The organism is Collinsella aerofaciens, from assembly GCF_015557435.1.
Lineage (GTDB): Bacteria > Actinomycetota > Coriobacteriia > Coriobacteriales > Coriobacteriaceae > Collinsella > Collinsella aerofaciens_Z.
This window is the reverse complement of sequence record NZ_JADNOH010000051.1, coordinates 1-55,506: the sequence shown is the minus strand read 5'-3', so window position 1 is coordinate 55,506 and position 55,506 is coordinate 1. Positions and strand designations below refer to the sequence as shown.

Below are 55,506 nucleotides of genomic sequence, written 5' to 3'. Positions count from 1 at the left end.
AGCACGCGGCTGTTAACCGCGCTGTTGTAGGTTCGAGTCCTACCCGGGGAGCCAGGTTGTAAAACCCGTCGCTTATGCGGCGGGTTTTTTCATGCCGCGACCACTTGACTCGAACGTTGCCATATCAACATTTCGTGTCGAGGATGTAATCCCGCGACCCATCACCTCAACATGGCGCGGTCGTTGTAGAATATTGCAATGATTGCTCCCACGACATGGTGCCGTGAGCACCAGATAAGGAGATTCTTGTGTCTGAGACCATCAACGGCAGCCTGAGCGTCTCGAACGACGTTATTGCCGATATTGCCGGTTATGCCGCGATGACGTGCTATGGCGTCGTCGGTATGGCTGAGCAGCTCCAGGGCGCCGAGAGCGTGCGCCTGCTTGCCGGTCAGCGCCTCCGCAAGGGCGTGCTTGTCTCCGCCGACGAGAACGGCCTTACGGTCGATCTTCACGTCGTGCTCGAGAACGGCGTCAACATGAAGTCCGTCTGCCACAATCTTTCGAGCTCCGTTGCCTTCACCCTGCAGGAGATCGCCCAGATCGATCCCGCCAGCCTTAAGATCGGCATTCACATCGACGCGCTCAAGAGCCGTCTGAACTAGCATCCGAAAACGGAGATTCAAATACCCATGATTGCAAAGACCATTCGCACCTGTTTTCCGATCGCTGCGGCTGCTGTTTCCGACAAGGCCGAGGAGATCAACAAGCTCAATGTCTTCCCCGTACCCGACGGCGACACCGGTACCAACATGTCGCTCACGCTCGCCTCGGTGACCAAGGAGCTTTCCGCCCTTCCCGCCGATGCCGATATGGAGGCCATCGCCGGCGCCATCACCCACGGCTCCCTGATGGGTGCCCGCGGCAACTCTGGCGTCATCACCTCTCAGATCCTGCGCGGCGTGGCCGAGGGTCTCGTCTCTGCTGATGAGCCCATCACGTCCGCCAACATCGCCTATGCGTTCCGCCGCGCCGTCAAGGTCGCCTTCCAGGCCGTCCGTAAGCCCATCGAGGGCACGATTCTCACGGTGCTGCGCGATGTCTCGACCAAGGCCGACGAGTGCGAAAAGAAGAAGTTCTCGGCCGAGGACGCGCTCGATGCCATCGTCGTCGAGGCCTACCAGTCCGTCGCTCGCACGCCCGACCTGCTGCCCGTTCTGAAGGAGAACGGCGTGGTCGACTCCGGCGCCTTTGGCTTTGCCATCTTCCTCGAGAACTTCGTAGCTGCCGCTCTTGGCCGCAGCACCGTTGTCGAGGATTTCTCCGCTACGTTTGACTCCGCCGGCTCTGCCCGTGATGCCGCTCTTGGCCGCGTTGAGATCGAGGCTAACGACGACTGGGAGGGCTCGGAATTCCGTTACTGCAATGAGTTCCTGTTTAAGGCCGACGCCCCGTTTGACGAGGACGAGTGCCTTAAGTTCCTGGGTTCCATGGGCGACTGTGAGCTGCTCGTGGGCGCATATCCCGACTACAAGATCCACGTGCACTCCAACACCCCGAACCTGGTGCTCGAGCACATGCTGCAGCTTGGCCAGATCTACGAGGTCTTTATCCACAACATGGAGATGGAGGCCCACGACCGTACCGCCAAGATCCACGAGGACCAGGAGAAGGCCGCCGAGCCCGCGAAGGCCCTGGGCTTTGTCGCCGTTGCCGCCGGTTCCGGCGAGGCAGACATCCTCAAGTCCCTCGGCGTTGACGTGATCGTGTCCGGTGGCCAGACCATGAATCCCTCGACTGCAGACCTGCTGGGCGCCGTCGACCAGGTCAACGCGACCTCGGTCATCATTCTGCCCAACAACGGCAACATCCGCATGGCCGCCGAGGCCGCTGCCTCTGCCTGCACCGACAAGAAGGTCGCCGTCGTTCCCACCAAGACCGTTCCGCAGGCCTTCTCCGCGCTGTTCGCGGTCCTGCCCGATTCCGAGCTCGAGGATGCCGTCGCCGCTATGGTCGACGCCATCAGCGAGGTCCGCGATGGCGAGGTCACCCGCGCCGTGCGCGACTCCAGTGCCTCCGACGGTTCGCCAATTCACTCCGGTGACGTCATGGGCATCATTGCCGGCTCCATCGACGTGGTCGGCTCCGACGTGAAGCAGGTCACGCTCGATTGCATCAACCGTATGCAGGAGGAAGAGGAGGGCGACGCGCTGACGATTCTGGCCGGCGAGGAACTGTCCGATGAGGCCTTCCAGGAGATCGTCGACGCTATCGAGGAGACTCAGCCCGATCTGGAGATCGACGCCCATCGTGGCGAGCAGCCGCTCTATCCCGTGATCTTCTCGATCGAGTAGGCAACTGCCCATGTCCGAACTGTGCTCCGTGCCGCGCGTCTCGGAGCGCTTTGCCCAGAGCAATGCGCTCGACGAGGATATCGCGCGACTCAAATATGTTTCGGGTAAACGTGAGGAGGCCCTTCGCCGTCTGGGAATTCGGACGGTGGGGGACCTCCTTCTCCATATCCCTCATCGATACCTGGACTTTACGCGCTCCTGGTCCATCGAGATGGCGCCCATCGGTACCGTGTGTACCATCATCGCCACGGTCGATCGTATCGTCCAAAAGCAGCCGCGTCCGCGCATGCAGGTGACCGAGGTCTCACTCGTTGACGAGACGGGCGTGCTGCAGGTCGCCTTTTTCCGCCAGCCCTGGATTGCCCAGCAGCTTAAGCAGGGCGACCGCCTGGCCGTAATGGGTAAGGTCGAGTTTGCCTACGGCTTTAAGCGGATGGCCTCGCCGCACTTTGAAAAGCTTGAGGAAGGGCGCGCCGCGGGCACTATCCTGCCGGTCCATTACGTGAGTGACGGCGTGAGTCAGGCATGGATGCGCCGTATCGTAAGTGGCGCGCTCGAGGTCGTCGGCAATCCCTTCGACCCGATTCCCGCACGCTTACGCGTCAAGCGCCGCCTGATGAGCAATGCCCGTGCGCTTCGATCGATCCATTTTCCCTTGAGCAGGGCTGAGCGCGATATCGCGCGCGCACGGCTTGCCTACGAGGAGTGCCTCTACCTGCAGCTGGCGCTGCGCCTGCGCAACGACGGTATCTTGGTCGAAGTCGCTCCCTACGCCCACGCCGCGGGCGAGCACCTGGCCGCGCTCAAGCAGGCCCTGCCGTTTTCGCTGAGCGACGAGCAGGAGGCCGCGTTCCAAGACATCCTGCGCGATATGTGCGATGGCGGGCGCGTGATGAACCGCCTGCTGCTGGGCGATGTCGGTACCGGTAAGACCGCCGTTGCCGCCTGCGCGCTGGCTGTGGCTGCCGATAGCGGCACACAGGCCTGCGTTATGGCGCCCACGGGCGTGCTGGCGCGTCAATATGCCGATAAGACCGGCCCTCTGCTCTCGCAGGCCGGCATGTCTTGGGCGCTTCTGACGGGTGCCACGCCGGCCGCAGAGCGCGAGCGCATCCATGCACAGCTGGAATCGGGAGAGCTCGACGTCCTCTTTGGAACCCACGCGGTCCTTTCGGATAACGTGGCGTTTAAGTATCTGTCGCTCGTAGTCATCGATGAGCAGCACCGGTTTGGCGTCGGCCAACGCAATGCCTTGCGCGCGAAGGGCCCCGGTGCCGATCTGCTCGTTATGACGGCAACGCCCATCCCGCGTACGCTGGCGCTTTCGGTCTACGGCGATCTGGACACGAGTATCATCCGCCATCGGCCCGTCCCTGGCGCTGGCGTGACGACACGCGTGCTTACCGAGTCGAGTCGCGACCTTGCCTATGGCGCCATCCGCGAGGCGCATGAAAAGGGTCAGCAGGCCTACGTGATTTGCCCGCTCGTGGAGCCGAGTGACTCGGCCGATGATCTGGAGGACGTGCCCGGTATCGCCCGCGACGACGAGGGCCGCGTGACGGTCCCCGTGCCGCTGCACGATACGGCGACCGAGCTCGATCGCCTGCGTCTGGCGTTGCCGGGTCTTGCCATCGAGCGCCTTCACGGCCGCATGCCAGCGGGGGAGAAGGACCAGGTTATCGATGCCTTTAAGCGTGGCGAGATTGACGTGCTCGTCTCGACTACGGTGGTCGAGGTGGGCGTCGACGTGCCTAACGCCACCGTCATGGTCATCGAGAACGGGGAGCGCTTTGGTTTGGCTGCTCTGCACCAGCTGCGCGGTCGCGTGGGCCGTGGCAGTGTGTCGGGCACGTGCCTGGTCATGACCCACTCAAAGGGCAATGGCGGTACGTCGGCGGCGCAAGACCGTCTCCAGTCGCTCGAAAAGACCGCAGACGGCTTTACGCTCGCGCAGATGGACCTGCGTCTGCGTCATGAGGGCGAGATCCTGGGCTACCGTCAACATGGCGGCGTGACCTTGCGTTTCGTCGATCTCGATGCCGACGAGGAGCTTATCGAGTGGGCCCATTTGGACGCGGTCGAGCTCTTGCGGTATGCTTGCAACCTTGACTCCGTGGCGACGCGCCCTCTGCGCGATGCGGTCGCCACGCGGTATCGACACATCTTTAAGGAGGTCAGCGGAGGATGAGAATCATCGGCGGCGAATGGCGCGGTCGCAAGATCGAGGAGCCCCGTGGTCGCGATGTCACCCGCCCCACGACTGATCGCGTGCGCGAGGCGTGCGCATCTATGGTCATGTCGGCATTCGACTTTGATTTGGACGAGGTCCGCGTGCTGGATGCGTTTGGCGGCTCCGGTGCCCTGGGCATCGAGATGCTCTCGCGTGGCGCCCGCTCGCTCACGACGTTTGAGATCGATCGAAATGCCGCGCGTCTTATTACCAAGAATATCGAGTCGCTCTGTCGCGACCGTGCGCGTTGGCGCGTGGTGACGGGCGACATGCTGGCTAGTGCCTCGCGCGGCCGTGTTCCGGGCGGCCCCTTCGACTTGGTTCTGCTCGATCCGCCGTATGCCTTTGGCGCCGAGCCGGTTCAGGAACTGCTGCAGAACCTTGCCCAGTGGGGCCTGCTGGCCCCTGGCGCATATGCACTGTTCGAGCATGCCGCCAACGACGCGGGCGCACATCCGGCCGGTTTTGAGACCGTCCGCGAGAAGCGCTACGGCATCACCTCGGTCGACCTGCTGCGCTGGGTCGGCGATAGCAAGGGCGACAGCGCTGATGCTAACGATAACGACGAGGCAGTATCCCCGGAGGACGCCCATGAGTGACACCATCAACCGCGTAATCGTCCCGGGTACCTTCGATCCCATCACCTTTGGCCATATCGATGTCATCCGCCGCGCTCGCCGCATCTTCCCCAGCGTTATCGTCGCTGTTGCCGAGTCGCAGGGTAAAAACGGCGTGGGCACCACCTTTATGCTCGACGAGCGCGTGGCGCTGGCCCGCGAGGCGCTCGGCGATATCGAAGGTGTCGAGGTCCTGCCCTTCACCGGCCTCTTGGTCGACTTCGCCCGTGAGCAGGGCGCCGGCGCCGTGGTCAAGGGCCTGCGCGCCATGACCGACTTTGAGTACGAGTTGCAGCAGGCCGACCTCAACTACCGCCTGGACAACGAGCTGGAGTCCATCTTTGTCATGAGTGCCCCGCAGTACGGATATGTCTCGAGTTCGGTGGTTCGACAGATCGCCTCGCTCGGCAGCGACGTATCGACGTTTGTGCCGTCCAATGTGGTCGAAGCGCTCAAACATCGCTTTTCGTGACGTTTTTTATTGCCTGGTGGCATGTGGTAAACTAGCACGATGATATGTTACCTATGAAAGGAGACCGGATGCCGGGCGAGAATTTTCCTGGCGATAGGATCGTCAGCTTGGTCGATGAGCTCGAAGGGCTGATCGAGGAAGCCAAGCCGCCTTTCGGCAAGAACGCTCAGTTCAAGGTCATCGACGCCGACGTGTTCTTCAACATCCTCGACGAGATCCGCATGAGCTATCCCGAGGAGTGGCAGAAGTCCCGCCGTATCCTCAAGGAGCGCGAGGAGCTTATGGCTTCCGCCGCCGCTCAGGCCGATTCCATCATCGCCGATGCTCAGCAGCAGGCCCTCACCATCGCCGGTGAGCAGGAGATCGTCCGCTTAGCACAGCAGCAGGCCGACGATATTCGCGACCGTGCCCAGCAGTACGAGCGCGAGACGCGTTATGCTGCCGAGGACTACGCAGAGCAGGTCTTTACGCACCTGGAGGAGAACCTCAAGAGCCTGACCGGCACCGTTACCCGTTGCCGTCAGCAGCTCAACGAGGGTGCCGCCCAACAGAATGGTCAGTGGTAATGGCTGAGTTCCCGAGCGTTACCGTCGATCTTTCCGAGCAGCTCGAGTTTCCAGGAGATTCGTATCCGCTGACCGGTAAGGTCGATGTCGCCACCTACACGGTGGGCGAGAAGGAGTACCAGCTTCAGGACGGCATCGACTACGACGTTGTCTTTACCAATGCCGGTACCGGTGTCTTGCTCACGGGCATGGTCCGCGCGCACGCCACCGGCGAGTGCGACCGTTGCCTGGAGCCCGCCTCGTTTGATATCGCCGGCGAGATCGAGGAGTTCTATCTCTTTGAGGAGCCCGAGGATCCCGAGGCCTTCGAGGACGGCTACGAGCTCCTGGGTGAGGACCGTCTAGTCGATCTGGGTGAGCCCATCAATGACGCGGTCGTTATGGACACGCCGTTTGTAGTGCTCTGCAAGCCCGATTGCCGTGGTCTGTGCCCCACATGCGGTTGCAATCTCAACGTCGAGCAATGCGATTGCGCCGCCCAGGCAGAGGCGGAATGGGCCGCTGCCACGGAAAATCCATTTGCAGCATTGAAGAATCTCAAGCTCGATGAGTAAAACTGTGGTAGTATCGCTACTTGCGCGTAATCGCCACACTGGATAGTTCATAAGGAAGGTCACTATGCCCGTACCTAAACAAAAGCAGGGTCGTATCCGCACTCACACCCGTCGTTCCGCCAACATGAAGATCTCGGCTGCGGCTCAGTCCACGTGCCCCCGTTGCGGCGCTGTCAAGCTTCCGCACCACGTGTGCCCCAGCTGCGGTTTCTACAAGGACCGCGAGGTTATCGTTACCGAGTAACGGTATACTCTGGATGCGATGCCGTTCCAAATGGAACCACAATGGCCGGCTCAATGAGTCGGCCATTTTTGTATAAGGAGCATGTATATGAGTAACGTTCGCGTTTGTGTAGACGTTGTGGGTGGAGACGAGAAACCTCAGGTCGTTCTCGATGGTATCGAGGCTGCACTTGCCGCCGATCCCGATATCGAGGTCTTGGCAGCTGGTCCCGCCGAAATCGTCAATCCCTTTGCTGCTTCCCACGCACGTGTTGAGGCCCTTGAGGCACCCGACGTTATCGCCATGGATGACGATCCCATTCGCGCCGTGATGACCAAACGCAAGTCTTCGATCGTGCTGTCGTGCCGCGCCATCAAGAAGGGAAATGCGGACGCGTTTTTCTCCGCCGGCTCCACCGGCGCCATGACCGCCGCTGCGACCGCCTACGTCACGCCGTTTAGATATATGGCCGAAGGTAAGAAGCAGCCGGTGCGTCCCTGTCTGACAAATGCGCTGCCCAATCGCGCCGGCGGTCTGACGGTGCTGTGCGATATGGGCGCCAACCCCGATGTCGAGGTCGATGACATGGTGCGTTTTGCTCAGATGGGTAGCGCCTATGCTCGCGTCGTCCTGGGCATCGAGCATCCCCGCGTGGGCCTGCTTGCTAACGGCACCGAGGACGAGAAGGGCTCCAACTTTACCAAGGCCTGCTTCCCAGCCATGAAAGCCGCCGTTCCCGGCTTTGTTGGTAACTGCGAGGGAACGGACATCACCTCCGGTAGCTTCGATGTCGTCGTTGCCGATGGCATGTCGGGAAACATTGCCCTTAAGGCCACTGAGGGCGCTGCCAAGTTTTTGCTGCAGGAGCTCAAGGGCGTCTTTATGTCTTCGCTTGGCACCAAGATCGCCGCGCTGCTCATTAAAAAGCAGATGCGCGAGATCAAGGCCAAGCTTTCGGGCGACGCCAAGGGTGGCGCGATTCTGCTCGGTCTGCGCGGCGTTGTCCTGATCGGCCATGGCGCCACCTCGGTCGAGGCTGTTAAAAACGGTACGCTCGCGGCGGCCGAAGCCGTGCGCGCGGGGCTGGTCGAGAACGTCGCCAACTCCATGGACGGCATCGTTTTGTAAGAGCGAGTTAGAGCGCTGTTATGTGCCTCGCGGCCTGCTTCGTGGGGTAGAATCAGAACCGTGTCTTGGTACCGCCCGGGCGGTACCATTCTTTTGGTATTCATGCACTATGAGAGGAAGCGCTATGGACCGCTCCGAAATCTTCGACAAGATCGCCGAGGTCGCTGCTGACGTTCTGGGCGTCGATGTTGCCGAAATTAGCGATGAGACCACCTTTGACGATCTCGATGCCAACTCGCTCGAGCGCCTGCAGCTGGTTACGGCTATCGAGGACGAGTTCAACCTCGAGATCGATGACGAGACTCTGCTCTCGCTCAACTCTGTCGCCGACGCCGTCGACGCGATCGAAAACGCCAGGGAGGCCTAGGTCTTGGCTTTGTCTGAACGACTTACGCGTGCCCAGGAAATCCTGGGCCATGAGTTCAATAATAAGGTGCTGCTGCGCGCGGCGCTTACGCATCCCTCGGCAGTCGAGGGCCAGCCGGTTTCTGCCAGCTATGAACGCCTTGAGTTTTTGGGCGATTCCATTTTGGGCGCCGTGGTGGCCCGTTCGCTCTTTGAGTCCTATCCCGAGTTTGACGAGGGGAAGCTCACGCGCCTGAAGGTGTCGCTTGTCTCGGGCGCCACGCTGTCCGAGGTGTCGCATGAGCTGGGCATCGACGACATCATTATCTTTGGTGCTTCCGAGACCGGTACCGGTGCGCGCGGTCTGCACTCGGCGCTCGAGAACGTCTACGAGTCGCTCGTGGGCGCGCTGTACCTGGATGCCGGCTGGGATGTTGCGGCGGACTTTATCCATCGTACGCTCAAGCCGCATCTGGCCTCCGAGCGTGCCGAGCACCCCGCGAACCCCAAGTCGTTCTTGCAGGAGTGCGTGCAGGCAGACGGCCACGAGCCTCCCGCGTATAAGCTGGTCGGCTCCGAGGGCCCCGCGCATGCGCCCACCTTTACCGCTGTGGTGCTCATCGACGGTATTCGCCAGGGCCGCGGCACCGGTTCCTCCAAGAAGGAGGCCGAGGGAGCCGCTGCGCTCGAGGCACTCGACCGCATGGGCTACACCACCAACGGCGTGATTCTCAACAAGAAGCCTGTTTAAGCGAGGAACCGTGTATCTCAAGTCCCTCACGCTCAAAGGGTTCAAGTCGTTTGCCGACCGCGCCCATATGTCATTTGAGCCGGGCCTGACCGTCATCGTCGGTCCCAACGGCTCGGGAAAATCGAACATCTCCGACTCGATTCTGTGGGTCCTGGGCGAGCAGAGCGCCAAGCAGCTGCGCGGCCAGGCCATGGAGGACGTCATCTTCTCGGGCTCGTCGGCACGCAAGCCGGTGGGTGTCGCCGAGGTCACGCTGGTGCTCGATAACTCGGACCATATGCTGCCCGTCGATTTTGACGAGGTCGCCATCACCCGTCGCATGTATCGCTCGGGCGAAAGCGAGTACCTCATCAACTCGAGTCCGTGCCGCTTGATGGACATTCAGGACATCCTGCACGATTCGGGTCTGGGCAAGGATACGCATTCCATCATCAGCCAGGGCAAGCTCGATGCCATTTTGCAGAGCCGCCCCGAGGAGCGCCGTGCCCTCATCGAGGAGGCCGCCGGCATCTCCAAGCACAAGCGCCGCAAGGAGCGTGCGCTCAAAAAGATTAAGTCGATGGACGAGCACCTGACGCGTGCCCGCGACATCAATAAGGAAATTGCCCGTCAGCTGCGACCGCTGGAGCGTCAGGTCGATCGTGCGCGCAAGTACAAAGAGCTGTCCTCGCGCGCGAACGAGCTTACGCAGATGTTAGCCGTCGACGAGCTGCGTTCGCTGCAGTCGCAGTGGAACGACCTGGAGAGCCGCTCCAAGGAAGGCGCCGCCGAGCTGGAGCTTGCGCAGTACCGCATGGGCGAAAAGGAGCGCGAGCTCGAGAAGCTCCAGGTCATGCTCGAGGAAAAGGGCTTGTTTGTGGGCGATCTGGGCGAGCAGCGCCGCCATATGCAAGATGTGGTCGGTCGCATTAACTCCGATATGCGCCTGCTCGAGGAAAAGGGCCACAACATGGTGTCGCGCCTGTCCGACATGCGCGGGCAGATTTCGAGCTCCGAGCATCAGCGTCGTCGCGTGGTAGAGGAGCTCGAGGATGCACGTGCGCAGCTTGAGGAAGTGACCGGCGCGCACATGCAGGCCCAGGAGGACGTTGACGCCGCCGGACCTGCCGCCGCCGAGCTCCACGAGCGTCGCGTTGCGCTCGACAATCAGATTTCGCAGCTTACGCGTGAGCAACGCGATGTGCAACGTGGGGCCGATAACGCGGCGCTCGAACTCGCCAAGGTGAAGGACTCGCTGAGTAACGCCGAGGTTGAGGACAACATGTACGCCTCGCGCTTGGAGCAGATCGATGAACAGCTCGAGGAGGTCACGGCCTCGCTCGAGAGCCGTCGCGAACGCGCCAAGGAGCTTGAGGGTGCTCTTGAGGAAGTGCGCCAGGCTCAGGTCGATGCGCGTGAAGCTACCGAGACGGCACGCGCGGCCCTGAAGGACCTGCGTGCCCGCGAGAGCGAGGCACGCAACAAGTTATCCGAGGTGCGCTCGGAGCTTGCCAGCCAAAAGAAGCTCGATGCCCGCATGGCCGATAGCTCGCCGCTGGTGAGCCGTCTGATGGGCGCGCTGGGCGATGATGTCTCGGGTCGTCTGGGTGACGTGCTCGAGGCTCCTCGTGAGCTCGAGGGCCTGGTCGAGCAGCTGCTTGCCGGCGATATCGATGCTCTTTTGTTTGATGACGCCGCCACGCTTGAGCGTGCCGGTCGCGCGGCTCTGGACCAAAAGAAGGCCTCGGGTGAGGCGCTGCTGGTCGCGCGCGGTGTGAGCGCCTCTGCTGCCGCTAAGGGCGCTGCCGGTTCCCGCCTGGTCGATCGTCTGTCCGTGCGCGCAGGCTACGGTCCCGTCGTTGAGGCGCTGCTCGGCGGTTATTACGTCGTGGACGATCTTGCTGCCGCGCTGTCGGCGCCGGTCGTTGACGGCGTGACTTACGTGACCCCTGATGGCGCCCGCGTCGCCTGCGGCGGCCTGGTGCGTGTGGGGCTCGACGCCGGCGAGGCTTCGGGTGCTTTGGAGCGCAAGCGTCGCATTCGCGAGCTGGAGGGCCTGGAGCCCGATCTGGCTGCCATCTTTGAGCATGCTTCGGACCAAGTCGTTGAGGCCAACGCCGCCGTCGAGGAGGCACGTGCCGCCGAGGGCGATGCCGCCGGCGAGATTGCCCGCCTTGAGGGCGAGCGCCGCTCGCTGCTCTCCGAGATTGGCCGCCTGGAGCAAAGCGCCAACAATGCCGAGGTCGAGCGCGTGCGTATCTCCAAGCGCCGTGAGCAGGCTGCCGAGGCCGTTCGCGCCGCGCGCCCGCGTGTGGACGAGCTCACCCGTTCGCGCGACGAGGCTCGAGCGCAGGCAAGCGACCTGGGCTTGCAGATTGCCGAGGCCAACGACGAACTCGACCGCGTTCGCCGTGACGATTCCGAGGCCGCCGGCAAGCTCGCCGATGCCAAGGTCCGCCTGGCCCAGACGAGCGAGCGCCTTCGTTCTCTGAAGGGCCGCGTGCCCGATCTGGAGCATCGCCTGGAGGGCATCGACCGCCGTATCCGCGGAACACGCCAGGCCTCGCGCTCACTCGAGTTGCTGCGCCTGCGCGTCGATCCCATGCACGAGCGCTATTCGGCCCTGCTGGAGCGCGCGTCAGATTGGGCCGCACGTCTGCGTGACCAGGCCTCTCTGGAGGAAGCGGACTCCGCTTCGCTCAAGAAGACCATCGAGGATGCCAAGGCAGAGGTTGCCCGCGCTAAGGAGCGGGTCGATACCGCCACCGCCACGCAAAACGAGTTCAAGGTCGCACGCGGCAAGCTTGAGGTGCAGGTAGAGGCCGCCATTAAGGCCATTACCGCCGATGGCACCACGGTACTCGAGGAAGCGCTCATGCTTCCGGCGCCCACCGACCGCGATGCCGCCGAGCGCGAGCTTAACCAGCTTGTGCGCCAGATCAACAACCTGGGCCCTGTGAACCAAGTTGCCATGGAGGAGTACGAGCAGCTCAAGCGCCGCGCCGACTACATCGAGGGGCAGCTGGCCGATCTGGAGAGCGCGCGCAAGGCGCTCACCAAGATCACCGTGGCCATCGACCGCAAGATGCGCAAGGCGTTCCTGGTGACGTTTGAGAAGGTCGACGCGAACTTTCGCGAGATCTTCGCTATGCTCTTCCCGGGCGGCCAGGCTCATCTGGAGATGACCGATCCCGAGCATCCTGCCGAGACGGGTATCGAGGTCGTGGCGCAGCCGCGCGGCAAGCGCATCACCAAGATGATGCTCATGTCGGGCGGCGAGAAGAGCCTGACGGCGCTCGCCCTGCTCTTTGCTGTGTACCGCACGCGCACGGTGCCGTTCTATGTGCTGGACGAGGTCGAGGCGGCACTCGATGACGCCAACCTGTCCAAGCTCATCGGCGCGCTCGATGTGTTGCGTTCCGATACGCAGCTCTTGGTCATTTCGCATCAGCGCCGTACTATGGAGGACGCTGACGTCCTCTATGGCGTCTCGATGCAAGCCGACGGCGTCAGTCGCGTCGTCTCGCAAAAACTCGATCGCGAAACCGGAAAGGTCGTGAATGCATAATGGGATTCTTTGACGCTCTCTCGCGCGGACTTGAGCGCAGTCGCGAGGCCCTCAACGAGGTCTTTTACTTTGGCGGCGAGGTCGACGAGGATTTTTGGGAGGACCTGGAGGACACCCTCGTTATGGGTGACATGGGTGCCGAGGTCGCCATTCAGGTCTCCGATGACCTACGCGATGCCGCGGCCAAGAAGAACCTCAAGACCGCTCCGCAGCTTCGTCGTGCCCTAGCCGAGCAGCTCGAGCAGCACTTTGTGCCCATCGAGCGCGATCCGTTTTCCGATACGCCGAGCTGCGTGCTGTTTGTGGGCATTAACGGTGCCGGCAAGACCACGACGGTCGGTAAGATCGCGAGCGCCATGGCCGCCCGCGGCAAGAACGTCGTGATCGGTTCGGCCGATACCTTCCGTGCTGCCGCTATCGAGCAGCTCGATGTGTGGGGCCAGCGCGCTGGCGTCCCCGTCATCAAGCGCGACCGCGGCTCCGACCCGGCAAGTGTTTGCTACGACGTGCTCGACGAGGCCGACAAGCGCGGCAGCGACCTGGTGCTTATCGATACCGCCGGCCGTCTGCACACGAGCCCTGAGCTCATGCGCGAGCTTGCCAAGGTGGTCAATGTGACCCGTAAGCGCGCCGCCAATATGGCCGCCGGTCCCATGCCGGTTTCGGTCGTGCTTGTGATCGACGCCGCGACGGGCCAAAACGGTCTGAACCAGGCGCTCGAGTTTAACGAGGCGCTGGGCCTGGACGGTATTATCATGACTAAGCTCGATGGCACGGCTAAGGGCGGTATCGCCATGGCCGTGGCCGAGAAGCTCAAGCTCCCGATCCTTCGCATCGGCGTGGGCGAGCAGGTCGATGACCTGCAGGAGTTTAACGCCAAAGATTTCTGCCGCGCCCTGGTGGGCGAGTCCAATTTAGGAGTGACTAGTGTTTGATTCTCTGAGCGATCGCCTCAACGACACATTTGACCGCCTGCGCGGCAAGGGTAAGCTGACCGAGGCGGATATCACCTCGGCCATGCGCGACATTCGCATGGCGCTGCTCGAGGCCGACGTTAACTTTAAGGTCGTTAAGGAGTTCGTTGCTAAGACCAAGGAGCGCTGCATGACCGCCGAGGTCATGGAGTCGCTGTCGCCGGCGCAAAACGTCGTCAAGATTGTGCTCGACGAGCTCACCGAGATGCTCGGCTCCACCGAGAGCAAGCTCGTTTTTAGTAACCGCATTCCTAATGTCATCATGCTCGTGGGCCTGCAGGGCTCCGGTAAGACCACGGCTGCCGTAAAGCTTGCCTACCTGCTCAAGAAGCAGGGCCGCTCGCCGCTGCTCGCCGCGTGCGACGTCTACCGTCCCGCTGCTGCCGATCAGCTTGCCACGCTCGGTGGCGAGATCGGCGTGCCGGTCTTCCGCGGCGACGGTGCGCACCCGGTCGACATCGCCAAGGGCGCCATCCAGGAGGCCGTCGACCACCTTCGTGACGTGGTGATCGTCGATACCGCCGGTCGTCTTCAGATCGACGAGCAGATGATGCAGGAGGCCGTCGACATCAAGAAGGCCGTCAAGCCCGACCAGGTGCTGATGGTCGTCGACGCCATGACCGGCCAGGATATCGTCAACGTGGTCTCGACGTTTGCCGAGCGCACCGACTTTGATGGTGTGATTATCTCCAAGCTCGACGGTGACGCCCGTGGCGGTGGCGCGCTTTCGGTGCGTCAGGTGACCGGCAAGCCCATCAAGTTTGTGAGCATGGGCGAGAAACCCGATTCGCTTGAGCCGTTCTATCCCGATCGCATGGCCAAGCGAATCTTGGGCATGGGCGACGTTGTCGGCATCATCGAGAAGGCCCAGGAGGCCGCCGATGCCGAACAGCTCGAGGCTGCCGAGCGCATGCTGCGCGAGGGCTTTACCATGAATGACATGCTCGACCAGATGAAAGCCGTCAAAAAGATGGGCGGCATGAAGGGTATCCTGGGCATGCTCCCCGGTGGCCAGCGCGCGCTCAACCAGATGGGCGGTAACCTGGACGAGGGCATCTTCGACAAGAACGAGGCCATCATCATGTCGATGACCAAGGAGGAGCGTCTGCGTCCCTCCATCATCAACGGCCAGCGTCGCGCGCGTATCGCCAAGGGCGCCGGTGTGACCCCCACCGAGGTCAATAGCCTTATGAAGCAGTGGGGCGAGATGAACAAGATGATGGGCCGCATGCGCACGATGGCCAATCAGGCACAGGCCGGCGGCAAGAAGGGCAAAAAGGGCAAGAAGGGCAAGAAGATGCGCATGCCCAATATCCCTGGGCTGGACGCTATGGGTCTGGGCGGCATGGGCGGCCTGGGTACGGGCGGTCCCAAGTCCGATATGGAGCTGCTGCGCCAGATGGAAGCGCAGATGCGCAATAAGAAATAGGGCTGTAATTCCAGCTTGATATGGCAAAGGCCACTCGGAAGCTACCGGGTGGCCTTTGTTGTTGGCTTTGATAGTTGGGCTGCGTTCAGCGTCGCGCCCCGAGCTCGCGGTGCCGTGCCGTTAGTGGCAGCCGCAGCCCTCATGGCCCTCGGGCTCGTGATGGCCGTGGCAGCTGCAGGACTCGCCATGTTCGTGGGCGTGGTCGTGGTCATGGCCGTGGCAGCTGCACGTGGCCTCGCCGTTCTGTGCGAGCGTTCCGGCGATAAGGGCCTCGACACAAGCGTCGCAGCTGCCCTGAGCTCCTGCGTACACCGTGATGCCGGCTTGGGCAAGCGCGTTGATAGCGCCACCGCCGATGCCGCCGCAGATGAGCGTGTCCACGCCACCGTTGTCGAGCAGGCCCGCAAGGGCACCGTGGCCGGTGCCGTCGGTGCCCACGACCTGCTCGTTGAGTACCTTGCCATCCTGAATGTCGTAGATCTTGAACTGCTCGCTGTGGCCAAAGTGCATAAAGATGTTGCCGTTGTCGTACGTGGTTGCCACCCTCATGGTGTCGATCTCCTTTGCTGGCCATACGGCCGTTGCCGTGGTAATGGGGGAGTACGCGATATTGCCGCCTTCGATGACGATTGCCCGTCCATTGACCAACGCGTTTGCCACCTTGCGATGCGCTCGGCTGCAAATAGCCGCCACCGTGGCGCGTGCGATGCCCATCTGCTGTGCGGCTGCCTCTTGGTTAAGGCCTTCCAGGTCGCACAGGCGCAGTACTTCGAGCTCATCGACCGTCATCTCGATGGCGTCTCCGCTGGCAAGGCCGTCGGGGGTAAAGCCGCGATATTCGGGGATGATCCCAACACGGCGTAATTTTTCGCGTCTTCCTGCCATACGTGCTCCTTATCTGACATATGTCAACAATAGAATAGCGAACGCGCAGATTTACGCAAGGAATTTCTGGCATATGCCAGAAAATGAAGGCATATGTTTGGGCTGTGGGGCCGCATGTGCCTGGGATACAATGAATCTCGCTTGTAGGCGACTGACAGGAGGGTCAATGAGCAAGGCTGATCAACAGTTTGTAACCATGTGCCGCGATATTCTGGACCATGGCACCACCACCGAGGGCCAAAAGGTCCGTCCGGTGTGGGAGGACGGCACCCCTGCCTATACCATTAAAAACTTTGGTGTCACGGCACGCTACGACCTGCGCGAGGAGTTTCCGGCGCTTACCCTGCGTCGTACGGCCCTCAAATCTGCCATGGATGAGATCCTATGGATCTATCAAAAGAAGTCCAATAACGTGCATGACCTCAACAGCCATATTTGGGATGAGTGGGCCGACGAGACCGGTTCCATCGGCAAGGCCTACGGGTATCAGATTGGGCAGAAGAGCCATTATGCCGAGGGCGATTTCGACCAGATGGACCGCGTTCTGTACGACCTTAAGAACACGCCGTACAGCCGCCGCATTATGACGAATACCTATGTGTTTAGCGACCTGTCCGAGATGCACCTGTATCCGTGCGCCTACAGCGTGACGTATAACGTGACGCAGCGCCCGCAGGATGACAAACCGACGCTCAACATGATTCTCAACCAGCGCAGCCAGGACATTTTGGCCGCGAACAACTGGAATGTGTGCCAGTACGCCATCTTGCTGATGATGGTCGCGCAATCGGTCGATATGATTCCCGGCGAGCTGCTGCATGTGATCGCCGATGCCCACATTTACGACCGTCATGTCGATATCGTCCGCGAGCTTATCGAGCGTCCGCAGTTTGCCGCGCCTAAGGTAACGCTCAACCCCGATGTACATGACTTCTATGCGTTTACGACCGATGATCTGATCGTCGAGGGCTATGAGCACGGCCCGCAGGTCAAGAACATCCCCATTGCGGTGTAGGTGACGCGCATGACGTGTAAGCTTTCCGCCATTGTCGCCGTGTGTGACGATTGGGGCATTGGGTGCGAGGGTGACATGGTCGTGTCTAATCGCGCCGACATGCGTCATTTTGTGGCGCGCACCAAAGGCTGCCCGGTCATTATGGGACGCAAGACGCTGCTGAGTTTTCCCGGCGGGCGTCCGCTCAAGAACCGTCGTAATATCGTGCTCACGCGCGATGAGGACTTTGCTGCCGAGGGCGTCGACGTGGTGCATAGCGTCGACGAAGCGCTCACCGCGGTAGCCGATGAGCCCGTTGCGTGGGTGATCGGTGGCGGCGAGGTGTATCGGCAGTTTTTGCCGTATTGCGCCGAGGCCGAGGTTACGCATAACCATTGCGTGCATGACGTGGATACGTATTTTCCCGATCTGGATGCCGATCCCGCGTGGGAGATTGCGCGGCGTGGCGGTGTTGCCACGATTGCCTCGGGCGAGGGCGACGAGGGTGTCGATTATGAGTTCGTAACGTATCGTCGCGTTGAGGCGTAAATCGTCCGGCGTGAACGGTATCATCGGATTGTTTGAATGCATGGGGCGGCGCTTAGCGTCGCCTCGTTTGGTATAGATGCGCTGTAAAGAAAGGTGCGGGCTGGCTGCTATGACTGATGCCGTTGAGGTGCTGCGAATCGATTCGCTCGAGGACGAGCGGCTTGATGCCTACGTGCGACTGACCGAGCGTGAGCTGCGCTGCGTGCTGGAGCCGCAGAAGGGCATTTTTATCGCCGAGAGTGCCAAGGTCATCGAACGTGCGGTTCGCGCCGGATACGAGCCGGCGAGCTTTCTTTTGGGCGAGCGCTGGCTCGACCAGATGATGCCGCTGTTTGAGCGCCTGGCGGTACGCGAGGGCGCGGGTCCGGTTCCCGTGTTCGTTGCCTCGATGGAGCTTATGGAGCGGCTGACGGGCTTCAATGTGACGCGCGGTGCGCTCGCGGCATTCCGTCGTCCACGTCAGATTCCGGTAGCCGAGTTCTTGGGTGGCGTCGTCGATGCGGCGGGGGAGCGCCCGGTGCGCGTGTGCGTGCTCGAGGGCATTGTCGACCACACCAACGTCGGCGCGATTTTCCGCTCGGCGGCTGCGCTGAACGTCGATGGCATTTTGGTGAGCCCTACGTGCTGCGATCCGCTGTACCGTCGCTCGGCCCGCGTGAGCATGGGCACGGTGTTCCAGGTGCCCTGGACACGCATTGGCAGCGAAGCGCGCGTATGGCCGCATGATGGGCTGGCGGCGCTACACGATGCCGGCTTTTCGTGTGCCGCTATGGCGTTGACGGATGATTCGGTGTCGCTGGACGATCCCGCGCTCCAGGAGATTGACCGCCTGGCAATCTTTATGGGCACCGAGGGTGCTGGCTTGGGCGCCAAGACCATTGCAGGCTGCGACCGCGCCGTGCGTATTCCGATGGCGCATGGGGTCGATTCACTCAACGTGGCTGCGGCAAGCGCTGTTGCCTTTTGGCAGCTGTGCCCGCATGTGAGCAACGAGTACCACTACCAGCCGGGGCTGTATCACTAGGCAGATAGTTAGCACCGGGCTCTGGTTCGGGGCGTTTCGGCCGACGTCGGTCGGTGCTAAGCTGGTATTGGCTTTGGTCTTAAATTGCCGTTTTGTTGTTTGACGTACGCTGGTGGGGAGGGCGTGTGGCTAAGAAATCTACGGCTATCGATGTAACGCAGGGTGTCATTTGGCAACAGCTGCTGTCGCTGTGCGTCCCTATCTTCTTTAGCTCGTTTTTTCAGCAGGCTTACACGCTTATTGGTACGTATATCGTCGGCCAGTTTGGCGGCAAGCTCGCGCTGGGTGGCATTCAAGCCACGATGGTGCTCACCGAGCTCTGCATTGGCTTTTGCGTTGGCGTTGGCGCTGGCTGCGCGGTCATTACCGGTCAGTATTTTGGTCAGCACGATGATGAGCGATTGAGTCGTTCGGTCCATACGGCCATGACGCTCGCGCTGGTGGGCGGTATCGTTTTCTCGATTCTTGGCATAGTGTTCGTTGAGCCCATGCTGGTACTTATGAACACGCCGCATGAACTATTGGCCGAGGGCGTGGCCTATGCTCGTTGCTATTTTGCCGCCATGGTTGCGGCGCTGCTGCTCAATATGGGAACGGCGCTGCTGCGCGCCGTGGGCGACACACGCGGTCCTGCTGTGATCATTGCTTCCGGCTGCCTTGTTAATGCGGTGCTGGATGTCATCTTCGTTGCCGTGCTTCATATGGAGGCTCTGGGCTGCGGCATCGCGGTGGCGCTGACCATTTGCTCCAACGCCACGATGATCGTGATTCGTATGATGCACGCTCCGGGTGCGTGGCGGCTTTCACTGTCCAAACTCTGCATTGATCCTGGCATTTGTAAGAGCATGATCTCGTGTGGTCTGCCGCTTGGCTTTCAGTCTGCTGCGTATTCGATTTCCAACGTTTTGATTCAGGTGTCGGTTAACTCGTTTGGTGCCGATGTCACCACGGCGTGGGGTCTTTCGGGCCGTTTGGATGGCATTGTCTGGATGGTTACCGAGGCGCTTGGCGTTTCGATCACCACGTTCTCGGCACAGAACTTTGGCGCGCGCAACTACGAGCGCATGCGCAAGGGCTACCATACGTCGCTTGTGCTGTCGTTTATGCTCATTGGTGGCCTGTCTGCCGTGCTACTGGTGTTCTCGGGTCCGTTGTCGCGTCTGTTTGTCGACGATGCTTTGATTTCGGCCTACACCACGACGATTCTTCATTTCATCGCGCCGTTCTACGCGATCTTCTCGATTATCGAAAACGCGTCCGGCTCCATCCGCGGCGCTGGCGTGAGCTTCCAGCCTATGATGCTCACGATTTTTGGCACCGTCGTGCTCAGGGTGATCTGGGTGTTTGCGATTATGCCGTTCGATCCGTCGCTTGAGCACCTGCTGCTGGTTTACCCCGTAACCTGGCTCATCACGGCCACGATGTTTACCATCTACCACCACAGCGGCAACTGGCTCGGCCGCGCCACCGCCTAATGATCCGTTTTCCTCCGTCCCCTACGGATCATTTAGTATTCGATGCCTTGGCGGGCTAGGAGGCCTTCGTCGAAGTAATGTTTGACGGGGCGCATTTCGGTGACCAGGTCTGCCAGATCGGCGAGGGGCAGCAGACCGCGGCCGGTGAGCACGAGCTCCGTGGTGGCGGGCTTTGTCGCGATCAGCGCTTCGACATCCACGCGCGTCACAAATCCACGGCGCATGGCCTCGCCAAGTTCGTCCAGAATCAGAACGTCGACTTGGCTAATCTGCTCGCGCGCCAGCTCCATGATCTGTGCGGCACAGGCTTCGGGCGTGTCGCGGTCGGCTTGTACGATGCGCAGACCTAAACGGGGCGCCGCATCATGCTCGGCGCAGTGCAGCTTCTTGGCAAACTGCAGCATAAGCACGTTAAGTCCATAGCCCGTGGCGCGCAGTGCAAGCCCCAGCGCAGCCGTCGTCTTGCCCTTGCCGTCGCCCGTGTAGATCTGAACCTTGCCGACTTCCAGTGATGCCATCTCTGTCCTTTCGTGCCCGGCGTCGGTTTATCGTCGCTCGGGTTGGGTATTCTAGAAACCATTATCAACCCCAGTAGATGGAGTTCAAGCAGATGGAGATGGATGACAACAAACGTAGACGGAATATGATCCTCTACGTGCTCATCGCCTTCGTCGTCTACCTCGTGCTCTCGACCGTTCTGTTCCCCAACATCGGTCACACGCAGCAGATTACGAAGACCGATTACTCGACCTTTGTCAAAGCGCTCGATAAGAAGAGTGTCGACAAGGTCGAATACAATACGGACGATTACACGATTTATTACACCAAGAAGGGCGAGGACGAGAACATCGCCTACAAGACGATCGGTGTGCCAAACGATGCGGGCTTTACCGATCGCGTGCTTGAATCCGGCGCCTCGCTGGAATCTGTTGTCCCCGATAAGAACTCGGGTCTGATGACTTACTACCTGCTCACCCTCATTCTTCCCATGGTGATTTTCTTCCTGATTGGCTGGTGGCTCAACCGCCGCATGAAGAAGGCCATGGGCGATGACGGCCCGTCGATGAACTTTGGCGGCGGTGGTTTTGGCGGCGGCGGACTGGGCAAGTCCGGTGCTCGCGTTATCGCTTCCAAGGATGTGGGCGTGACCTTTAAGGACGTTGCTGGCCAGGAAGAGGCCAAGGAATCCCTTAAGGAGGTCGTCGACTTTCTGGAGAAGCCGCAGCGCTACGAGGAGATCGGCGCCAAGCTGCCGCGCGGTGCTCTTCTTGTCGGCCCTCCGGGTACCGGTAAGACCCTGCTTGCCAAGGCTGTGGCCGGCGAGGCCGGTGTTCCGTTCTTTAGCATTTCGGGCTCGGAGTTTGTTGAGATGTTTGTCGGTCGCGGCGCTGCTAAGGTGCGTGACCTGTTTAAGCAGGCCAAGGAAAAGGCCCCGTGCATCGTCTTTATCGATGAGATCGATACCATCGGCAAAAAGCGTGACGGCGGCGGCTTTAGCGGCAACGACGAGCGCGAGCAGACGCTCAACCAGCTGCTGACCGAGATGGACGGCTTCGATAACCACAAGGGTATTGTCGTTCTCGCTGCTACCAACCGACCCGACAGCCTTGACCCGGCCCTGTTGCGCCCCGGCCGTTTTGATCGTCGCATCCCCGTTGAGCTGCCCGACCTGACCGGCCGCAAGAACATCCTTGAGCTCCATGCCAAGAGCGTGAAGACGCAGCCCCCGATCGACCTGACTGCGATCGCCCGTGCCACGCCCGGCGCCTCGGGTGCCGACCTGGCCAATATCATCAACGAGGGCGCCCTGCGCGCCGTTCGCGAGGGTCGCAAGCGTGCAACCCAGGACGACTTCGAGGAGTCGGTGGAGGTCGTCATCGCCGGTCAGCAGCGCAAGTCCACGGTGCTGTCCGATCACGAGAAGCAGGTCGTTTCTTACCACGAGATCGGTCATGCCATCGTTGCTGCCCGCCAAAAGGGTTCTGCGCCGGTCACGAAAATTACCATCGTGCCGCGCACGAGCGGTGCTCTGGGCTACACCATGCAGGTCGAGGAGGATGAGCGCTTCCTGACCACACGCCAGGAGGTCCTGGACAAGCTCGCCGTCTATTGCGGTGGCCGTGCAGCCGAGGAGCTCATCTTTGGCGAGATGACGACCGGCGCAGCCAACGATATCGAGCAGGCCACCAAGCTCGCCCGTAACATGGTGACGCGTTTTGGTATGTCCGATGAGTTTGGCATGATGGCGCTCGGTACCGTTCAGAATGCGTACCTCAACCAGGACACGTCGCTCACCTGCGCCCCCGGTACGGCCGAGCGCGTGGACGCGATTGTCGCCAAGCTGATCGAGGATGCGCACGACCGCGCTCTGCAGATTCTGAAGGAGAACAAGTTTAAGCTCCACGAGCTGGCTCGTTATCTGTACAAGAAGGAGACGATCACGGGCGAGGAGTTCATGAATCTCCTCACGCGCGAGAATCCTCTGATGCCGAAGCAGCAGTAAGGCTGGTTACACAGCATCGAACGCCCCATTTGAGCTTCTATCTCAAATGGGGCGTTTTGCGTGGGGAGAGTTAAATATGAAGATCGTGGTGAGCGCCTGTTTGATGGGCGAGAGCTGCAAGTATAACGGACTCGACAACTATCATCGCGAGCTGGTCGAGGCTTGCGAGCGCACGGGGACCGAGGTCCTGTTGGTATGCCCTGAGGTTTTTGGCGGCCTGCCCACACCGCGCGATCCTTCCGAGATTGTGGACGGCGAGGTCCGTACCTGCGAGGGTACCTCAGTCGATCGCGAGTTTCGCCTGGGTGCCGAGCGCGCGCTCGACATGTGCGAGCAGGCGGGCGGCCCGTCCGAGATCGCTGCGTGCGTCTTGCAGGACCGTAGCCCCTCGTGCGGCGTCGGCCGTATCTACGACGGAACCTTCAGCGGCACGCTCACTCCGGGCAACGGTGTTTTCGTCGACCTGCTGCTGCGTCACGGGTACCGCGTGATTCCGGCTAGCGAGTTCGATCCCAGCATGTTGGAACATTATCCACAGCACTCGAACCCAACACTTCCTCACGGGTGACCGTTTTGGCATCATCCGTGAAGTTGATATTGAGTACGACCCGGTCATCAAAGACGTAGACCGAGTTGACAGGCGCCGTACCCAGGCAGTCCCTCCCCGCGGCCCTCGCGCAGGAACGCGTACAAGGCCCTCCTGCCCCAAACCCTGCTAGGAACGAGTGCAGCAAACTGGACTTTTAAATTAGTCTTTGCAAATAACCTTTGAACCTTCACCATCAATTACAATTCCCTGACGATTGTTAATTGGGCATAGATTCAAATCTGAAAACTCAGTCATTATTTTCTCGGTAACTTTCTTAAATGGCGCTGTAAGAAAATGCGGAAGAACATAGAAATCAATCAAATTAAGCCCTGCATCATCTTCTTGTGAGTAGTCCTCCGGCTTTTCATCCATTTGCTCGATATACTGGATGCTTGGAGCGCATACAATCGCACCTGCCGATTCACCAATCATCAGTTTTCCCTTTGCCAATTCTTTCTTCAACAGCTCATCCGTTCCCGTTTTACGGAGCTGGTCTATAAGGAAAAAAGAATTTCCGCCGGTAAAATAGATCACATCCGCATCTTCAAAAAGAGACTGTATCGTTGAATAAGCCTCCGTTGAAATATCAATTTCAGTTACGATTGCTCCCAACTTTTTGAATAATTTTCGAGCCGAGCCGACATAACCGGTGTAGCCTTCACGCAGCGAAGCTGTTGGAATAAATGCGACTTTTTTATTTTCAATTTCTTCCTTTATCAGACTTCCTACACTTGAAAAGTGCGAACATAAAAACAGTTTCATCAATATTCTCCTTTATATATAAATTCTTATTTGTTGAACTAAGCCGTGTATACCATACTCTCCAATGAAAGAACGCCCTGATATAGCGTAATTTGCTGTTTTCCTGCGTACGTGCGTACACACTCCACAGGAATTCTAAGGGCCCTGCCCCCTTAGCACACGGACTCTGGAACAAAGTCTAGTGTGTTACGCCTTGCCAGAGGTGTACAGGCTCCCGGTGCGCACGTACGCAGCAATTGCCATCAATGCGCCATATTAGTGGCGATCAAGTTCGCACAAAGCGACCTTGATCCCGCAAAACAAAAGGCAGGATACCATCACCACGATGATATCCTGCCTTTTGTTCGTTCCTGTTTACCGTTCCGAGTAGTGCTTCCGCAGAATTTCCGATAAACAAAAAACGTACGCGAACCCTTTCTCGTAAAGAACCGGGTTCGAGTACGAACTGAATGGTGGAGCAATAAAAACCACCACAAAGGTGCCTGTCCCCTTTGTGGTGGTTTTGGGTTAGAGCTAGAGCGCGTGTCCGTAGGCGTTGGCGGCCTTGATGGCGGCGGCGAACTTCTCGTCGGTGAAGGGCTCCGGGTTGCCTTGCTTCCACTCGTTGGTGGCGTGCGCGTACTCGCACAGGGCCGGGATATCGGACTCGGAAAGCCCGACCTGCTCAAGCGTCACGGGCAGCCCCATCTGCTTGTTAAAGGCAGCGTAGCGCTTAAGGTTCTCGGTGTCGCCCGTGTAGGCGAACAACACGAGCACGCCCAGGCTCACGACCTCGCCGTGCAGGTAGGTGCCCTCACGCGGAATGCTGCAAGTGGCGTTGTAGAACGCGTGCGCCACGCTCGAGTTGTAGTAGTAATCGTTCTGGTTGGTCAGGTTCGAGACATAGCCCGTGTTGACCACGATGTCGAGCGCGATCTGCTTGACAGCCTCGCTCGACAGGTCCTGGCGCACGTCCTCAAGACCCTGGACGCCATAGGTAAACAGCGGCTCGGAACAGGTGTGGGCGAGTGCCAAGCCAAGGCCTGCCGTGTGCTCCAAATTGCCGGCGCTCGTGGCGTACTCGACCTCGGGCTGCTTAGACAGGGCATCGCCTACGCCGGCCCAGAAATACTCTGCCGGTGCCTCGGCGATGATCTTGGGGTTGATGAAGATGTGCGCCGGTCGGTTGGGGTACGAATAGCCCTCGAGCGAGCCGTCGTCGTTGTACACGACGGCAATGGCGGTTGCGGCGGAGCAGTTGGAACAGATCGTCGGGACCGTAAAGACGATCTTCTTGAGCTCGATAGCTGCGGTCTTCACGGTGTCGAGCGCCTTGCCGCCGCCGCATGCGATAAGCACGTCAGCTTCCTGGCAGGCGGGGGAGTTTACGACCTTGGCGATATTTGCGCGCGTACTGTTGGTGCCGTAGACGCGCGTCTCCAGAATTTCGACGTCGGTACCCGCCAGCGCAGCTTCGATACCGGGAAGTGCTGCGGCCAGTGCTCGCTTGCCACCGATGATCGCGACCTTGGTCGCTCCGTACTCCGCCAGTGCGGTGGGCAGCTCGTCAAAGCAATCCTCGCCAACGGTGTAGTCGCTCATTCCAATCGTGCGCATAGCAACCTTCTTTCGTTCGATAAAGTGCTTTCAGGTATTTTGCTCCAAGAGAAGGTCCACAGCCGCGAGAAATTTCGAACGTATAAAACCAGTGTTGAGGGTTTTTCGTCGGCGCGGAACGTGCTAGCATACTCCGCATAAGCGTTGATGGGGACGAGTAGTCGGCCGTCCGCATGCCACAGAGAGCGGGGAGCGCTGAGAACCCGTGCATGCGACCGATGAAAATCACCCCGGAGCTGCGATCCCAACGGACGTGCCGCGCAGGTTCGTCTTAGTAGACATCGCCGAGATGGCCGTCGATACAGGCCAGCCGAGTAACGGATGCGAGCGCGCGAATACGCGGGCGAGGGCATCTAAGCTGGGTGGTTAAGCGAAGAGCTTTTACGGGCAGACTGCCTGTTTTGTGGCGCTTCGTCCCAGCTTGTAGGGACGGGCGCTTTTTTGGTGCCCAGAGGGCGTGCGCGCCCACGACATGAAAGGGGTACCGTGGCAAACGAGTACAAGCAGACGATGAATCTGCCCAAAACCGGATTTCCCATGCGTGCCGGTCTTTCCAAGTCCGAGCCCAAGCGACTCAAGGACTGGCAGGACAACAAGGTCTACGAGCAAGTTCTAAAGAAGAACGAGGGGCATAAGAAGTTCGTGCTGCACGACGGCCCTCCGTACGCCAACGGCCCGATCCACATCGGCCATGCCATGAACAAGATCTCCAAGGACATGATCAACCGCTACTGGATGATGCAGGGCTATGAGGTTCCTTATGTCCCCGGTTGGGACTGCCACGGTCAGCCGATTGAGCACAAGGTCGAGGAGAAGCTCGGCACCGAGAAGTTCAACCAGACCCCCACGGCCAAGATTCGTGAGCTCTGCAACGAGTTCGCTGTCGAGAACATCGAGTTGCAGAAGGCCGGCTTCCGTCGCCTTGGCGTGCTTGGCGACTGGGACAACCCGTATCTGACGCTCTATCACCAGCATGACGCCGCCGACATCGAGGTCTTCAAGGCCATGTTCGACAAGGGCATGATCTATCGTGGTCACAAGCCCGTTCACTGGTGCAAGCACTGCCACACCGCGCTCGCCGAGGCCGAGATTGAGTACTCCGACGAGACGAGCCCCTCCATCTTCGTGCGCTTCGAGATGACCTCCAAGCCCGCCGGCCTCGAGAACTTCGACGGCCCGGTCGACTTTATCATCTGGACGACCACGCCGTGGACCATCCCCTCCGACCAGGCCGTTTCCCTCAAGCCCGGTGCCGCCTACGTCGCCGTTGAGCACGACGGCCGCGCCGAGGTCATGCTCGAGGACCTGGCTCCCAAGTGCTGCGAGGAGTTTGGCTGGGAGTACACCCCGGTTATGGTCGACGGCAAGCCCTATGTGGTTCCCGCCGAGACCTTCCACCACATTCACTACAAGCAGCCGATCTTTGACGGTGTCGAGGGCGTGGCACTGCTGGCCGATTACGTCGGTGTCGATGACGGTACCGGTATCGTCCACAACTCGCCCGGCCACGGCGTCGACGACTACTTTGCCTGCCTTAAGGAGGGCATCACCGACATCTGCATGCCGGTCGATGACGACGGCAAGTTCTATACCGGCGAGGAGTTTGGCACCGGTGGCCCCTTCAGCGGTATGGATACCGACGAGGCCAACCCGCACATCATCGAGTTCCTGCGCGAGCGCGGCACCCTGGTCCTCGAGAAGAAGATCACGCACAGCTATCCGCACTGCTGGCGCTGCAAGCACCCGGTGCTCTTCCGTGCTACCGACCAGTGGTTTGTCTCGATGGACAAGACCGGTTTGCGCGAGCAGGCTGGCAAAGAGGTCCGCGAGAACGTCAAGTGGTATCCGGCTCACGCCGCCAACCGCATCGGCGCCATGGTCGAGCAGCGTCCCGACTGGTGCATTAGCCGTCAGCGCAACTGGGGTGTGCCCATCCCGAGCTACACCTGCGCCGACTGCGGCGAGAAGGTCATGAACGACGCTACGCTCGACGCCGTCATCAAGCTCTTCCACGAGAAGGGCTCCGACGCCTGGTTCACCGACGCTCCCGAGAGCTACCTGGGCGAGGCCTGCGTCTGCCCCAAGTGCGGCGGCCATCACCTCAAGGCCGATAAGGACATCCTCGACGTGTGGTGGGACTCCGGCGTCTCTTGGAAGGCCGTCTGTGAGTATCGCCCCGAGCTTGAGTACCCGGCGGATGTGTACCTCGAGGGCTCCGACCAGCACCGCGGTTGGTTCCAGAGCTCGCTGCTCACCTCGGTGGGTGCAAACGGCCACGCTCCGTACAAGGCGGTCGTCTCGCAGGGCTTCACCCTCGACGGCCAAGGCCGCAAGATGTCCAAGTCGCTCGGCAACGTCATCGACCCCAACAAGGTCTGCGACGAGATGGGCGCCGACATCATCCGTCTGTGGGTTGCATCCGTCGATACCAGCTCCGACGTGTCCATCGACCACGAGATCCTTGCTCGTACGTCCGATGCCTACCGTCGTTTCCGCAACACGCTGCGCTTCCTGCTCTCCGAGCTCGAGGGTCAGTTTGAGCCCGAGACCGACGGCGTCGCCTTTGCCGACCTGCTGCCGCTCGACAAGCTCATGGTTGCCCGCCTGACCCAGGTTCAGGCCGAGGTCGACGATGCCTACGCCAGCTACGAGTTCCCGCGTGCCTACCGCGCGCTCTACGACTTCGTGGTTACCGAGCTCTCCAACGTGTACCTCGACGCCCTGAAGGACCGTCTGTACTGCGAGAAGCACGGCTCGCTCGAGCGCCGCAGCGCCCAGACCGTGCTCGCCGAGCTCTTCTCGATGCTCATGCGCGACCTTCAGCCGATCCTGTCCTACACGGTCGACGAGGCCATGGCCTATGCGCCCGCCGGCTGCGTCGATCACCAGAAGTACGCCGCGCTGCTCGATTGGTACAAGTCGCCCATCACGGTCGACGAGGCCAATGAGTTTGAGGGCGTGCTCGAGGCTTCGCTCGAGCTCCGTAGCGCCGTGACCAAGGCCCTTGAGGATGCTCGCTCCGCCGGCACCTTCACTAAGAGCCAGCAGGTTCGCGTCAAGGCGGTCGTTCCCGCCGAGATGTACGCGCTGCTGACCGGTGACAAGGCTGTCGACCTGGCCGAGTTCTACATCGTCTCCGATGTTGAGCTGACCCAGGGCGAGGAGCTTTCCGTTGCTATCGAGGCTGCCGAGGGCGAGTGCTGCGACCGTTGCTGGAACTACCGCACCACCGTCGGCGAGTACAACGGCCACGCGCACATTTGCAAGCGCTGCGCTGAAGCCCTTTAGGTTCCGCCGTTCTACCGAACGGCGGACCTGCCGACGCTGCGCGGGCCGCATTTGGACAATCTGACGTTCAATTTCAAGGGCGCGACCGAAAGGTCAGCGCCCTTTCATTTCACGTCACCTTGTCTCAAATGCGACCCGCTCGCTCATTTATGCTCTACCTGCGGTGTTTCCGTTCTTGGGAGATTTGTCGCTTCTTGCTTGCGTCAATGTATGATTATTTAGTGCGTTAAACGGAATTCGATTGTTTTGAGGGTAGGGGATTTCTTTGGGTCGTACTGGGGATATGACGCCGCCTTTGCGTTGGCGGCTGGGTGTTGCTGGTGGGGTGGCGCTGGTTGTGCTGCTTGTTGACCAGCTGACCAAGCTTGCGGTTCGTGCCGTGGGCGACGCTTTGCATGTGACCGTTATCCCCGGTGTCATCGACTTTATGTTTGTCCGCAATATCGGTGCTGCCTTTAGCATGGGCGAGGGGCATGGCATCGCGTTTGCCGTGCTGGCGTTGGCGGTCATTATCGCTATTGCCGTGTACCTCGTTCGTGCGCCCCAGCTCGCCCATCTTGAGGTTGTGGGCATGGCGATGGTTGCGGGCGGTGCTATCGGCAACGCTATCGATCGTTTGGCCTTTGGCTTCGTGACCGATTTTATTGCCACCACCTTCATCGACTTCCCCGTCTTCAATGTGGCCGATATCGGAATTACCTTGGGCGTCGCGCTCGCCCTCTTCGGTTACATGTTCTTGAGCCCCGCGGCCCGTGAGGTCGATGCGACCGCCGAGCTTAACGCCCGTGACGAGGCCCGCGCCAAGCGCAAGGCTAAACAACGTGGGGAGCGTGCCCGCAAGATTCGCGAAAGGAATGAGCGCTAATGGCCGACATCCATATCCTTGTTGCCGACGATGCCGCTGGTCAGCGTCTTGACGCCTATCTGGGCGCCAACGATGGCTGTCCCACGCGCTCTGCCTGCGCGCATCTGATTGAGGGCGGTGCCGTATGTGTCAATGGCGAGACCTGCCTGTCCAAAAAGTACGCCGTGCGAGTCGGCGACCGTATTTCGGTCGATCTGCCCGAGCCACACGATCCCACCGATGTGATTCCCGAGGCCATCCCGCTCGATATTCGCTATGAGGACGACTATCTCATTGTGCTCTCCAAGCAGCGCGGCCTGGTGTGCCATCCTGCACATGGTCATGAGAGCGGTACGCTTGCCAACGCCCTGGTTTACCACTGCGGTATCGACCATCTGGGCACCGTGCAGGGCGAGGACCGCCCCGGCATCGTGCATCGCCTGGACCGCGATACCTCTGGCCTCATGCTCGCCGCTAAGGACGATGACACCCAGCGCTCACTGCAGAACCTTATCCGTACGCGCACGCTCGACCGCCGCTATATCACACTCGTGCATGGGCACATCGCCATGGATGAGGGCACCATCAACACCGGTATTGCCCGCTCCACGCGCGACCGCGTTAAGATGGCGGTGTCTGACGATCCTTTTGCGCGCCAGGCCATCACAACCTTTAAGGTTCTCGAGCGTTTTGATTCCACCCGCTTTGACGATGGCTATACGCTCGTCGAGTGCCATCTGTTTACCGGGCGCACGCACCAGATTCGCGTGCATATGCGCCATATCAATCACGCCTGCGTGGGCGATCCGCTCTACGGCAAGTGCGATGCGCGCGCCGATCAGGGCCTGACCAGGCAATTCCTGCATTCGTGGCGCGTGGCGTTCGATCATCCCGTGACGGGCGAGCGCATCGAGTGCCGCGACGAGCTGCCGTGGGATCTCGCCGCCGTCTTGGACGATTTGGCCCCACGCTCGCTTGGCCGCACTGAAGCCGGCGACGATATCGTTCCGCAGCTCGGTCTGCTCGAAGCCTAGCCAGTATTAGGTGGTTTCTTGAACTCGATTAGCCTGCGGTAAGATATACGGTTGTTTACGTAACGCGTTCTCGGGAGCCTGCATGCTCGCCTTTTTGCAAACCAACACGCCCATCGTGATCTTTAACCAGATTGTGGTTACGCTGCTCACGTTTTGCTTCCTGTATCAGGTGGTCTTCTTTGTCATTGGCGCTCTCCGCGGTGAGGTCGCGCCGCCCAAGGCCAAAAAGCTCCATCGCTACGCCTTCTTCATTGCGGCGCATAACGAGGAGGCGGTAATCGCCAACCTCGTGCGCTCCATTAAGGACCAGGATTATCCGTCCGAGCTTATCGAAGTCTTTGTCGTCGCCGACGCTTGCACCGACAGCACCGCGCAGCTCGCGCGCGAGGCCGGCGCTATCGTCTACGAGCGTAATGACCTGGCCCGCAAGGGTAAGAGCTGGGTCATGGACTTTGGTTTCGACCGTATCCTTAACGAGTTTCCCGACACGTTTGAGGGCTACTTTATCTTCGACGCCGACAACGTCATCTCCCGCGATTACGTCTCCAAGATGAATGATGCCTTTGACCAGGGTTTCCATGTGGTCACGAGCTACCGTAACTCTAAGAACTTCGGCAGCTCGTGGATTTCGGCCGCCAACGCTACCTGGTATCTGCGCGAGGCGCGCTTCCTCAACAACGCGCGTAATATCTGCAAGACGTCGTGTGCCGTTTCGGGTTCGGGCTACCTCATCTCGGCGAGCGTGATCGAGGGCATGCACGGTTGGCAATTCCACACGCTGACCGAGGATATCCAGTTCACCACGTTCTGTGCCATTCACGGCATTCGCATCGGCTATGCGCCGGCGGAGTTCTTTGACGAGCAGCCGGTGACGTTTAAGGCCTCTTGGAAGCAGCGTATGCGCTGGACCAAGGGTTTCTACCAGGTATTCTTTACGTATGGTAAGCACCTGGTCAAGTCGACCTTCCGCTATCGCCGCTTTGCCGCCTACGATATGTTTATGACCATCGCGCCGGGCATGCTGCTGTCCTTGATCTCCATGCTCGCCAACGCGACCTTCCTTATCGTGGGCGGGCTCTCGCACGGCTTCTTGGCTACCGAGGTCGAGATGCAGGCTTGTGCCGCCTCGCTCATTATGACCTTCGCGATGATGTATCAGACCTTCTTTATCCTGGCGCTGCTCACGACCATCTTTGAGTACAAGCACATTCACTGCGCGCAAAAGTGGCGCTTGGTGACTAACCTGTTCACCTTCCCGATCTTTATGTTCAGCTATATCCCCATCACGGTTGCCGCGCTGTTCCTGAAGGTCGACTGGGTTCCGACGCAGCACGCTGTCAGCGTCACCCTCGACGAGGTCATGCAGGGCGCCAAATAACCAGCACCAAAACCACCGCAAAGGGAACGGACACCTTTGTGGGGGTTTTGCTTTTGAGATGCGGCTCGAGGAGGTGCTCGATGGTCTATATCCCGTTTTGGCTGTGCGCCATCGCTGGCGCCGTCATCGACGCGCGTGAGCGTCGGTTCCCGAATGTGCTCGCCGGGGCTTGTGCCGTAGCTGCGTTTGCGGGCGTATTGCTGGATCGTGGCTCGGACGTGGCGCTTGACCACGCGGGCCTTGCCGTCATCGTGTATCTTGTGCTCGTGCTGACTGAGTCCCTCTGGCGGCGCCTCCGCCAGGCCCCGGGTATCGGTATGGGAGACGCCAAGGCGCTCTTCGCGCTTTGCACGCTCGACCCCATGGGCGGTATCGTGGCATTTGCCGCTGCTCTCCTGGTCCTAGCCCTCTCCTGCCTCATCACAAAATCGCGCTCCCTGCCATTGCTGCCGTTTTTGGTGCCGATTTTTGCCATAATCGAGGTCGTGGGCTGCACGCTGTAACCGATTGCGCATCCTTCTTAAGGAGCATGCCATGGCAACTAATCAAGAAACGGCCGCCATCAAGGCGCGCATGGACCGTATTCCCTCGGCGTTGTCGTCCGAGCTCATCGAGCGCATTGCCGCCGAACGTGCTTTGGGCGCGGTCAATCCGTATCGTTGCAACGATGACCAGGTCATTCGTCGTGTCAATCGTGATGCGGACAAAGGCACGCTTATGCGCCCCAGCTTTATGCGCGATACCGAAAAGATTCTCCATCTGCCGGCATACACTCGATATGCAGGTAAAACGCAGGTCTTTAGCTTTCGTAGCAACGATGATCTATCGCGCCGTGGTCTGCATGTGCAGCTTGTCTCGCGTATCGCACGCGATATCGGCCGTGCTTTGGGGCTCAACTGTGATCTGATCGAGGCGATCGGCCTGGGTCACGACTTGGGCCACACGCCCTTCGGCCATGCCGGCGAGCGCTTCCTCAACGATATCTATCACGAGCGCACCGGACGCTTCTTTTTCCATAACGTGCAGTCGGTGCGCGTGCTCGATGCGTTGTATGGTCGCAACGTATCGCTCCAGACGCTCGACGGCGTGCTGTGCCATAACGGCGAGTACGAGCAGCGCGTGTTTGAGCTGTCGAGCATGGCATCCTTTGACCAGCTCGATCGGACGGTCGAGGATTGCATCGCCACGGGTTATAGCGCGATTGAGCATCTGCGCCCCATGACGCTCGAGGGCTGCGTCGTGCGCATCTCGGATATCCTTGCCTACGTCGGTCGTGATCGCCAGGATGCTATCGCGGCAGGCCTGCTTTCGCCCGACGCTTTTGACGATGGCCGGGGCGGCGCCTATAACAGCTGGATCCTCACGCACGCATCCATCGATATCGTGGAACATAGCTACGGCAAACCGCGTATCGAGATGAGTGAAGACCTGTTTGAGGAGATCCGCCGTGCCAAGCGCGAGAACTACGAGAAGATCTACAGCAAGGGCGGCATCGAGGGCGATTCCGAGGCAGAGCTGCGCGAGGCGTTCGAAAAGCTCTATGACCGTTGCCTGCAGGATATAAACGAAGGCGATGAGTCCTCTTACATCTTTAAACACCACATTTCGCGCATTGAGCAGCAGCTTTCCTACTACGATCGCACCTATGCCTGGCGGGATGACAAGGATCAAACCGTGGTGGATTACATCGCGAGCATGACGGACGGCTACTTCTGTGAGCTGACAAGCAAGTTGTTCCCGGGTCTAAAGTTTCCGCATCGCACCTATATTAACGAACGGTAGTTCGTATCTTTTCGGTATACTGTTGGGGAACAACGATTTTGATGGATGTACGGGATGGCTATGGACGACCTTTTTTCTGCCTCGACGCGTGAGCGTTCCTTTAAGAATGCGCCGCTCGCGGTGCGTATGCGCCCCAATTCGCTTGACGAGTACGTGGGTCAGCAAAAGGCCGTGGGCAAGGGCTCGTGGCTGCGAGCTGCGATCGAGCACGATGTGCTGTCGAGCGTGATCTTGTATGGGCCTGCCGGTACGGGCAAGACGACGCTGGCACATATTATCGCCAACCATACCAAAAGCGAGTTTGTCGAGGTCAGTGCCGTCACAGGTACCGTGAAGGACTTGCGTCGCGTGATTGACGAGGCAAAGACGCGTCTGAATACGTACGACCGTCGAACCATTCTATTCATCGATGAGATTCACCGCTTCTCTAAGTCGCAGCAGGATGCCCTGCTGCATGCAGTTGAGAACCGTACCGTCATTATGATTGGCGCTACGACGGAGAATCCGTACTTCGAGGTAAACTCGGCGCTGCTCTCACGTGGTCGAGTCGTGGAGCTTGAGCATTTAAAGGACGAGGATATCGCCATGCTTATCGAGCGTGCGCTCGAGGCACCGCAGGGCTTGAACGGTAAGTTCTCGGCCGATGAGGATACGGTCAAGACCATCTGCACGCTGGCAGCGGGTGACGCTCGCTCGGCGCTCACGACGCTCGAGCTTGCGAGCGAGATTGCCGTCACGCGTCCCGATACCGAGGGAACGCCAGCGCCCGCGGCGGGGGAGCGCTATCCCATTACCGTGGATGACGTGAAGATCGCCAACCCGCGTCGCGGCTTTACGTATGACAAAAACGGCGACATGCACTACGACATCATCAGTGCGTTTATTAAGTCTATGCGCGGTAGTGACCCCGATGCCACGATCTATTGGCTCGCGCGCATGATCGATGCTGGGGAGGATCCTAAGTTTATCGCTCGCCGTATTATGATTCACGCTTCTGAGGATGTTGGCAACGCCGACCCGCAGGCGCTTTTGGTGGCGCATGCCGCGTTTAAGTCTGCCGAGGTCATTGGCTATCCCGAGTGCCGCATTAACCTTGCTCAGGCTGCACTCTATGTGTGCTTGGCGCCTAAGTCAAACGCATGTGAGGCCTCGATTGACGCGGCGTTGGCCGATATTCATAGCAGCGGTTTACGTGAGGTGCCGAGTTATTTGCGCGATCGTCATCGCCCAGGTAGCGACGAATACGGTGTATACAAGTATCCGCATGATTATCCCGAAGGCTGGGTCGATCAGCGCTATTTGCCCGAGGGGCTGGAGCGTGGCGCGTTCTGGCAGCCTGCGGGCCGCGGCTGGGAAGAGTGGCGCGTAGAGCAAAGCGAACGCGACCGTAGCGGTAACGCGCCCAAGTAGGTCCTTGGCACCTCGCACATTCCCTTTGGGTATCTTCCCCCTTCTTTGGGGTACCATGAAAGGCGTCTGTATTTCGATTCCTTCGGGAGGCTTGTATGAGTCCCATTCAAATCGCCCTGCTGGTGCTTGCCATTGCCGGCGTGTGGGCTATTGTTGAGCTCGCGCTTACCCTGCGCAAGACCCGCAACGTTGTCGACTCGCTCGATAAGACCGTGAACGACCTCAATAACACCATCGCCGAGGCGCAGCCGGTGGTGGCAAAACTTGACGGCGCTGTCGACGAGCTTACGCCGGCACTTGCCCAGATGGAGCCGCTGCTTAAGTCGAGTAAGACGGCAGTTGATGCCCTTACCTCCAATCTCGTAGAGGTCGAAGCCGTGGTTCGCGACATTTCTGAGGTCACCGGTAGCATGGCCGAGGCCAGCAACGCCGTGTCGAGCGTGACTGATTCTGCCGCAGGTGCCGTGCAGAAGCTCTTCAATAAGGTGAAGGCTCCTGCAGCCGACGCCGAGCGCAAGCTCGCCGCTGCCGCCGCGGGGGCCGAGCAGCCTACCGAGCGCGTCCTGATTGGCGAGGCCGAGGACGAGGCCGCCGATGGTGCGGAAGCAGATCAAAAGCCTGCAGCCAAGCCGGCTCAGTATTACACCTATACGCCCTCCGAGACCTCCGAGGAGTCCTGCGATGAGTAGCGAAGCAACCTGCCCCATTACGCTGACCGTTGCCGGCGACCCGCGTCTCGCTCGCCTGGTGCGCATGACGGCCGCCAACGTCGGTGCTCTGTGCTCTATGTCCGTCGATCGCATCGAGGACATCCGCATGGCTGCCGAGGAGGCCTTCATCTTTGGTTGTACCGCGGTCGACTGCGACGATATCACCATTACATTCGATGTCGACGAAACTCACGTTGGCATGACCTTTACCTTTGGCGACCAGGCTACGGTCGATGAAGATGACCAAGCTGCGGTGTATGCCGAGCTTATTCTCGCGAGCGTGTGCGATTCCTACGATAAGACCTCGGCGCCCCTAACGCTTTCCCTCGACCTCAAGGCGGATATTTAATATGACCGAACGTTCCCGGAGCGGTAAGACCGCTTGGGACAAGGAGAAAACCCGCGAGCTGTTTCGTCGTTACAAGGAGACCGGTGATCCGGACGCCCGCGAGCAGCTCGTCATGTCCCATATGAACCTGGTAAGGTTTCTTGCCAACAAATTTAAGAATCGCGGCGAGCCGCTCGACGACCTCATGCAGGTCGGCTACCTGGGCTTGCTCAAGGCTATCGATCGCTTTGATCCCGAGCGCGGGCTCGAGTTTACGACGTTTGCCACGCCTACTATTCTGGGCGAGATCAAGCGCCACTTCCGCGATAAGGGCTGGAGCGTGCGCGTACCGCGTCGTCTGCAGGAGCTCTCGGCTAAGGTCAACCAGGCCACCGACAAACTCACTAACGAGCTACAGCGTTCGCCTAAGGTTGAGGAAATCGCTGAATACCTGGACGTTACCGTCGACGAGGTCTTGGAGGCCATGGAATCGTCCTCGGCTTACACTTCGGTGCCCATCGAGGCCCCAGGGGCATCCGACTCCGACGACGCACCCTCGATTCTCGACCGTTATGCCGACGAGGACAATGAGCTCGACTTTACCGACGACCGTCTGGTGATCGAGGAAGCCATCCGCGATTTCTCGCCGCGTGAGCGCGAGGTGATCGAGCTGCGCTTTGTGAAGGGCATGACCCAGATCGAGATTGCCAAAAAGCTGGGCATCTCCCAGGTGCAGGTTTCGCGTCTGCTGCGCCGCACGCTTAAAAAGATCCAGGACAAGATCGATCCCGACGGAGTGATGATTCGTTCATGAGTGAGCACCCCCAACAAACCGACCGTACACTGCGTGATACCCGTATTCTGACCCTGCGCATCTGGGCTGTTGTAGGCTGCATTGCGATTGCTGCCGTCATCTTCAACCTCATGGGCATCCTGGCGCCGGTTATCGAGTTTTTGGCCGTTGGCTCTATCATCGCCTTTGTGATGTCGCCGATCACCAACTGGCTCGAGCACCATGGTGTGAATCGCGGCATTGGTTCGCTCATCGCGCTCATCGTGGTTGTGGCCGTGCTCGTCGGTGTCGTCTGCATCCTGTCGCCGATCTTGTTTGGCCAGATCATGGAGGTCTTGAGCCGTCTGCCTGGGCAGCTTCGTGTTGCGGGCGGCGACCTCAACGAAATGATTTCGAACGCTAAGACGCTCAATAACACGCCGCTCAAGGAGTATCTGGACAACAACCTGTCCTCGCTCGTTACCGTGGCGTCGAAATATGTGTCTCAGATAGCTGCCGAGCTCGGCCGCGGTGTGTTCCCGCTTATCACCAACACGGCTTCGCAGCTGTTCGTGATCTTCCTGGGGCTGGTGCTTGCCTACTGGATGGCCTGCGACTATCCCCGCATGCACCACGAGGTTTGCACCATTATCGGTCAGGAAAAAGAGACCTCGTACCGCTTTATGGTCGCCATTCTGTCGCGCTCGGTGGGCGGCTACATGCGTGGCATGGTCGTGACGTCCATCTGCGGCGGTTTCCTCGCCTTTATCGGTTTTATGATCATCGGCCATCCGTATGCGGCGCTCATGGCTATCTTCACCGGCATCATGCATTTGGTTCCGGTCGTCGGCCCCTGGGTGAGCGCGGCAATCGCCACAGTGCTCGGTTTCATGTTCAGCCCCATGTTGGCGTTGTGGACGCTCATCGTGACGATGCTCGCGCAAAACGTCACCGATAACGTGATTTCGCCTAAGGTCATGCAGAGCTCGGTGCAGGTGCATCCCATCATGAGCCTCACGGCGCTCGTTATTGGCTCGGCACTCATGGGGCCCATCGGCATGATTATTGCTATCCCGCTGTGTGCGGCCCTCAAAGGTATCTTCGTGTACTACTTCGAGAATGAGACCGGCCGCCAACTTGTGGCCTATGACGGCGCCGTGTTTAAGGGCACGCCGTATCGCGATGCCGAGGGCAACCCGGTCGCCGCCTACGACGCGCTTGGGGACGATACGTTCATCTATGAGTCCGAGCTCATCGGTAACGAGACTGCGCCCGAGGCCAAGGCCATGCCCAAGCCTGAGCTCGATAATCCCTGGATTAAGCTCTCTGGTCTGCAGCCCGATGCCACGGGCTTCTTCAAGAACCCCTTTGCCAAGGACGATGACTCCAACACGGACGACGATACCAAAACCGGCATCGACGGCTCCATGGACGATGACGACAAGTAGCGGGGTAATTCGGGCTAACATTCATACGCGCTAACATGCAATTTCGCTGAAGGGCCGGCATTGTGCCGGCCCTCTTTTTTGCACAGGCGCGGTGGGATGGTAATATCGTTACGTTTGAACTGTTTCGATGTGAAACCGAGGAGATTCCCTCTATGAGTGCTGACTACCCGTCAATGACTACGGCCGAGATCCGCTCCAAGTTCCTCAACTTCTTTGAGGAGCGCGGTCTTAAGCTCTATCCTTCTTCGTCCCTCGTCCCCGACGACCCTTCGCTGCTGCTTGCCAACGCCGGCATGAACCAGTTTAAGGAGTATTACCAGGGCAAGAAGACCATGAAGGAGATCGGCGCAATCTCCTGCCAGAAGTGCGTCCGCACCAACGACATCGATTGCATCGGCGAGGATGGCCGTCACCTGTCCTTCTTTGAGATGCTCGGCGACTTCTCCTTTGGTGGCGTCTCCAAGCAGCAGGCCTGCGCTTGGGCCTTTGAGCTCATCACCAAGGAGTTCAAGCTGCCGCTCGATCGCCTGTACTTCACCGTCTTTACCGAGGACGACGAGACCCATGACGTGTGGCGCTCCCTGGGCGTTGCCGAGGATCACATCTCCCGCCTGGGCGAGGACGACAACTTCTGGGCCGCTGGCCCCACCGGCCCCTGCGGTCCGTGCTCCGAGATCTACTTTGACATGGGCGAGGAGGTCGGCTGCGGCAGTCCCGACTGCAAGCCCGGCTGCGACTGCGACCGCTTCCTGGAGTTCTGGAACCTCGTGTTTACCCAGTACGACCGCCAGGAGGACGGCTCTATGCCGGAGCTGCCGCACCGCAACCTCGATACGGGCATGGGCCTGGAGCGCATGGCCGCCATCATGCAGCACAAGACCGCCAACTACGACGGCGATCTGATGCAGCACCTCATTAAGCTGGGCGAGGAGATCAGCGGCAAGACCTATGACGCCGACGATTACTCCGGCGCCAGCCGCTCCCTGCGCATCATTGCCGACCACTCCCGTGCTGTCGACTTTATGATCTCTGACGGCATCCTGCCTGGTAACGAGGGTCGCGAGTACGTCCTTCGCCGCCTGCTTCGCCGCGCCGTGTTCCACGGTCGTCTGCTGGGTATCGAGGGCGCCTTCCTGACCAAGTTCATCGACGAGGTCAACGCTCAGATGGGCGAGGCCTATCCCGAGCTGCTCAAGAACGTCGCGCTCGTCAAGGGCATCGTTGCCTCCGAGGAGGAGCGTTTCTCCACGACGCTCGACAACGGCCGCGTCTACCTGGACGAGGCCCTGGCGGCACTCGCCGAGGGCGCCGTTCTTCCGGGCGATGTTGCCTTTAAGCTGCACGACACCTTCGGTTTCCCCATTGACCTGACCGTTGAGATCGCCGGCACCGCCGGTCACGACGTCGACATGGAAGGCTTTACCGCCTGCATGGAGGACCAGAAGGCCCGCGCCCGCGCCAACGCCAAGGGCGATGCCTGGGGTAGCTTCAACGACGTGTGGGTCGAGCTTTCGGACAAGGTTGCCGCGACCGAGTTCGACGGCTATGACAACGACGTTGTCGAAGGCGCCAAGGTTGTCGCCATCGTGCGCAACGGCGAGTCCGTCGAGTCCGCTGCCGCCGGCGAGGACGTTGAGGTCGTGCTTGACCGCACCCCGTTTTATGCCGAGATGGGTGGCCAGCAGGGCGACGCCGGCGAGCTTTCCGCCGAGGGCGTCGTGCTGACCGTTGCCGACACCAAGAACCACAACGGCCTGTATGCCCACGTCGCACACGTTACCGAGGGCACGCTGACCGTCGGTGCTACCGTGACCGCCGCGCTCGACGCCGAACGCCGTGGCTTCCTGCGCCGCAACCACACCGCCACGCACCTGCTCGACGCCGCCCTTAAGCAGGTTCTGGGCGAGCACGTCTCCCAGGCCGGCTCGCTGGTGACGCCCGAGCACCTGCGCTTTGACTTCACGCACTTCGAGGCCCTGTCCTCCGAGCAGCTCAAGGCTGTCGAGGACCTGGTTAACCAGCAGATCTTCGCTTCCAAGCCGGTCGTGACCCGCGTCATGGGCATCGATGAGGCCAAGGCCGCCGGCGCTGTCGCCCTGTTTGGCGAGAAGTACGGCGATGTCGTCCGCGTCGTCTCTGTGGGCGCAGAGGATCAGCCGTTCTCTCGCGAGCTCTGCGGTGGTACGCATGCCGCAAACACTGCCGAGATCGGCCTGTTCAAGATCATTTCCGAGTCCTCCACGGGCTCGAACGTCCGTCGTATCGAGGCCGTGACCTCCAAGGGTGCGCTCGACTACATGGCCGACCGCCTGGCGCTCGTTGACGCCGCCGCCGCTGCGCTCAAGTGCCGCGTCGACGAGGTTCCCGCCCGCGTTGAGAACCTGCAGGCCGAGCTGCGCGAGACGTCCAACAAGCTCAAGAAGGCGCTCACCGGTGGTTCCTCCGATGCGATCTCCAGCGCCATCGAGGGTGCCGTTGAGGTTAACGGTTACAAGCTCGTTGTCGCCGAGCTTCAGGGCCTTGAGGCCGCTGACCTGCGCAATGTTTGGGATACCGTGCATCAGAAGGTCGCCGGTCCCGTCGCCTGCGTCGTCGCCAGCGTGACCGAGAAGGGCACCCCGGCCCTGCTCGCCGCCGGCTCCGACGATGCCGTCAAGGCCGGTTTCCACGCCGGTAACGTGATCAAGCAGATCGCGGGCCTGGTCGACGGTCGCGGTGGCGGTCGTCCCAACATGGCCCAGGCCGGTGGCAAGAACGCTGCCGGTATCGCCGATGCCCTCGCGGCCGCCAAGACCGCGCTCGGCGCCTAAGAACCTAAGAAGTCGCTGTGGTCGCGCTCGCACTGGACATAGGGGAGACCAGGATTGGCATCGCCGTCTCGAGCCGTGATGGCAAGATGGCGATGCCTGTCAAGGTGCTCCCAGCTGCCGAGGTCACTGGCATGGCAAAGACGTTCCGTTACCTGGTTGAGGACTATGAGCCCGACATCCTGGTAAGCGGACGTCCCCTGACCATGGCCGGTGAGCCCGGTCCCCAGGCCGAGCGCGTCGCCGCCGTGGCGCAAAAGATTGCCGACGAGCTCGATCTTCCGCTGGAGTTTGAGGATGAGCGCCTATCCTCGCTAGAGGCCAAGCGAATCCTGCGCGAGCAGGGACTCAACGAAAAGCAGATGAGGGGCAAGATTGATATGATCGCCGCCAGCCTGTTTTTGCAGACGTGGCTCGATCGTAATAACGAGGAGGTTCAGCATGCCTAGCGCTTCCGATCCGCGCCAGCAGAATCGCCAGGGACAGCCCGCACCGCGCTCTGTCCAGGCAGGCCAGCGCCCGGCGCAGCCGACGCAACGTGCGGCTCAGCCTGTTGCGCGTCCGGCACAGCCCTCCTCGCACGCAGCCCGCCCCGCCCAGCGAACGACTCAGCAGCCAACTGCTCGTACGACGCAGCCCACTGGCGGCACTCGCTTTAAGCAGCAGGCTCCTACGCAACGAGCGCAGGTCCCTCAATCGCAATCTCATGCGCATCGCGCCCATGGCTCGCACGGTGTGGCTCCCGCGACACGTTCGAGCTACAACACGCACGCTCGCCGTGGTGATCAAAAGAAGAGCTCTCCGGTGCCCATGGTTATCGGCGTCGTGGTGGCGGTGCTCGCCCTTGTTGCGATCGTCTTCTTTGTCGTACCTGCCGTCAAAGGCTTCTTTACTGGTGGGGATGCGAACGTCACGGCTGGTCAGCAGGTCACCATTACGATTCCCGACGGTGCTTCGGGTGATACGATCGCCTCGATTCTCTCGGAGAATCATATCGTCGAGAATCCCAAGGATTATTACGCGGCGGTCAAAAAGCTCAACGCCGATATGTCACTCAAGCCTGGCACCTACTCGTTTACCACGCTTATGGATGCGACGAAGGTCGTCCAGCAGCTGATGGAAGGCCCCAACGCCGGATCCAATACGCTTACGATCCCAGAGGGCTTGACCGTTGACCAGGTAGCCGATCGTGTGGCACAGGCTTATGACAGCATTTCTAAGGAAGACTTCCTTAACCAGGCCAAGGCATCCTACTACGTAAATGACTATGGCTTCCTGAAGGATGCTGCGAACGATTCGCTTGAGGGCTTCCTGTTCCCTAAGACGTATTCGTTGGGCGATTCGCCCACGGCAGATGATGTGATCCGCGCCATGCTCGATCAGTTTAAGGCCGAGTACAAGTCGCTCGATTTTGCCGGTTGCGAGGCCAAGATCAAGGAACGCTACGGTGTGGAGATGTCGGACTACGACATCGTCAACCTTGCCTCCATCGTCGAGCGCGAGGGTCTCAACGCCGACCAGCGTGCGCATGTGGCATCGGTGTTCTACAACCGCTTGGCCGGCAAGCTCGATGGCCTGCGTTATCTCAACAGCGATGCGACCATGATGTATGTCACTGGCGGTGAGGTTACCGCCGACGACCTGCAAAGCGATAGCCCCTACAACACCTACAAGCACGAGGGCCTGCCGCCCACGCCCATCTGCTCTCCGTCGCTCGAGGCGCTCAAGGCTACCCTTGAGCCGACCGACTCCGATGACCTGTATTTCTACATTACGCAGGACGAGGAGTATTTCTCGCAGACCTACGAAGAGCACCAACAGTCTTGGAATTGATCATGAGGATTTTTAGCCCCAAACGATACGTTGCCTCGGTTGACCGCATCGACCTCGATACCCTGTGGGCCGACGGCAAGCGCGCCATTTTGCTCGACCGTGATAACACCCTGGTTCCGCGCGATACCGAGCAGGTTCCCGCCGCGGTTTCCGCTTGGCTCAAAGCCGCCCATGCCAAGGGCTTTAAGCTGTGCATGGTGTCCAATAACTGGCATCGCGACCAGGTCTTGGCGTCTGCGCGCGAGCTGGGGCTCGAGGCCATCAGCCACGCCATGAAGCCGGCGCCGTTTGCTCTCAAGGCCGGTCTTAAGCGCCTGGGCGCGACGGCCGATGAGGCCGTGCTGATCGGCGACCAGCTCTACACGGACGTGTGGAGCGGCAATTTTGCCGGTGTCGACACCATCCTGGTTAAGCCGCAGGCCACGCAGGACCTGTGGTATACACAGATCTTCCGTATCTTTGAGCGCCGGGCCCTGCGCGACCTTCCCTGCGAGGAATAGGTCTCGCCATGTCCCAGCACACCAAACACGGCTGCGACCACATCTTCTTTATCGGCTTTTTGGGCGCGGGCAAGTCGACGCTCGCGCGCAACGTCGGCACTATGTTCAAGCGCCGATTCATCGATACCGACCGCTTGGTTGTGCGCCGGTGTGGCAAGTCGGTGACCGAGATTTTTGAGATCGAGGGCGAGGATCGCTTTCGTGAGCTCGAAACCTCAGCGCTTCGTTCGCTCCAAAGTGAGCGCAGCCTGCTGGTTTCGTGCGGGGGCGGCATCGTCGAGACGCCGGTGAATATTGAGCTGATGCACGAGATGGGTACGTGCGTGTACCTCGAAGGCGACTTTGAGGATTCGATGCGCCAGATTCGCCGCTCCGATACCCGGCCCGATTTCCGTTCGCCCGAGCATGCGGCGCGCCTGTTTGAGCACCGTCGTCCGCTGTATCGTCAGGCCGCTGACATTACCCTTGATATTCGCAATAAGTCCTTCGAGGACGTTTCCTACGTTTGTGCCGAGATGCTTTTGGAGCGTGGACTGCTATGATTCGCCGTCAACTTATCAATTTCCAAAACCGCAGCGTCGATGTCCGCGTCGGATTGGGCGCGTTCGAGGAGCTGTCGCGCATGTTTGCCTCGGCCGTGGGCAAGCCTAAGCGCGCGATGGTGGTTTGGAGCGATCTCGCATCCGAGCGTTTTGACGAAGTCGTTGAGCATGCACTGGTCGATGCCGGGTTTGCTGTGTCGCAGCTCATCCTCGAGGTTTCGCCTGCCGGTGCTACGCTTGCCGAAGCCGATGCCGTCTTTGGTGCCCTGTCGGCTAACGGCATTACCAGCGATGATCTTATTGTCGCGGTCGGTGACGCGGCGACCTGCTCGGTCGTTTGCTGGTGTGCCAACCAGTGGTGCGGTCGCACCGAGTGCGCCTTGCTGCCGACGACATTCGATGCCATGCTCACGGTCGCGACGACTATGGAGCCGCTCGTGGCTTCCGCCGCGAATGCGCTTCCCGCCATTGCGTTCCGTCCCGAGCCGGGCTTGGTCGTATGTGATCTCGACCTCGCTCGCGAGGCCGACCCCGAGGACCTCAAGCGCGGCTATGCCGTACTCGTGGGCACCATGCTTTCGAGCAGCAAGTCGCGTTGGAATCAGTTTACCGAGACTGTCCCCGAGATCCTCGCGGGCGAGGAGGTCGCGCTCGTCAATGCCGTGCAGTGGTCGCAGACCGCGCGCAAGGACGTGCTCATGGCCACGAATCCGAGTGCGCGCCATGCACTCGATTTTGGCAAGACAGGGGAGCGCACCCTGCGTGCCTGCCTGGGCGAAGCCACTGCGGACGTTCCCGCCTATCAGCTCCTTTCCGAGGGCATGCGATTTGAGGCGCGTGTCGCCCACGATGCCTGCGACTTCGATATCGATTACGTCTTTGAGGTCGATGATTGCCTGGAGGACTTTGGTATCGAGGAGCTCGCCTTCGACCTTGAGCCCGCCGCCTTTATTGCGGAGTTCCGCAAACAGCAGTTTGCGCGCTCGAACCGTAGCATGTTGCCGCTGCCCGCGGCGCTTGGCGCCATCCGTCTGACGAACGTCGAGGACGAGGTCCTTGAGCGTCACGCCCAGGCCTACTTGGCTTCTCGCAAAGAACTTCTCTAAGATTTATTGACATCCATCGTCTTTCGTATCATGTTGAGGGGCGGGTTTCCAATCGGTTACGGATCGCGCGTGATTCCGTGGCCCGGTTGAGGCCCGTCCCGTCTTTATTGAGACAACAAGAAAGGAATCTGCATGTCTGAGTTTGCTGCCGGTCCTGTCGGTCGTATCGAGCGTGTCCGCGCCCTGATGGTCGAGCGCGGCTACGACGCTATCGTGGTACGCGACGAGGCCAACCTTCGTTGGCTTACGGGCGTGAAGGGCGTCTTCGACTATACCTTCGAGTTCCCGCACGCTGCGTTTATTACGGCCGACCAGTGCCTGTTCCATACCGACTCGCGCTATCTCAACAGCTTTGAGGAGAACAAGCCCGCCGGCAGCCCCTGGGTTTACGACATGGACGAGGGCACCATCCCCGGGTGGGTCGCCGGCAAGATCGCGGCCAACAAGTGCCGCGTCTGCGCCGTCGAAGACGACATGCAGATCAACTTCTATCAGGGCATCCAGCGTGGCCTGGAGGATCGCTCCGTCGCCTGTATGCTTCCGCTGATGCATGATGACATCCGCAAGATGCGTGCCATCAAGGATGCCGAGGAGATCGAGCTCATGCGCCATGCGCAGTCGATCACCGACGCCGCCTTCCAGCACATGCTCGGCTTTATTAAGCCCGGTATGACCGAGAAGCAGGTCCGCAACGAGCTCGAGAACTTTATGTTCGCCAACGGCGCCGACAGTCTGGCCTTCGGCTCCATCGTGGCGAGCGGCCCCAATACCGCCAACCCGCACGCCGTGCCGAGCGACCGTGTGATCGAGAAGGGCGATTTTGTCCTCATGGATTACGGCGCGGGTTACTGCGACTATCGTTCCGATATGACGCGTACCGTCGTGATGGGCGAGCCTACGCCCGAGCAGCTCGACCTGTATGCGCTCGTGCGCCGCACGCACGAGGAGTGCGTTGCCGCCATCCATCCGGGCGTCGAGGGCAACGACATCTACAAGCTTTCCAAGAAGATCATCGGCGATGCCGGCTATGGCGATTACTACAACCATGGCCTGGGCCACGGCGTCGGTATCGACATCCACGAGCTGCCCAACTTCAACCGCAGCAAGAACATCATCGAGGTCGGCTCAGTTGTCACCATGGAGCCCGGCGTCTACCTGCCGGGCGTGGGCGGCGTGCGCTTGGAAGACTACGGCGTCGTCACCGAGAACGGTTACGAGCCCTTCACCAAGACCCCGCATGACCTCCACGTCATCGATTGCTAATCTACTTTGGTAGATAGTTTGGGGCGGGGCGTCCGGAATGTTTCGGGCGTCCCGCGTTCTCTTTTTATGCGCTCGCTGCAGGCGCCGTCTGCAAGTGTATAATTTCGGTCGTATGTAATTTGGACGCTTGTGCGTTCTGCCCATAACAAGAAAGGTCGCTATGCCTACCATTTCTACCGCCGACTTCAAGAACGGCCTCGGTCTCCGCATTAAGGACAAGGTCTACACCATCGTCGAGTTCCAGCATGTCAAGCCGGGCAAGGGCGGCGCGTTCGTGCGCTACAAGACCCGCGACATCAAGAGCGGCCGCGTCGTCGAGAACACCTGCAACGCCGGCACTAAGTTCGAGAGCGTCATGCTCACCACCCGTGAGTTCCAGTACCTCTACAACGACGGCACCGATTACATCTTCATGGACAATGAGTCCTACGAGCAGGTTCCCGTTCCCGAGGACATGGTGGGCGATAACTCCAAGTGGCTGCGCGAGAACGACATCTGCCAGCTGCTCTTCGCCGACGATGAGCTCATGGGCGTGACCCCGCCGATGTTCATCGAGACCACTATCGTCCAGACCGACCCGGGCTTTAAGGGCGACACCGTCCAGGGTTCCACCAAGCCGGCCACCATCGACACCGGCGCTGTCATCCAGGTCCCCATGTATCTCAACGAGGGTGAGGTCATCAAGGTTGACACCCGCGACGGCAAGTTCGTCTCCCGCGTCTAGCAACCAATTTTTCTAGGAGGACTCATGCCCCAGGAAATCAAGATTGACGGCATCGGCATTTCGCCCGATGTTCTGACCGCCATCGTCTCGCGCGCCGTCACGGATGTCGAGGGCATCGCCTCCGTGGGCGTCAAGGACCTTGCCACCAACCTTGTCTCCATGATGCTCTCGTCCAAGGCCCCGGCTTCCGAGCCGGCGGTCGAGGCCGAGGTCATCGGCGACAAGCTCGCACTCACCGTGCGCGTCGTGGTGTTCTTTGGCTATCCGTTCAAGAAACTCGCCGAAGCCGTTCGCGCCGCCGTGGTCGCTGCCATCGATGCCCAGGTGGGCGTCGAGGTTGAGCGCGTTGACGTTTGCTTCGACGGCCTCGTTTTCCCCAAGGAGTAACCTTTGAGCCTTAAGGTTTATCGCGGGCGTACGCTTGCCCGCAGTCAGGCGCTGCAGCTGCTGTTCCAGGCCGAGGCCACGGACAGCCCGCTCGAGCGCGTCCTCGAGGGCGATTTCCTGATCTCGAAGGGTCCCCTCGACCCCTATGCGCTTGAGCTTTGCCGCGGTGCCTACGAGCATATCGATCGCATTGACTGCGCCCTGCGCGCCGTCGCCAAGAACTGGGATCTTATGCGCATGCCCGGCGCCGACCGCAACCTGCTGCGTATCGCCGTCTATGAGATGCGCTTTCTCACCGACGAGGAGGTCTCGGACGCTATCGTGATCAACGAGGCCGTCGAGATTGCCAAGGCTTACGGTACCGACCAGTCCGCATCGTTTGTCAACGGCGTGCTGGGCAAGATCGCTCGCAGCGAGGAACTGCCGGGCGAGGACCTGTACCAGGAGCTGCTGGCAGAGGATCGCGCTCGCGAGGAGGCCCAGGCTGCCGAGGCTGCCGCCAAGGTCGCTGCCGCTCAGGCTGCTACCGGCGTGCTTGCCGAGGATATGGACGCTGCTGAGGCCGTCGAGGCCGACATCGACTCTGTCGAGGAGTAGTCATGCCAGAGGGTTCCGTTCGCAACTTCGACGAGATTTCGGACCGCTTGGACCAGATTATCGCTACCGTGCGCTCCAAGGATACGTCCCTGGAGCGTTCCCTCGATCTGTTTGACGAGGCGATTGAGCTGGGCTCCCGTGCGGTCGATATGGTCGACAAGTTTGAGTTGACGCCGCGTGAGGCCGATAAGCTCGAACAGGAATATGATGAGGATGCGGCAAATGAATCCCAGGATGGTCAGGCTGCATCTCCGGATACGAATGGTTGATGGCATTCATGAAACGTGTGCGTCTTGATGACGAACTGATTTCACAGGGCATCTGCGCCGATCGCGCGGATGCCCTTCGCACTCTTATGGCTGGCTTGGTCTCGAGCGGTGGCGAGCGCCTGACTTCTCCGGGGCTCAAAGTGACGCCGGGCCTGCCGCTGCATGTGAAGGGACGCATCCCCTACGTTGGCCGCGGCGGTCTTAAGCTCGAGGGCGCGCTCGATGCGTTTTGCATCGACCCTACGGGCCTTGCCTGCCTGGACGTGGGGTGCTCTACCGGCGGTTTTACCGATTGCCTGCTCAAGCGCGGCGCCGCGACCGTTGTTTCGGTCGATGTGGGCCGTGCCCAGTTCGATTGGTCGCTGCGCCAGGACGAACGCGTGACGCTCCACGAGCGCACAAACGTGACGCAGCTGCCCGAGCTTGGCTATGCGAGTGCAATTGACCTGGCCGTATGCGATGTTTCGTTTACGAGCATCGCGAATATTATCGATGCGGTGCTGGCGTGCCTGACGCCTGACGGCTCGTTCTGCACGCTCGTGAAGCCCCAGTTTGAAGCTCCGGCGGCGTTGGTGGGCGAGGGCGGCATCGTGACGGACCCTGCCGTGCGCGTCGATACGCTCGTGGCGGCGATCGAGCTCTTTGCCACTAAGGGCCTGTTCCCGGTCGACGTGTGCGTGTCGCCTATTCATGGAGCCAAGGGCAATGTCGAGTTTTTCCTGTACAGCACGAGGTTTGCCGCCGGCGAACGCTCCGATGATGAACTGCGATCCCAGGTATCGGTTTTGAGCGAGAAAGCTGCAACGCTATGAAGGTCTTTCTGGTTCCCAATTATTACAAGCAAGAGGCTGTCGAGAGCGGCCTGATGCTCGAGCTTTGGCTGACGCGCCAGGGTTACGAGGTCGCATGGGCGGCCGATCAACGCTCCAAGATTCAGAGCACGCCCGATATTGATGGCGCCGACCTGGTCATCACACTCGGTGGCGATGGCACGCTGCTGCGCGCCGCACGTATCCTCAACTACCGCGAGATCCCCATCCTGGGTCTTTCCTATGGTCACTTAGGCTTTTTGACGGCGGCCAGTCCCGAGGAGCGCGATATTTTGCAGGTTGTGAGCGATGCTCTGTCCGGCGAGCTCCATGTGAGTCGTCGCGCCACAATCGCCGCCGATATCGTGTCCGTACGCGACGACGGCACAAAGGATGTCGTTCGTGCCTTTGCCCTCAACGATATGGCGCTGACGCGCGGGCCGCTGTCCGATATGGTCGAGTTCGACATTACCGTGTCGGGTCACCATATCGATCGTCTGCGTGGCGACGGCGTGGTCGTGTCCACGGCGACCGGCTCTACGGGTTATGCGCTCAGTGCCGGCGGCCCCATCGTGAGTCCCGATTACGCGGGCATGGTTTGCGTGCCCATTGCGCCGCACACCATTCAGGCTCGTGCTTTCTTGACTTCACCGAGCGACGTCGTCGAAATTTTTATGTCTGATGACCGCCCGAGCGTGCCGGCAATCGCTATCGACGGCCAATTCATTACCTGCGACGGCACCGTCGAGAGCGTGGCTGTGCGCCGCGGTCCTGGCGATGTGCTGCTGCTCGACTACGGCCCCGAGAGCTTCTACAACTCGGTGAGCCGCGTATTCTACGGAGTTCGTCATGATCGATGAGCTGCAGGTTTCCAACATTGCACTCATTCGCGAGGCGACGCTGGTGCCGAGTGCCGGCTTGACCGTTCTGACCGGCGAGACCGGTGCCGGCAAGACCGCGCTGCTCTCGGCGCTCAAGCTCATTTTGGGGGAGCGCGCGGATTCGTCGACGGTGCGCGAGGGCGAGGCGCTTGCAAGCGTCGAGGCTCGGCTGTTTGATGGACCGCACGATGCCGAGGGCTTCACCGTGCAGCGCAGCCTTTCTGCCGAGGGCCGCAGCCGTGTGAAGATCGATGGCCGCATCGCCAGCGTGCGTGAGCTTTCGGAGCGTGTGGGCGTGATGGTGGATCTGTGCGGTCAGCACGAGCACCAGCGCCTGCTCGATCCGGCGCACCATGTCGCCATGGTCGATGCCTGGGCGGGGCGCTCGGCACTCGAGGCGCTCGACAAATATCGCGCTTGCTTTAAGGCCTCTCGTGCAGCTGCCAAGGAACTTCGCCGTGTTGAGGAAGCCTCACGCGCGCAGGGGAGTCGCGCCGAGGAGGCACGCTTTGCCCTCGAGCGCATCGCCGAGGTCGACCCCCAGCCAGGTGAGTACGAGGAGCTTGAGGAACTGCTGCCGCGCTCGGAACACGCCGAGGTCTTGGTGGCCACTGCCAGCGAGGCCCATGCATCGTTGGCTGCCGAAGGGGGAGCGCTCGATGCCGTGAACAGCGCCGTAGCCGAGCTTTCGCGCATGGCGACCGTCGATCGCAAGCTGGGCGATATCGCCGACGCACTTTCTGACGCCTGCATTTCACTCGAGGATTGTGCCAATGAGCTGCGTGTTTACCGCGATGGCGTTGCGTTTGACCCTCGTGAGCTCGCCCGTATGCGTGAGCGTTATTCCGACCTTAAGGGGCTGCTGCGTCAGTGGGGTCCCACTATGGACGATGTTTTTGCCATGCGCGATCGCTCGCAAGAACTGCTGTCGCTCGTTGACGATGGTGATGAACAAATCAAGAAGTCGCGTGAAGCACTTGGTGCCGCTGAGCGCGAGCTATTTGCTGCTGCCAAGGCGCTCAAGCGTGCGCGCAACACGGCCGCCCCATGTTTTTGTCACGAGGTCGGCCGTCAGATGGCACGCTTGGAGATGGGAAGCGCTGAGCTCGTGTGGGAGTCGCGCGATTTGCCCCGCGCTGAATGGACTCCGGCAGGCCCTTCGAGCTATGAGCTGCTGTACCGTAGCGGCGCCGGGCTGACGCCGCGTCCTTTGCGTCGCATTGCGTCGGGTGGCGAGCTCAGCCGCGTCATGCTGGCGAGCAAGGTTGTCCTAGGTAACGCCGATGGTGTCGATACACTGGTATTCGACGAGGTCGATGCCGGCGTCGGCGGTTCCACGGCGCGCGCCCTCGCCGCTGTGCTGGCCGATCTTGCTGCCACGCACCAGGTGATTGTCGTTACGCACTTGGCACAAGTCGCTGTTATGGCCGACAAACATTACGTGGTCAGCAAGGAACCGGGCGACGTACCCCAGACACATCTGGACGAGGTGACTGGCGAGGCCCGTACCGCCGAGATCGCCCGCATGCTCAGCGGCGATCAATCGGAGGCCAGCCTGGCCCACGCGAAGCAGATGCTCGAAGAGGCGCGGGGGTAATTAAGTCCCGTCACGTGCTTGTTCGGGGCCGTTCGCCACGAAATGCGGCTATCTACTACGTTTAGTGAGGTACCACCAACCATGCCAATATTGGCAAAAAGAAAACCGCAGGTAGAACGCCTGCGGTTTTCTCTTTTTTGGGTGTATGGTTGGCGCTTGCGGCTAAAACGTAGTAGATGGGCAGGTTTTGTGACGAGAGGCGTCTGTCTATTCCCCAAGTTGGCTACTCCACGACCTTATCCGGCTGGATGAGCTCCTCGTAGTAGCTGATATGCTCGCGCGCGTCTTCGATTTCGGGCAGCAGGAAGTTATAGATAACCTCGATGATCATCGTTGCGCTGATTTTAGAGAACGCGAAGTCGCCCGTGGTGAGGAGCGCCTCGTGATTAACCGTATTAAAGGTGTAGTCGGCCAGGCGCGCGAGCGGGGATTTGCTGTCGCCGCTGATAACGACTACCGTGGCACCCGCCTCGCGTGCGGCCCTTGCCATGCGGTTAAGGCGGCGCGACTTACCGGAGTTCGAGATCAGAACGATGACGTCGCCAGACTTCAGGGTCAGCGCAAAGCCGATTGCGGTTTCACTGATGGTGCTCGCCATGCAGCGTAAGCCCAACTGTGAAAACTTAAACGTCGCATCGAGCGCGACGGCGTTCGTATTACCCACGGCGGCGAACTCAATAACTCCGGCATTCTTAAGCGCATGCACAACGGCTGCCAGCGTTTCGTGGTCGATGCCGTCGATCGTCGCATTCAGCTCGCTCACCTTGGCAGCTAGGATATTCTTGAGGCTCTGCTCCATGTTGTCGAGCGAGACCTCGTCGGTCAGGCCCTCGTTGCGCTGGCTTTCCAAGTCACGCGCCAACGAAAACTGAAAGCTGCGGAAGCTGCCAAAGCCTAGTTTGCGGCAAAAGCGCGAAACCGTCGCCTCGGACGTGGCGGCAGCTCGTGAGAGCTGGGCGGCTGTCAGGCGCGGAGCCTCGGACTGGTTCTCCAGAATATAGTCGACAATGCGCTGCTCGGATTCGCTGTATCCCTTATGGGTGCTAATGAGGGAGAGCGCGCTCTTGCTGCTATCGGTCATGGATGGCTCCTGGTTGGCATGAAAAATAGACGTGGTATGCACGCCATAGTATACGGGCATTTTCAATTACAAGATACACCTTGCCGATTCAAGCAATGATGATAAACTTTCACCTACCGTTTACGGTTATGAAAGAACCTTTCACCGGAGAATTGCGCCTTGTCTCTTCTCACGCAGACGGTAGGTTGGTATCTTTCAGTTGTGGAAAAGCGCGCTACGAGGCGCGTGTAGGGGAGCGCCCGCGGGCGCAGAACTCAAGAAGGAGGGACACATGGCTAAGTTTGACATCATCGCCGCCACCGGTTGCCCGACCGGTATCGCGCACACCTTCATGGCGAAGGAGGCGCTGGAGAAGGCAGCTGCCGAGCGCGGTCTGACCATTAAGGTCGAAACCCATGGCCAGGTCGGTGTCGAGAACGAGCTCACGAAGGGTGAGATCGCCGGTGCCAAGGCCGTCGTCGTCGCAGCCGATAAGGATGTCCAGGCGGAGCGTTTCGCCGGTAAGCCCATGGTTTCCGTTGGTGTTTCCAAGGCCCTGTCCGTCGAGGCCGCCGGCAAGCTGATTGACCGCGCGCTCCGCGCCAAGGGCGACGACTCGGTTGCCGCCGCTGCCGATGTCGAGGACGAGGTCGAGGAGAAGGAGTCCGTCGGCCACATTATCTACAAGCACCTCATGAACGGCGTCAGCCACATGCTGGTCTTCGTCGTCGCCGGTGGTGTTCTGACCGCTCTTTCGTTCCTGTGGGGCATCACGTCCTTCGATTCGACGGCGTCTGACTACAACACCTTCGCCGCTATGCTCAAGATCATCGGCGGCATTGCCATGAACCTCATGGTTCCCGTGCTTTCCGCCTACATCGCCGAGTCCATCGGCAAGCGCCCAGCGCTCGTCCCCGGCTTCGTCGCCGGTATGATCGCCATCCAGGGCCTGCCCGTTAACGCCGAGACCGGTATGATCGACGCTGGCGGCGCTGGCGTGGGCTTCGGCTTCCTGGGCGGCATCGTCGGCGGCTTCCTCGCTGGTTATGTCATCCTGCTGCTCGAGAAGGTCTTTGCCGGTCTGCCCAAGAACCTGGACGGCCTCAAGGCCATCTTCCTGTACCCGCTGTTCTCGACTGCCATCGTCGGCCTCGTGATGCTCGGCATCTCCGGCCCCATGGCTGCCATCAACACCGCCATGATGGACTTCCTCAAGGGTCTGTCCGCTTCTGGCGCCATCGTCCTGGGTCTTGCCATCGGCTGCATGTGCGCCGTTGACATGGGCGGCCCGGTCAACAAGGCTGCCTACGTCACCGGTACCGCTATGCTTACCGAGGCCTTGGCCGCCGGTGTCGGCACCGACACCTACAACTTCGGCACCAACTTCATGGCTGCCGTCTCCGCCGCCTGCATCGTTCCGCCGCTGATCACCACCTTCGCCGTCGTCGTCGGCAAGAAGTACTTCAGCCAGGAGGATCATGACGCCGGTATCGTCAACCTCATCCTTGGTTGCACCCACATCACCGAGGGCGCCATTCCGTTCATGACCAAGAACATCTGGCCCGTCATGCCCATCATGATGCTCGGTTCCTCTATCGCCTCGATCCTGACCATTATGTTCAACGTTCACGATCCGGCGCCTCATGGTGGCTTCCTGGTCCTGCCCGTTGTCGAGAATGGTCCGCTGTGGGTCCTCGCTATCCTCATCGGCGCTGTTGTCGGTGGCATCCTGTTCGTGGTCTTCAAGAAGTACGACTTCGAGAAGAACCAGAAGGCCGCTCCTGCAACCAAGCCCGTTGAGGCCCCCAAGGCTGCTGCCGTCGAGGCCCCCAAGGCCGAGGCTGCCGACTTCGTGAAGGTCGAGAATGTCTTTGTCGCCGAGGACTTCGCTTCTCGTGACGAGGCTCTGAGCTTCGTTTCCAACCAGGCCGTCAAGGCCGGTATCGCCAGCGACGCCGACGCCGTGATGAACGCCTTCCTGGCCCGCGAGGCCGAGGGCACCACGGGCATGATGGAGGGCTTCGCCATCCCGCATGCCAAGTCCGACGCCATTACCGAGGCTGCCGTCATCGTCGTCAAGGACGAGTCCGGCGTGACCGGCTGGGACACCATGGACGGTGCTCCCGTCAACGTAGCCATCGCCCTGCTCATCCCGGGCGCTCAGGCTGGCACCACGCACCTCAAGATCCTGTCCAAGGTCGCCGAGGCGCTCATGGACGAGGACTTCCGTGCCACCGTCAAGGGTTCCACCAACGCCGCCGAGATCGCCAAGACGATCAACGCCCGTCTGGTCTAACCCCACGGCTAGCGATTAACATCGCCCCCTGTACAAAAGGCGAGGACTCCACCAGGAGCCCCCGCCTTTTTTCATCTCCAAATAAGTTGCGGTGAAATAGGGACTGTTTAAACGTTTCAACCCATAATTCAGTCCCTATTTCACCGCAACTTACAGAGATGGGCATAGAGGGGACTATCTATTGAGTCTTTAGCGCGAACAGATCACCAGCCAGAATTCTTTTCGCACGATATTGCTCTGGACCGATCTAGTCTCCGCAGCTCGCCTGTCGGGCGGGGCGGTTAAGTTTGTCGCGAGTTCCGCACGCAAAGGAAAGCACTTAATGTGCTTTCCG

The 55,506-nt window shown here is 60.2% G+C and carries 51 protein-coding genes; 46 read left to right on the top strand and 5 right to left on the bottom strand.

Annotation, left to right across the window (positions count from 1 at the left end; translation table 11 throughout):
- Window positions 1–248: 248 nt before the first annotated feature.
- From I2G43_RS05000 to ffh, 14 genes are all read left to right on the top strand, one after another.
- Window positions 249–605, top strand: a complete 357-nt coding sequence (locus tag I2G43_RS05000) for an Asp23/Gls24 family envelope stress response protein (RefSeq protein WP_022093773.1) — start codon at window positions 249–251, stop codon at window positions 603–605.
- Window positions 606–632: 27 nt separating this feature from the next.
- A complete protein-coding gene (locus I2G43_RS04995; protein ID WP_195535321.1) occupies window positions 633–2,294 on the top strand; it encodes a DAK2 domain-containing protein in 1,662 nt (553 codons plus the stop codon).
- Between the two features lie 10 nt (window positions 2,295–2,304).
- Complete coding sequence (gene recG / locus I2G43_RS04990) at window positions 2,305–4,482, top strand: ATP-dependent DNA helicase RecG (protein ID WP_195535320.1); 2,178 nt, start codon at window positions 2,305–2,307, stop codon at window positions 4,480–4,482.
- Window positions 4,479–5,123: a 16S rRNA (guanine(966)-N(2))-methyltransferase RsmD gene (gene rsmD, locus I2G43_RS04985; RefSeq protein ID WP_195535319.1), complete on the top strand. Its 645-nt coding sequence runs from the start codon at window positions 4,479–4,481 to the stop codon at window positions 5,121–5,123. Before recG ends, rsmD begins: the two co-directional genes overlap by 4 nt.
- Complete coding sequence (gene coaD, locus I2G43_RS04980; protein ID WP_195535318.1) at window positions 5,116–5,613, top strand: pantetheine-phosphate adenylyltransferase; 498 nt, start codon at window positions 5,116–5,118, stop codon at window positions 5,611–5,613. Before rsmD ends, coaD begins: the two co-directional genes overlap by 8 nt.
- A gap of 68 nt (window positions 5,614–5,681) precedes the next feature.
- A complete protein-coding gene (locus I2G43_RS04975; protein WP_040358176.1) occupies window positions 5,682–6,179 on the top strand; it encodes an ATPase in 498 nt (165 codons plus the stop codon).
- On the top strand, window positions 6,179–6,733 hold the full coding sequence (locus tag I2G43_RS04970; protein ID WP_195535317.1) for a YceD family protein: 555 nt from the start codon (window positions 6,179–6,181) through the stop codon (window positions 6,731–6,733). Before I2G43_RS04975 ends, I2G43_RS04970 begins: the two co-directional genes overlap by 1 nt.
- Window positions 6,734–6,797: 64 nt before the next feature.
- Window positions 6,798–6,977 (top strand): 50S ribosomal protein L32, encoded by a 180-nt coding sequence (gene rpmF, locus I2G43_RS04965; RefSeq protein WP_022094017.1) that lies wholly within the window; start codon window positions 6,798–6,800, stop codon window positions 6,975–6,977.
- 87 nt (window positions 6,978–7,064) lie between these two features.
- Window positions 7,065–8,084 (top strand): phosphate acyltransferase PlsX, encoded by a 1,020-nt coding sequence (gene plsX, locus I2G43_RS04960; RefSeq protein WP_195535316.1) that lies wholly within the window; start codon window positions 7,065–7,067, stop codon window positions 8,082–8,084.
- A 124-nt stretch (window positions 8,085–8,208) separates the two neighbouring features.
- Entirely contained in the window at window positions 8,209–8,451 is a 243-nt protein-coding gene (locus tag I2G43_RS04955; RefSeq protein WP_055309519.1) for an acyl carrier protein, read from the top strand.
- 3 nt (window positions 8,452–8,454) lie between these two features.
- Complete coding sequence (rnc, locus tag I2G43_RS04950) at window positions 8,455–9,180, top strand: ribonuclease III (protein ID WP_195535315.1); 726 nt, start codon at window positions 8,455–8,457, stop codon at window positions 9,178–9,180.
- A 10-nt stretch (window positions 9,181–9,190) separates the two neighbouring features.
- Window positions 9,191–12,727, top strand: a complete 3,537-nt coding sequence (gene smc, locus I2G43_RS04945) for a chromosome segregation protein SMC (RefSeq protein WP_195535314.1) — start codon at window positions 9,191–9,193, stop codon at window positions 12,725–12,727.
- A complete protein-coding gene (gene ftsY, locus I2G43_RS04940; RefSeq protein WP_195535313.1) occupies window positions 12,727–13,662 on the top strand; it encodes a signal recognition particle-docking protein FtsY in 936 nt (311 codons plus the stop codon). The genes smc and ftsY overlap by 1 nt, the downstream gene beginning before the upstream one ends.
- On the top strand, window positions 13,655–15,130 hold the full coding sequence (ffh, locus tag I2G43_RS04935) for a signal recognition particle protein (RefSeq protein ID WP_117637757.1): 1,476 nt from the start codon (window positions 13,655–13,657) through the stop codon (window positions 15,128–15,130). The genes ftsY and ffh overlap by 8 nt, the downstream gene beginning before the upstream one ends.
- Before the next feature lie 120 nt (window positions 15,131–15,250).
- Here ffh and I2G43_RS04930 read toward each other — a convergent pair whose 3' ends face one another.
- On the bottom strand, window positions 15,251–16,015 hold the full coding sequence (locus tag I2G43_RS04930) for a DUF134 domain-containing protein (protein WP_195535312.1): 765 nt from the start codon (window positions 16,013–16,015) through the stop codon (window positions 15,251–15,253).
- Between the two features lie 166 nt (window positions 16,016–16,181).
- On the opposite strand from I2G43_RS04930, the gene thyA reads away from it, so the two are divergent.
- From thyA to I2G43_RS04910, 4 genes are all read left to right on the top strand, one after another.
- The gene (gene thyA / locus I2G43_RS04925; protein WP_117629294.1) at window positions 16,182–17,030 is read left to right on the top strand and encodes a thymidylate synthase; all 849 of its coding nucleotides are present in this window, start codon (window positions 16,182–16,184) and stop codon (window positions 17,028–17,030) included.
- Between the two features lie 9 nt (window positions 17,031–17,039).
- Window positions 17,040–17,558 (top strand): dihydrofolate reductase, encoded by a 519-nt coding sequence (locus I2G43_RS04920; RefSeq protein WP_117757587.1) that lies wholly within the window; start codon window positions 17,040–17,042, stop codon window positions 17,556–17,558.
- A 109-nt stretch (window positions 17,559–17,667) separates the two neighbouring features.
- Window positions 17,668–18,582, top strand: coding sequence for a TrmH family RNA methyltransferase (locus I2G43_RS04915; RefSeq protein WP_195535311.1), 915 nt, complete (start codon window positions 17,668–17,670; stop codon window positions 18,580–18,582).
- 125 nt (window positions 18,583–18,707) lie between these two features.
- Window positions 18,708–20,057, top strand: coding sequence for an MATE family efflux transporter (locus I2G43_RS04910; protein WP_195535310.1), 1,350 nt, complete (start codon window positions 18,708–18,710; stop codon window positions 20,055–20,057).
- Window positions 20,058–20,089: 32 nt separating this feature from the next.
- On the opposite strand, the gene I2G43_RS04905 is transcribed toward I2G43_RS04910, so the two are convergent.
- Window positions 20,090–20,575: a cob(I)yrinic acid a,c-diamide adenosyltransferase gene (locus I2G43_RS04905; RefSeq protein WP_117564141.1), complete on the bottom strand. Its 486-nt coding sequence runs from the start codon at window positions 20,573–20,575 to the stop codon at window positions 20,090–20,092.
- A gap of 92 nt (window positions 20,576–20,667) precedes the next feature.
- On the opposite strand from I2G43_RS04905, the gene ftsH reads away from it, so the two are divergent.
- Complete coding sequence (gene ftsH / locus I2G43_RS04900; protein WP_195535309.1) at window positions 20,668–22,560, top strand: ATP-dependent zinc metalloprotease FtsH; 1,893 nt, start codon at window positions 20,668–20,670, stop codon at window positions 22,558–22,560.
- Between the two features lie 76 nt (window positions 22,561–22,636).
- A complete protein-coding gene (locus I2G43_RS04895) occupies window positions 22,637–23,128 on the top strand; it encodes a DUF523 domain-containing protein (RefSeq protein ID WP_195535308.1) in 492 nt (163 codons plus the stop codon).
- Window positions 23,129–23,308: 180 nt separating this feature from the next.
- On the opposite strand, the gene I2G43_RS04890 is transcribed toward I2G43_RS04895, so the two are convergent.
- Window positions 23,309–23,911 carry a Type 1 glutamine amidotransferase-like domain-containing protein gene (locus I2G43_RS04890; protein ID WP_117757595.1) on the bottom strand — a complete coding sequence of 201 codons (603 nt, stop codon included), beginning with the start codon at window positions 23,909–23,911 and terminating at the stop codon, window positions 23,309–23,311.
- Between the two features lie 513 nt (window positions 23,912–24,424).
- Window positions 24,425–25,507, bottom strand: coding sequence for an iron-containing alcohol dehydrogenase family protein (locus tag I2G43_RS04885; RefSeq protein ID WP_195535307.1), 1,083 nt, complete (start codon window positions 25,505–25,507; stop codon window positions 24,425–24,427).
- A gap of 510 nt (window positions 25,508–26,017) precedes the next feature.
- Here I2G43_RS04885 and ileS point away from each other — a divergent pair.
- The 25 genes from ileS (at window position 26,018) to I2G43_RS04760 (ending at window position 51,816) form a co-directional block, all read left to right on the top strand.
- Complete coding sequence (gene ileS / locus I2G43_RS04880) at window positions 26,018–28,795, top strand: isoleucine--tRNA ligase (RefSeq protein ID WP_229071586.1); 2,778 nt, start codon at window positions 26,018–26,020, stop codon at window positions 28,793–28,795.
- 265 nt (window positions 28,796–29,060) lie between these two features.
- Window positions 29,061–29,660: a signal peptidase II gene (gene lspA / locus I2G43_RS04875; RefSeq protein WP_229071582.1), complete on the top strand. Its 600-nt coding sequence runs from the start codon at window positions 29,061–29,063 to the stop codon at window positions 29,658–29,660.
- Window positions 29,660–30,673, top strand: coding sequence for an RluA family pseudouridine synthase (locus I2G43_RS04870; protein WP_195535305.1), 1,014 nt, complete (start codon window positions 29,660–29,662; stop codon window positions 30,671–30,673). The genes lspA and I2G43_RS04870 overlap by 1 nt, the downstream gene beginning before the upstream one ends.
- A gap of 82 nt (window positions 30,674–30,755) precedes the next feature.
- A complete protein-coding gene (locus tag I2G43_RS04865) occupies window positions 30,756–32,051 on the top strand; it encodes a glycosyltransferase family 2 protein (protein ID WP_195535304.1) in 1,296 nt (431 codons plus the stop codon).
- Window positions 32,052–32,131: 80 nt separating this feature from the next.
- Window positions 32,132–32,554 (top strand): prepilin peptidase, encoded by a 423-nt coding sequence (locus I2G43_RS04860; RefSeq protein WP_195535303.1) that lies wholly within the window; start codon window positions 32,132–32,134, stop codon window positions 32,552–32,554.
- Between the two features lie 31 nt (window positions 32,555–32,585).
- On the top strand, window positions 32,586–33,833 hold the full coding sequence (locus I2G43_RS04855) for a deoxyguanosinetriphosphate triphosphohydrolase family protein (protein WP_195535302.1): 1,248 nt from the start codon (window positions 32,586–32,588) through the stop codon (window positions 33,831–33,833).
- Window positions 33,834–33,893: 60 nt separating this feature from the next.
- A complete protein-coding gene (locus tag I2G43_RS04850; RefSeq protein WP_195535301.1) occupies window positions 33,894–35,243 on the top strand; it encodes a replication-associated recombination protein A in 1,350 nt (449 codons plus the stop codon).
- A 95-nt stretch (window positions 35,244–35,338) separates the two neighbouring features.
- Entirely contained in the window at window positions 35,339–35,932 is a 594-nt protein-coding gene (locus I2G43_RS04845) for a hypothetical protein (RefSeq protein ID WP_195535300.1), read from the top strand.
- Window positions 35,925–36,302, top strand: a complete 378-nt coding sequence (locus I2G43_RS04840) for an ATP-binding protein (RefSeq protein ID WP_195535299.1) — start codon at window positions 35,925–35,927, stop codon at window positions 36,300–36,302. Before I2G43_RS04845 ends, I2G43_RS04840 begins: the two co-directional genes overlap by 8 nt.
- A gap of 1 nt (window position 36,303) precedes the next feature.
- Window positions 36,304–37,095 (top strand): RNA polymerase sigma factor SigF, encoded by a 792-nt coding sequence (locus I2G43_RS04835; protein ID WP_117798323.1) that lies wholly within the window; start codon window positions 36,304–36,306, stop codon window positions 37,093–37,095.
- Complete coding sequence (locus tag I2G43_RS04830) at window positions 37,092–38,501, top strand: AI-2E family transporter (protein ID WP_195535298.1); 1,410 nt, start codon at window positions 37,092–37,094, stop codon at window positions 38,499–38,501. The genes I2G43_RS04835 and I2G43_RS04830 overlap by 4 nt, the downstream gene beginning before the upstream one ends.
- Window positions 38,502–38,653: 152 nt before the next feature.
- Window positions 38,654–41,311 (top strand): alanine--tRNA ligase, encoded by a 2,658-nt coding sequence (gene alaS, locus I2G43_RS04825; protein WP_195535297.1) that lies wholly within the window; start codon window positions 38,654–38,656, stop codon window positions 41,309–41,311.
- A 17-nt stretch (window positions 41,312–41,328) separates the two neighbouring features.
- Window positions 41,329–41,757, top strand: coding sequence for a Holliday junction resolvase RuvX (ruvX, locus tag I2G43_RS04820; RefSeq protein ID WP_195535296.1), 429 nt, complete (start codon window positions 41,329–41,331; stop codon window positions 41,755–41,757).
- Window positions 41,750–43,141 (top strand): endolytic transglycosylase MltG, encoded by a 1,392-nt coding sequence (gene mltG / locus I2G43_RS04815; protein ID WP_229071580.1) that lies wholly within the window; start codon window positions 41,750–41,752, stop codon window positions 43,139–43,141. Before ruvX ends, mltG begins: the two co-directional genes overlap by 8 nt.
- A 2-nt stretch (window positions 43,142–43,143) precedes the next feature.
- Window positions 43,144–43,641: a YqeG family HAD IIIA-type phosphatase gene (locus I2G43_RS04810; protein WP_195535295.1), complete on the top strand. Its 498-nt coding sequence runs from the start codon at window positions 43,144–43,146 to the stop codon at window positions 43,639–43,641.
- 8 nt (window positions 43,642–43,649) lie between these two features.
- A complete protein-coding gene (locus I2G43_RS04805; RefSeq protein WP_195535294.1) occupies window positions 43,650–44,183 on the top strand; it encodes a shikimate kinase in 534 nt (177 codons plus the stop codon).
- Window positions 44,180–45,289: a hypothetical protein gene (locus I2G43_RS04800; protein ID WP_195535293.1), complete on the top strand. Its 1,110-nt coding sequence runs from the start codon at window positions 44,180–44,182 to the stop codon at window positions 45,287–45,289. The genes I2G43_RS04805 and I2G43_RS04800 overlap by 4 nt, the downstream gene beginning before the upstream one ends.
- A gap of 132 nt (window positions 45,290–45,421) precedes the next feature.
- Window positions 45,422–46,552 (top strand): M24 family metallopeptidase, encoded by a 1,131-nt coding sequence (locus tag I2G43_RS04795; RefSeq protein ID WP_195535292.1) that lies wholly within the window; start codon window positions 45,422–45,424, stop codon window positions 46,550–46,552.
- A gap of 160 nt (window positions 46,553–46,712) precedes the next feature.
- Entirely contained in the window at window positions 46,713–47,276 is a 564-nt protein-coding gene (gene efp / locus I2G43_RS04790) for an elongation factor P (RefSeq protein WP_195192862.1), read from the top strand.
- A 24-nt stretch (window positions 47,277–47,300) separates the two neighbouring features.
- Complete coding sequence (locus I2G43_RS04785) at window positions 47,301–47,663, top strand: Asp23/Gls24 family envelope stress response protein (RefSeq protein ID WP_195535291.1); 363 nt, start codon at window positions 47,301–47,303, stop codon at window positions 47,661–47,663.
- A 3-nt stretch (window positions 47,664–47,666) separates the two neighbouring features.
- Window positions 47,667–48,260: a transcription antitermination factor NusB gene (gene nusB, locus I2G43_RS04780; RefSeq protein ID WP_195535290.1), complete on the top strand. Its 594-nt coding sequence runs from the start codon at window positions 47,667–47,669 to the stop codon at window positions 48,258–48,260.
- A gap of 2 nt (window positions 48,261–48,262) precedes the next feature.
- Window positions 48,263–48,529: an exodeoxyribonuclease VII small subunit gene (locus I2G43_RS04775; protein ID WP_195535289.1), complete on the top strand. Its 267-nt coding sequence runs from the start codon at window positions 48,263–48,265 to the stop codon at window positions 48,527–48,529.
- A gap of 8 nt (window positions 48,530–48,537) precedes the next feature.
- The gene (locus I2G43_RS04770) at window positions 48,538–49,341 is read left to right on the top strand and encodes a TlyA family RNA methyltransferase (protein WP_229071584.1); all 804 of its coding nucleotides are present in this window, start codon (window positions 48,538–48,540) and stop codon (window positions 49,339–49,341) included.
- Complete coding sequence (locus I2G43_RS04765) at window positions 49,338–50,198, top strand: NAD(+)/NADH kinase (protein WP_195535287.1); 861 nt, start codon at window positions 49,338–49,340, stop codon at window positions 50,196–50,198. The genes I2G43_RS04770 and I2G43_RS04765 overlap by 4 nt, the downstream gene beginning before the upstream one ends.
- Window positions 50,188–51,816, top strand: a complete 1,629-nt coding sequence (locus I2G43_RS04760; protein ID WP_195535286.1) for a DNA repair protein RecN — start codon at window positions 50,188–50,190, stop codon at window positions 51,814–51,816. Before I2G43_RS04765 ends, I2G43_RS04760 begins: the two co-directional genes overlap by 11 nt.
- Window positions 51,817–52,039: 223 nt before the next feature.
- Here I2G43_RS04760 and I2G43_RS04755 read toward each other — a convergent pair whose 3' ends face one another.
- A complete protein-coding gene (locus I2G43_RS04755) occupies window positions 52,040–52,897 on the bottom strand; it encodes a MurR/RpiR family transcriptional regulator (RefSeq protein ID WP_195535285.1) in 858 nt (285 codons plus the stop codon).
- Between the two features lie 271 nt (window positions 52,898–53,168).
- Here I2G43_RS04755 and I2G43_RS04750 point away from each other — a divergent pair, with 271 nt between their 5' ends.
- Window positions 53,169–55,172, top strand: a complete 2,004-nt coding sequence (locus I2G43_RS04750) for a fructose-specific PTS transporter subunit EIIC (RefSeq protein ID WP_195535284.1) — start codon at window positions 53,169–53,171, stop codon at window positions 55,170–55,172.
- Window positions 55,173–55,506: the final 334 nt, after the last annotated feature.

Excerpts from the sequence above, each read along its gene's own strand:
- I2G43_RS04850 (WP_195535301.1), top strand. The coding sequence starts at position 33,894 with ATGGACGACCTTTTTTCTGCCTCGACGCGTGAGCGTTCCTTTAAGAAT.
- rpmF (WP_022094017.1), top strand. The coding sequence starts at position 6,798 with ATGCCCGTACCTAAACAAAAGCAGGGTCGTATCCGCACTCACACCCGT.
- I2G43_RS04765 (WP_195535287.1), top strand. The coding sequence starts at position 49,338 with ATGAAGGTCTTTCTGGTTCCCAATTATTACAAGCAAGAGGCTGTCGAG.
- ftsY (WP_195535313.1), top strand. The coding sequence starts at position 12,727 with ATGGGATTCTTTGACGCTCTCTCGCGCGGACTTGAGCGCAGTCGCGAG.
- I2G43_RS04995 (WP_195535321.1), top strand. The coding sequence starts at position 633 with ATGATTGCAAAGACCATTCGCACCTGTTTTCCGATCGCTGCGGCTGCT.
- coaD (WP_195535318.1), top strand. The coding sequence starts at position 5,116 with ATGAGTGACACCATCAACCGCGTAATCGTCCCGGGTACCTTCGATCCC.
- I2G43_RS04835 (WP_117798323.1), top strand. The coding sequence starts at position 36,304 with ATGACCGAACGTTCCCGGAGCGGTAAGACCGCTTGGGACAAGGAGAAA.
- I2G43_RS04860 (WP_195535303.1), top strand. The coding sequence starts at position 32,132 with ATGGTCTATATCCCGTTTTGGCTGTGCGCCATCGCTGGCGCCGTCATC.
- I2G43_RS04915 (WP_195535311.1), top strand. The coding sequence starts at position 17,668 with ATGACTGATGCCGTTGAGGTGCTGCGAATCGATTCGCTCGAGGACGAG.
- I2G43_RS04885 (WP_195535307.1), bottom strand. The coding sequence starts at position 25,507 with ATGCGCACGATTGGAATGAGCGACTACACCGTTGGCGAGGATTGCTTT.
- I2G43_RS04895 (WP_195535308.1), top strand. The coding sequence starts at position 22,637 with ATGAAGATCGTGGTGAGCGCCTGTTTGATGGGCGAGAGCTGCAAGTAT.
- plsX (WP_195535316.1), top strand. The coding sequence starts at position 7,065 with ATGAGTAACGTTCGCGTTTGTGTAGACGTTGTGGGTGGAGACGAGAAA.
- I2G43_RS04770 (WP_229071584.1), top strand. The coding sequence starts at position 48,538 with ATGAAACGTGTGCGTCTTGATGACGAACTGATTTCACAGGGCATCTGC.
- I2G43_RS04890 (WP_117757595.1), bottom strand. The coding sequence starts at position 23,911 with ATGAAACTGTTTTTATGTTCGCACTTTTCAAGTGTAGGAAGTCTGATA.
- I2G43_RS04795 (WP_195535292.1), top strand. The coding sequence starts at position 45,422 with ATGTCTGAGTTTGCTGCCGGTCCTGTCGGTCGTATCGAGCGTGTCCGC.
- I2G43_RS04775 (WP_195535289.1), top strand. The coding sequence starts at position 48,263 with ATGCCAGAGGGTTCCGTTCGCAACTTCGACGAGATTTCGGACCGCTTG.
- I2G43_RS04970 (WP_195535317.1), top strand. The coding sequence starts at position 6,179 with ATGGCTGAGTTCCCGAGCGTTACCGTCGATCTTTCCGAGCAGCTCGAG.
- rsmD (WP_195535319.1), top strand. The coding sequence starts at position 4,479 with ATGAGAATCATCGGCGGCGAATGGCGCGGTCGCAAGATCGAGGAGCCC.
- I2G43_RS04760 (WP_195535286.1), top strand. The coding sequence starts at position 50,188 with ATGATCGATGAGCTGCAGGTTTCCAACATTGCACTCATTCGCGAGGCG.
- I2G43_RS04830 (WP_195535298.1), top strand. The coding sequence starts at position 37,092 with ATGAGTGAGCACCCCCAACAAACCGACCGTACACTGCGTGATACCCGT.
- I2G43_RS04845 (WP_195535300.1), top strand. The coding sequence starts at position 35,339 with ATGAGTCCCATTCAAATCGCCCTGCTGGTGCTTGCCATTGCCGGCGTG.
- I2G43_RS04810 (WP_195535295.1), top strand. The coding sequence starts at position 43,144 with ATGAGGATTTTTAGCCCCAAACGATACGTTGCCTCGGTTGACCGCATC.
- I2G43_RS04805 (WP_195535294.1), top strand. The coding sequence starts at position 43,650 with ATGTCCCAGCACACCAAACACGGCTGCGACCACATCTTCTTTATCGGC.
- I2G43_RS04930 (WP_195535312.1), bottom strand. The coding sequence starts at position 16,015 with ATGGCAGGAAGACGCGAAAAATTACGCCGTGTTGGGATCATCCCCGAA.
- I2G43_RS04865 (WP_195535304.1), top strand. The coding sequence starts at position 30,756 with ATGCTCGCCTTTTTGCAAACCAACACGCCCATCGTGATCTTTAACCAG.
- ileS (WP_229071586.1), top strand. The coding sequence starts at position 26,018 with ATGAATCTGCCCAAAACCGGATTTCCCATGCGTGCCGGTCTTTCCAAG.
- I2G43_RS04855 (WP_195535302.1), top strand. The coding sequence starts at position 32,586 with ATGGCAACTAATCAAGAAACGGCCGCCATCAAGGCGCGCATGGACCGT.
- I2G43_RS04750 (WP_195535284.1), top strand. The coding sequence starts at position 53,169 with ATGGCTAAGTTTGACATCATCGCCGCCACCGGTTGCCCGACCGGTATC.
- I2G43_RS04905 (WP_117564141.1), bottom strand. The coding sequence starts at position 20,575 with ATGGCATCACTGGAAGTCGGCAAGGTTCAGATCTACACGGGCGACGGC.
- mltG (WP_229071580.1), top strand. The coding sequence starts at position 41,750 with ATGCCTAGCGCTTCCGATCCGCGCCAGCAGAATCGCCAGGGACAGCCC.
- I2G43_RS04840 (WP_195535299.1), top strand. The coding sequence starts at position 35,925 with ATGAGTAGCGAAGCAACCTGCCCCATTACGCTGACCGTTGCCGGCGAC.
- I2G43_RS04955 (WP_055309519.1), top strand. The coding sequence starts at position 8,209 with ATGGACCGCTCCGAAATCTTCGACAAGATCGCCGAGGTCGCTGCTGAC.
- I2G43_RS04975 (WP_040358176.1), top strand. The coding sequence starts at position 5,682 with ATGCCGGGCGAGAATTTTCCTGGCGATAGGATCGTCAGCTTGGTCGAT.
- I2G43_RS04755 (WP_195535285.1), bottom strand. The coding sequence starts at position 52,897 with ATGACCGATAGCAGCAAGAGCGCGCTCTCCCTCATTAGCACCCATAAG.
- I2G43_RS04800 (WP_195535293.1), top strand. The coding sequence starts at position 44,180 with ATGATTCGCCGTCAACTTATCAATTTCCAAAACCGCAGCGTCGATGTC.
- I2G43_RS04870 (WP_195535305.1), top strand. The coding sequence starts at position 29,660 with ATGGCCGACATCCATATCCTTGTTGCCGACGATGCCGCTGGTCAGCGT.
- efp (WP_195192862.1), top strand. The coding sequence starts at position 46,713 with ATGCCTACCATTTCTACCGCCGACTTCAAGAACGGCCTCGGTCTCCGC.
- thyA (WP_117629294.1), top strand. The coding sequence starts at position 16,182 with ATGAGCAAGGCTGATCAACAGTTTGTAACCATGTGCCGCGATATTCTG.
- I2G43_RS04920 (WP_117757587.1), top strand. The coding sequence starts at position 17,040 with ATGACGTGTAAGCTTTCCGCCATTGTCGCCGTGTGTGACGATTGGGGC.
- ftsH (WP_195535309.1), top strand. The coding sequence starts at position 20,668 with ATGGAGATGGATGACAACAAACGTAGACGGAATATGATCCTCTACGTG.
- alaS (WP_195535297.1), top strand. The coding sequence starts at position 38,654 with ATGAGTGCTGACTACCCGTCAATGACTACGGCCGAGATCCGCTCCAAG.
- I2G43_RS04785 (WP_195535291.1), top strand. The coding sequence starts at position 47,301 with ATGCCCCAGGAAATCAAGATTGACGGCATCGGCATTTCGCCCGATGTT.
- recG (WP_195535320.1), top strand. The coding sequence starts at position 2,305 with ATGTCCGAACTGTGCTCCGTGCCGCGCGTCTCGGAGCGCTTTGCCCAG.